Source organism: Rubneribacter sp. (assembly GCF_965361815.1).
This window is the reverse complement of the sequence record NZ_CBDTNW010000054.1, coordinates 1-56,657: the sequence shown is the minus strand read 5'-3', so window position 1 is coordinate 56,657 and position 56,657 is coordinate 1. Positions and strand designations below refer to the sequence as shown.

Genomic DNA, 56,657 nt, shown 5'->3' with positions numbered 1-56,657 from the left:
CTGTTCTCGTCGGGAAAGCACCAGGTCGGCGGTTCTGCGGCAACGACGGGGAAGGCGCGCGGGCGGCCAGACCTTCCGACTTCGGTGAATTCTCGCCGCGCGGGCGCGCTCTCCCTGTTGAACCAAGATTGACGCGGCCCCGCCGGAGGCGCCCCCGGCGGGTCCGTGCCAATCTTGGTCTAACAGGGAGAAGCCCCTCCCTCTGCCAAACTACCGCTGACGAGGCCCCGTCCACCGAACCCCAGGCCGCCTGATCGGGCACCTCGGAGGGTCCCGCCCAACGCGCCCAACGGACAGACCCTCCGAGATGCCTGCGAGACTTCGCGCAGCAAGGCGTCCCGACTCATGTCAACGGCGATCCAGCAGAGGGAACCCTTGCCGATACGCTCACATGCAACAAGCGCTCGCAGTCCCAAACGTTTTGCATCCCAAGCACCCCGGCCAGCTTGTCCGCGACCTACCAGGCTCTTAGCGATCTGCCGCTCAGCAGCAAATCGAAAAGCGGCAAAAGCTTTACAACGGTCTTGTTCAAGAGTATTTTGGGTGAACCACGCCGAGCATCGTTGCGCACAGAGGCAGGCGACCCAATGCCGCCAAACCGCCCAGGAGGCCAGCATGACCGAACGGACAGCTCGCGAAATAGACTTCAGCGTCTTTCTCATCCACCGCGTTGCCGAAAGCTGGCAAAAAACTCCTTCGGAAACGTTTCGCCTGCTCGATGATGCGAATATCGTCTCCGAATACATCGTGCCGTTCTACGACGTGCTGCACACGTTAGGAGAAGAATACCTGGTTGCCGATATAACCAGCCTCGCCGAAAAGAGAGGTGTGGTCATATGAGGCTCAACTGAAAATTGCAAGAATGCACCAAGAGAACCGGCCTGCAAGTTTTTGAATGCAGGCCGGTTTCTTTGCGTGTAGTGCGTACGATGCGTGCGCTTACTTCGCGACGATGTTCACCAGGCGGCCGGGGACCACGACGACCTTCTTCACGTCCTTGCCGGCAAGTGCGGCCTCCACGGCGGCAAGGCCCGCAGCCCTCACGTCGTCCTCGGCGGCATCGGCGGCCACGGTGATGCGCGCCTTCACCTTGCCGTTCACCTGCACTGCCAGCTCCACCTCGTCGGCTTTGGCCTGCTCGGGGTCAAACTCGGGCCACGGCTGCACATGCACCGAATCCTCGTGGCCCAACACGCCCTGCCACAGCTCCTCGGCCCAGTGCGGCGCGATGGGCGCCAGCAGCTTCACGATGGTTTCGGCCAAATCGATGTCGAACGCCTGCGCGTGATCGCACGAGCGACGAGCGGCAAGCGGCACCGTGCGCAGGTATTCGCTTGTCGCGTTGCACAGCTCCATGATGGCGGCGATGGCCGTGTTGAAGTTGTTGCGGTCGAAGTCGTCAACCACCTTGCCCACCACGCGATGGCGCTCGCGCAGCGCCGCTTTCGACGCTTTGTGCGCCGCTTCCACGGAGGACTCGGCACCCGCGAACAGCGTGTCCTCGTCGGCTGCGCCCGCGAGGTCGCACACGATGCGCCACGCGCGGTTCATGAACTTATAGATGCCAGCCAGGCCACCCTCGTCCCACAGGAGATCCTTGTCGGGCGGGGCCATGAACAGGATGTAGGCGCGCACGGCGTCGGCGCCGTATTCGGCGATCATGTCCTCGGGCGCAATGACGTTGCCTTTCGACTTGCTCATCGTCTCGCCGTGCTCGTCTTTCACCATGCCCTGGCACAGCAGGTTCGCAAACGGCTCGTCCACGTCAAGCATCCCCATGTCGCGCAGCACCTTCGTGAAGAAGCGGCTGTACAACAGATGCAGGATGGCGTGCTCGATGCCACCGATGTACTGGTCAACCGGCATCCAGCGGTTCGCCTTCTCGGGCGCGAACGGCGCAGCGTCGTTATGCGGGTCGGTGTAGCGCAGGTAATACCAGCTGGAGCACGTGAACGTGTCCATGGTGTCCGTCTCGCGCCGCGCGGGGCCGCCGCATTGCGGGCACGTGCACTGCGCGAACGCCTTGTGCGTGGCAAGCGTCTCGCCCGCCGCGAGGTCGATGTCCTCCGGCAGCCGCACCGGCAGGTCCTCCTCCGGCACGGGCACCAGGCCGCATTCCGGGCAGTGGATGGCCGGGATGGGGTTGCCCCAGTAACGCTGGCGGCTGATGAGCCAATCGCGCAGACGGAACTCCACCTTCTTGCGGCCCTTGCCCGCAGCCTCCAAGTCGGCGATGATGGCGTCCACGGCCGGGCTGTGCTTGCCGCCCACAAGGCCGGTGTACTTGCCGGACTGCACCAGCACGCCTTCCGCATCGTAGGCGCGATCCCAGTCCACACTTGTCACGCGGCGCTCCTGCACGCCGTCAAGCTGCGGAAACAGCGGGTCGTCCTCACTCAAGATGATGGGGACGATGGGCAGGTCGTACTTGCGAGCGAACTCGAAGTCGCGCTGGTCGCCGCACGGCACGGCCATGACCGCGCCGGTGCCGTAGTCGCTCACGATGTAGTCGGCCACCCACACGGGCACCTTCTCGCCGTTCACGGGGTTGATCATGTAGCGCCCGGTGAACGCGCCGTGCTTCTCGCGGTCGCCCTGCGCACGCTCAACGGCGCTCACTTTGGCGGCCTGCTCCACCACCTCGCGCACGGCGGCCTCGTGCTCGGTGCCGGCCACCAGCTCCATGAGGCCCGGGTACTCCGGCGCCAGCAGGAAGAACGAGCAGCCGAAGAGGGTATCGGGGCGCGTGGTGAACACAGTAATGACTTGTTCCTCTGTCACAGGTTCGCCGGGAACGTCAGCGAGGGTTTCTGTGGTGCCGGAGATTGCGGGACTGGCGGAGGCGTGGCGTACTTCGGTACGCGAGCCTTCGTCAGCACCGCAAGATTCGGTGCCACAGGAAGCCGCAGCGTCGGCAGGTTCCGCTTGCTGACAAGCAAGCGGAACCAAGGTGAAGTCCACTTCCGCGCCCTCGCTGCGGCCGATCCAGTTCGCCTGCATCTGCTTGACGCGCTCGGGCCAGCCGTCCAGCTGGTCCAGGTCGTCCAACAGCTCTTGGGCGTAGTCGGTGATCTTGAAGTACCACTGCGTGAGGTCGCGCTTCTCCACCTCGCCGTGACAGCGCCAGCACTCGCCTTCGGTCACCTGCTCGTTCGCCAGCACGGTCTGGCAGTTCGGGCACCAGTTCACCGGACTGTTGCGGCGCTCAACCAGCCCGCGCTTCCAAAACTGCAGGAAGATCCACTGGCCCCAGCGGTAGTATTCGGGGTCGCACGCCACCACGGTGCGGTCCCAGTCGTAGGAAAAGCCCATGCGCTTGAAGCTGGCCTTCTGCGTGTCGATGTTGGCGTAGGTCCATTTCGCCGGGTGGCTGTTGTGCTTGATGGCCGCGTTCTCGGCGGGCAGGCCGAACGCGTCCCAGCCCATGGGGTGCAGCACGTCGAAGCCGCGCATCTTCGAATAGCGCGCGATGACGTCGCCGATGGTGTAGTTGCGCACGTGGCCCATGTGGATGTCGCCCGAGGGGTACGGGAACATCTCCAGCACGTAGCGCTTCGGCTTGGAGGCGTCCTCGGCCACCTTGTACAGGTCGGCGTCCGCCCACGCCTGTTGCCAGCGGGGCTCTATCTCGTGCGGATTGTACGGTTTCATGGTCATGGTCTGTCCTCGTCAGGTTGGCGCCCTCCCGCCCGCGTCCGCGCAGGGGGCACGATTCGCGAATGCTCCTATTATAGTGATTGCGCGCGCAAAGCGAAGCGTCAAAACGCGACCGCCCGCACAGCGATCGGGCAGCGCGAAGCGATGCGTCAAAGCTCCATCTCGCACACGCAGTTCACGCCCATGCGCTCGCAGAGGACGGCGAGCTTCCTGTCGGCGGTGAACAGGGTTGCCACGTTGCGCCGAGCAAGCGTGACGTAGAGCAGGTCGTACACCGGGTGGCCCTGCCGCGCCGCCTCGGCGAACGACTCCGCAGCGTTCTTTTCAAGGGGGACGAATTCGTCAACGAGGCCGAGCGCCTTTTCGATCAGGACTTCCGCTTCGTCAACGGACATCATCTTCGCCCGCACGTAACGCCAAAACGCATTGCGCACCTCAGCCCTGAACAAATCAGAGGCGATGGCGGGTTCCCCTTCCATCATGAGCATGCGATATGCGCTTCCGCGAACGGTCCCCCGCGCGATCTCAACCGCCGCGCTGCAATCGAGCACGATCATCGGATGTGCCTCAATTCGGGAACGATGCGGTCGTCATGCTCCTCGCGCATCTGACGCACGATCTCTGCCGGCTCGGGAAAATCATCGGGAATCTCGATCTTCGGCAACGCATCGATCTCCGCGAAGATCCGCTTCCGCCGCTCGATGCGTTGCTCACGCTCCTCCTCTTCGGCATATCGCCGCGCACCGTGCCCCTCGCAACCGGTTTGGTTGACAGGCAGCACCTTCCATCCGGTACGTCCTCCTAGCTGGCGATACGCGCGCAGGTACTCGCGCAGCACATGGACGGTTTGCTGGGAGATGCTGCGATCCTGAGCTGCCGCGCATTCGCGCAACTGGTCGTACAAGTCGCTCGGGAAATCCTTCACCTGCAACGCGGGCATGTCTTCCTCCTATTAGCATCCAAATTTCATGCTGATAGCATGATACCATACTCGCATGCCCGAAAGAAGTCACCTTTGCACGAACACCAGCGTGTCGGCGTTCGAGCGCTCCTCGTTGTACGCGTAGCCGCCCACGTCGAACGCGCGCAGGTCGTCGACGCGCTCGATACCGCGTTCGGCGCACCAGCGCACCATGGAGCCGCGCGCGGCTTTCGCGGCGGTGGCGCGCTGCACGAAACGACCGTGCCCGTCGATGCCGCCGAACAGGCAGGTGGCCACGCGAATGCCCGCGCGCTCGGCGTAGGGCACGACCGCCTTCGCGTACTCCACCGACGCCAGGTTCACGATGAGGTCCGTCTCCACCGCGAGCGCTCGCAGCAACGTGTCGCCCCAGAACCCGTACAGGTCGCGCGCGCCGCCCACCGCCAGCTTGGCCTGCATTTCAAGACGGTATGGCACCACGCCGTCGAAAGGCCGCAGCACGCCGTAGAAGCCCGACAGGATGCGCAGGCGCTCTTGCAGGTAATCCAGCTGATCGGCCGTCATCACGCCCGGTGCCAGGTGCCGGTACTGGATGCCCTCGTACGCAAGCGCCGCCGGCGTGAGCGCGGCCGCGTCGCCACGCACGTCCATCGTGCGGAAGCGCTCGAAGTTGAGCTCGGCCAGCGCGTCGCTGCACCGCCAGAGCGCCTTCGCCTCCTCGTAGGAGAGCGCCCGCACCGCGTCGGCGAGCGCCTCCGCCTGGTCAACGAATAGGGGCAGATCGCGCCACGCAAACGAGTCGTCCACCACGTTCATTTTCTTCGCCGGCGATATGATGATGCGCATGTTCTGCCTTTCCCCGAAAACCGTCCTGCAAGCGTAGCACATCACGCAAGAGCAAAGCGCTACAGACCAATCCCGTAGGTCATGCGCATCGCGTAAAAGACAAAGCGCATCACATCCCTCGATGCAGCCTAGCGTCGGGCAATCTATACGCACGGGCGCGCCCCGTCCCCTCGGAAACGATAAGGCCCTTGGCTACCATGCCCGAAAGAACCTCTCGTGTCCGCGACAGCCCGAGGCCAAGCGAGGCCGCCACCTCCCCCGTCCTTGCCGGACCCCCGCTCAGAAGAAGCTCGACAACAGCCTGTTCTTTTTCGCGCGTTATCCTGCCGGTTTTTGCCGCCGGTTTTTGCCGCCGGTTTTCAAGCGGCAGAACTAAAACCGTGCGATCGGGATCGAACGATTCTGTAATAACAGGCTGTGACAAACCGCACGCCCTCCATCCATCGACGATCTTCGGAAGACCGCTGCCCGCACGCTCCCCTATCTCGACAAGGGAGAACATCTTCGCCATCGTCGCGTTGCGCGGATCGGAGACGCCCCTTGCAAGAGCTTTGTCCACATCAACTCGGAACCCACCGGGGTTCGCAAGCTCGATGTATTCCGGCGTTTTCAAGACGACCAATCCGCGCCAACCGCAGCAATCTGCACTCATAAGGCAGTTCGCAAGCGCCTCGCACTGCTCCGCCTCGCGCTACCCTTCGGCAGGATCGCAACGGCGCAGGGTCCGTAGACGCTGCTCCAAATAGGCAAGATGGGCGCGCTCCTCTTCCGTCCATTCTCCGAAAAGGATGCGTTTAAGGGCTTCGCTTGCCTGCCCCTCGTCGCTGGCGCTGCTGAACAGGCACCGCTCGCTGCGGGAATACAGGCTCACGCCGTCGAACAGACCCGAGCCCTCAAGCGTTTTCAAGTTCCCGACAATACCCTCCACAATGGCGAGGTGATGCGCGGGATCCACCGCACGCGGCTCGGTGCCCGCAAGGCGCATCTGCTCGTAGCGCAGCTGACAGCTCACCAGCGAGATTTCCGGCTTCACCGCCATGAGCGCGAGCGACACCGCATAGCCGCGCTCGCGCAAGAGCGCCGCCGTTTTAAGCGGCACTTCGGACGTGCGCAGCGTCCCCTCGACGATGAGGTTGTACCCCATGATGGAAAGCGTCTCGATAACGGCTTCGACCATACGCCCCGCCCACGCAGCGGTATGAGCCGGAGAGTCAACGCCATAGCGATCGCCGATCTGCCGGAAACGGGGATGAAACGCACGACACTCGTCTCCATTAACAACGATCGCATTACCCTCGTGCGCAAGGGAGAAAATGTTATGAAGAGTTGTTTTGCCTGCTCCGCTTTGCCCTCCAAGCAAAACCGCGTGAGGCGTGCTTAAAGGCACAAGTCGCTCGCTTACAGTAAGCACGCTCACAAGCTTTTGGAGTTCTACGCGGAACTCCTCATCGGAAAAGTCTTCCACATTCGACATATCATGCAGCCCTCGCTTCGCGGTTCTCCGCAAGATGCCTCAAGCACTCAATCTGCCCCCTGATTTCCGAAAGCCTCGTTTTGTTCAAATGCCCTTCGGTGATGATGAGCGGCTTGACAAGCGCAAGCTGCCTGAGCACGTCCTCGTATATCGCCGTAGAAACCGCATCCCCTCTCTTCTGAGCGGTGGCGAGCAAACGCGACACCTCGCCCATCACCTGAGCCGCCTGCTCATTGAGCACTTCCTGCTGCAGCGTGATCTCGTACACCTCGTTGATGTCCATGATGTCCCCATCCTCGTCGAAGGAAACCAGCGCGTACACGATTTTCGCGGTCTTCTCGCGCTGACCGGCGGAAAGCAGTTCGCCGTCGCGCTCGAGGCAGCCCTTCATGAAGGCGGGGTCGTCTGCCGCGCGTATGAGGTTCGCGTTCGCCTTGCTGGGTTTCTGCCCGTTCTCGTAGCGCACCACGCTCGCCTCGCCAAGCCCTAGCAAGCGGGCGAACCCCTGCTGCGTCAGCCCGTACTTCTCCCGAATGCGCTTCACGTCCTGCGCGGTGATTTCCCTTGACATAAGCACCTCGTATCTATCGTTTGATTGTTAATATTCTATCAAACGATCTTTTCAGTTCAAGAGGCGGCTCTGTTTCCAGTCGACGTTTTTCAACCCAGTTTCGGCTTCTCCTTCAAACCTGCGTCCCTTCGCACTCCGCCACCTGATCCAGCAGATCCTGCCTACTATGGATATCCATCTTCTGATACACCCGTTTCAGGTGGGTTTTCACCGTGTGCTCGGAGATCACGTGCGCCTCGGCGATGCGGCGCGCGCTGCGCCCGCCGCAGTATTCGCTTGCGATCTGTGCCTCCCGCTCCGACAGTCCGAACCTCTCCCGCAGCACCCGCATCCTGCCCTCTATCTGCGTTGGATCGGGCAGGGCGTCGATCGACGCGCACGACGGTTCTTCTTCCGCATCCGCGCGCAACGCCCCTTCCGACCTTCGACGCGCATAGCGCTCGTAGCTGAGAGCGAACACGGCCATCATGAAGGCCACCAGCCAGAAAGCCACCGACAAAACGGCAACGTCCCCTTCGCCCTTCACGCCCGAAAGCAGATGGGACAGCACCCTTCCCGTCAAAAGCGATAGACGCGACGCGCCGATAACCAAGCCCAGAAGATAGATTCCGGGAAGCTTTCGCATGTGCGCCTCAGGCACGATCATCAACCATACAAGAACACCGAAACACATGTCGAAAGCGGTCATGGCGGCGCCACACAGGTAGGCGTCCGCACCGTCGAAGCTCCGCCATAGCAAAAGCGTGGCGAACGTCGCCGCAGCCACGGGAACAATGTAGTCGATGTTGAACCTCGGTCGCGCGACAGCGGCGACAACGGCTATGAGCAATGCGGCGGCAAGATTGAAGCAACCCGACTCGAGCGTTTGAGCGTACAGCCGACCTGAGGCGACGTCATGCTGCAGCACGAGCCCGAACGCGCACCCCAGCGCGCACACGCCAACCGTCGCCCTGCCGATGCGCGACGCCATCTCGCCGATCGTCGTGTCCGGCTCTTCCTGGCTTCGCATCTGGGACGCGATGTAGCCGTTGTTCGCCAGGCACGCCAAAGCGCACAGCAACGACAACGCGAGCAGGATGGGGAAAACGGTCGTCCCGCTCCCCGGCGCCACCACGTTCGTCATCATCTGCAACAGCATGGAAAGCGCGTATCCCGCCACCATGACAAACACCGAGCAGCGGTTCTCATAGCTAGTCAGAACTTCAATCCACACCAGCATGAACAATGCCGAGAACGCGCCTCCCGCAGCTTGGCCGACAAAACCCAGCGCAGCTCCGCCCATTCCCCCAAGAAAGCCGCTCGACGACAGGCAGTACACCGCGCCAACGCCCAATCCGCATGCAAGCAACGGTTTGGCGGAGAGCAAGAACCCTCCGTAAGACAGAGCCGCCGCCAGCAAAAACGTCGCTCCTTCGAAAACGAGGAACGCCCAAACGTGCGCGTCCCCGCTGTACGGGCTCATGCCCGAGGCCAGATCGCGAGCGCCGTGCCAACAGCCGAAGCCGATCGCCGCAAGGACGATGAGCGCCCTGGTCTTGTTGACGCGCGACCGCAGGGCGGAAAAGGGCGCTCCGCCAAGACGCGAACCCAGCAAGCCCACCGCACCTCCTTTGGAAAAACACCTTGTCCCTGCGCGCCCTATCCCCCCGCGCGCATTGGAAACTGCGACCTGCGGCGAGACTACCACAATTCGGCGGACACGAAACAGGCTTCGAACCTGATTTACCGCGTTTCGTGGGACAGCGGACCAAGCCGCAAGCTCCTATAGTTCTCTCAACCGGCAAAGCCGCCGGGCCAGGCTTTGCGGGAAAAAGCGGGGAACGCCCACCGCAAAGCCCGGAACATGCATGAGCCGTACAGAGGAGACCAGCATGAAAACCATCACACGCCGCCATTTCGTTGTAGGAGCCGCGGCCCTTGGCAGCGCCCTTGCGCTGGGAGGATGCGGCGCCAAGCCGACCGGAAGCGAGGCGCCGTCGAGCGAACAAGGGGAATCCGCCGACATAGTCGTCATCGGGGCCGGGCTGGCCGGAATATCCGCCGCGCGAGCCGCTGCGGAGCAAGGGGCCCGCGTGACCCTCGTGGAGGCGTCCGCGTCCGTCGGACCCCTGATATCCAGCTCCCCCGGGAACCTCACCATTGTCCAAGTGCCCGAAAACGAGGAGTTCTGGCAGTTCGAGTCGGAAAAAGCCGACAGCGTCGCCGATTTCCTTGAACGATGGAGGCAGCTGACCGAGATCGGCAAGCGGGACGTCGATTATCCGGACTACGAGCGTGTGAAAGACATCATGCTCCAGACGCCGGAATCCATCGCATGGCTTGAAAGCGCCGGACTCGACTTCATGCAGTCCGGGGCAAAGGAACGCGACGGCATGGACTTCGTCAAGCCGGACGTCGGAGATTCCGCCTCCACGGGAGGCCTCCTCATCTCCGACGCTTTTGCGGCGGAGTTCGAATCCCTTGGCGTGAACGTGATGTTCAACACAACCGCCACCCAGCTTATATGCGACAACGGCATCGTGAAGGGCGTGCGCGTATCGCAAGGGACGAAGAGCAGGGACATAGCAGCCGGTGCCGTGGTCATCGCGACGGGCGGTTTCGGAGCAAGCGACGAGTGGCGCGCCAAACTTATCCCCGAAGTCGACGAAGCCGGATGCCAGTACATAGGAGGGCCGCTCAACAAAGGCGACGGCATGGACATGGCGCTCGCATGCGGAGCCGCTCTGTACGAGGATGGCTGGATCATCCCCTTCTACATCATGCCGTCGAAAACGCTCGTGGAAACCGAGGCGAGTTTCGCGGACCTGAACATGTACGGCACGGAGGGGGCGGATCCCGGAAAGCGCCTCATGGTGAACGCCCAGGGACGGCGGTTCGTGAACGAAGCCGCAGGATCGACGGAGCTTGCGACGACCATGGTCGATTCTCAAAACGGAGCGTGCTACGTTCTGTTCGACGCAAGCGACCAAGGCATCGCGGACATCTTGGAGAAAGGGCTGGCCACGCAGGACCTCTTCAAGGCGGGCACCATCGAGGAGCTTGCTGCAGAGTCCCAGGCGTCCGAGCTTCCCGCCGCATTCTCCGCATATCAAAGCTTGTGCGCCGCCGGCGTGGACGACGAATTCTCCAAAGCCCCCGAAAGCCTTGTTCCTTATAAAGAGGAAGGGCCCTACTACCTTGTTCGCTACGTTCCCACGTACGTGGCAACCATGGGAGGCGTGAAAACGAACGAGCAATGCCAGGCCTTGGACGAAAGCGGCTCGCCCATCGAAGGGCTCTACGTTGTCGGCGAGGCAACTCATCGCTTCATGTACAACCGCAGTTTCGTGCCGTGCGCTTCCAACAGCAGCGCCATCGTCATGGGCCGCATGACGGGCGAAGCTTTGGGGGCGAAGCTCAGCGCCTGAGTTTTCCAGGCGAACGCCACGGGCAACGGGGCCATGCGGCGCCGGCGGGCGAGCGACCCCGTTGCCGGGCGAGCCAGCTACGGCTCGCGGAAGCATATCGACGCGAGGCCAGGCACGCGCAACGCCTTACTCCACGCGACTGGCAGCGCCTATGCGCACGATTTTGAAAACTCGGCATCTTCAGGGTCGATCGGCCACCGGCTGATCATCGGCCTGTTTGCCGCCTGTCGACTTGCTTGCCGCCCGTCGGCCTGCTTGCCGTCCGTCAGTTCTCCACCCAATCCCGCCGCATCGCCTCCCACTTGGCGTCGCGGCCGGCTTCTACGGCGGCCACCTCTTCGTCGGTAAGCGCGCGGAAGCGGCCTTGGCGGCGCAGGTACGCCTCCACGCTGGAGAATTCGCGCGGGTTGCGGTTGAGCTTGAAGCGGCCGCCGGTTCGGCCGCACACCTGCTCGCCCTCGTATTCGGCCAGGTACCACAGGCCCGTGTCCACGATGTCCTTGGCGATGTCCACCGTCTCGTCCACACCGCAGCCCCAGCCCGTTGGGCACGGGGCAATCACATGAATGTAGCGCGTGCCGCGGATGTCGCGGGCGCGCTCCACCTTGCGGATGAAATCGGGCAGGTAGCCCACGCTCGCCGTGGCGGCATAAGGGATGCCGTGCGCGGCCACGATCTCAAACAGGTTCTTCTTCTGCGTGAGGCAGCCGTGGGCATTGGCGCCGGCGGGCGTGGTGGTGGTCTTGGCGCCGAACGGGGTGAGCGAACTTTTCTGGATGCCCGTGTTCATGTACGCCTCATTATCGTAGCAGATGTAGAGCACATCGTCGTTGCGGTCGATGGCGCCGGAGAGCGCCTGCAGCCCGATGTCAGCCGTGCCGCCGTCGCCGGCAAAGCCCACCACGGTGCAGTCGTCGGGCTTCTTGCCCTGTGCGCGCAAGCCGGCCTCAATACCGGTGAGCACGGCGGCCGTGGCGGCGAAGGGCGTGATCATCGCGTTGTTGGCGAAGGCGAGCTGCGGGAAGTTGAACCCGACGGCGCTCATGCAGCCCGCCGGCAGCGCGGCCACGGCGTTGGGACCCAGCACCTTGAGCGCCGCACGCACGGCAAGCGACCCGCCGCAACCAGCGCACGCCTTGTGTCCGAAGAAGAACTCATCATCGGAGATGGTTTGAGCGTTGAGAGCCATGGCTATCGGCCTCCTTCGTCACACATCGCAGGTCCACCAACGTCAGCGAGGGCGGCTGCAGTGCCCGAGATTCGTGGGATCGCGGAGGCGCCGCGTACTTCGGTACGCATTGAACAGTCCAGTGGACTGTTCAATCCCATACTATGCGCCCGAGCGGGCGCGCCCTGATCGGCGAAGCCGAGGCAGGGCATGTCGGGATCGCACGAAGATCGGGTGCTGCAGCCGTCCGCAGCGTCGGCTTGTTCCGGCGGCCGACAGGCCGACGGAACACTATCGATTCCGAGAAAGCTCACGCGCGGCAGGTTCGCGTTGCCTTCGGCTGCCTGCGCGAGCATGGCGAACATCCCTTCCACCTGCGATTCCGAGATGTCGTCGCCACCCAAGCCGCCGATGAAGTTGTAGGTGGGCACGTTCGCGCCTGCCTGATGCAGCGCCGAGTTCACGTTCGTGAACACCGTGCCCTCCGCGCCGAACGACACGTCCTTCTCCAGCACGCCCACGGCACGCGCACCGCGCAGCGCCTCGGCGATGAGCGCGCTCGGCATTGGGCGCAGGTAGCGGATGCGCAGCATGCCTGCGCGCACACCCTGCGCGCGCAGGCGCTCCACCACGCCGCGCGCAAGCCCGGCGGCCGAACCCAGCGTCACCAGCACCACGTCGGCATCGTCGCAGCTCACGCACTCGATCATGCCGGGGTAACGGCGCCCGAGCACCTCGGCGAAGCGCGCTTCCGCTTCCTCAATCACCTGGGGCGCAGCATCCAACATGTCGCGGTGCTCCCAATACTTGAAGTACCGGTTGTACTCCGGCCCCGCCGAAAACCCGATGTTCACCGGCTGATCGAAATCGAAGCGGTTGCCCACGCCGTCGTAGGGCGGCAGGAACGCGTCGGCCTGATCGGGCGTGGGCACGTCTACCGTCTCGTAGGTGTGCGTGAGCGCAAATCCGTCCAGGTTCACCATCACCGGCGTGCGCACGCGCGCGTCCTCGGCCACCGCATAAGCCAGAAGCGCCAGGTCAAGCGCCTCCTGGTTGTTCACGGCGTACACCTGGATCCAGCCGTGGTCCAAAAGCGCCAGCGAATCGCGCTGGTCGCCGTAGATGTTCCACGGCAGCGCGGTGGCGCGGTTCGCGTTCATCATGACGATGGGGAACCGCCCGCCCGACGCATACGTCAGGCATTCGGCCATGTACAGCAAGCCCTGGCTCGACGTGGCCGTGAACGTGCGCGCACCCGCAGCCGACGCGCCGATAGCGCACGAGAGCGCCGAGTGCTCGCTTTCCACGTGCACGTACTCGGCCGCCAGATCGCCCGCTTCCACCATTTCGGAGAGGCGCTCCACCACCACCGTTTGCGGTGTGATGGGGTACGCGGAAATCACCTGCGGACGCGCCAGCCGCACGCCCTCGGCAAACGCCTCGTCGCCGGAAAGGAACCGCTTCATCGGGCATCCTCCTCGCTTTCGCCGCGCTCGGGAACCATGGTGATAGCGCCGAACCGGCACGCCTTGGCGCACACGCCGCATCCTTTGCAGAAGTCGTAGTCGATAGCCACGGGGGCTGTTGTAGGTTGAGTTGCCGCAGATTGAGTCCTTGCCGCAGGTCCACTAACGTCAGCGAGGACGGCTGCAGTGCCTGAGATTCGTGGGATCGCGGAGGCGCCGCGTACTTCGGTACGCAAGCCTCCGGGATCGCGCGAAGATCGGGTGCTGCAGCCGTCCGCAGCGTCGGCAGGTTCCGGCGGCTGGCAAGCCGCCGGAACCTTATACACCGTGCCGTCGGGGCAGTACAGGTAGCACTGCAGGCAGCCTGTGCATGCGGTCGCGTCGATCACGGGACGCACATTGCGCCAGCCGGCGTTCTTCGCAACAAGGTAGCCGGCCTCAAAGCATGTCGCACGAGCGAACGCGGCGGGATCGAGCGTCTCGTCGCGCAACAAGGGAATGCGCGCGTCGGGCCGCGCAGGCGATGCGAGGGTACCGGATGCAGCCAGCACGGCAGAGGCATCGGATGCGGGCGCCGACGCAGGAGCATCGGACCCAGATGCGGTCGGCGAAGTGCAGACGCCGCTCCCGGCCCCGAATTCCGACGCGAAAGCACCGAATGCGGGCGCCGACGCAGACAACGCCATATCGCCATCAGCCGCAACGGACACCCCGTTGTCCTCTTCACAGGGCCTCGCAGCCGCTGCCGTCGCCTCGCGCGCCGCGTCTACGATGCGCACATTGCCCTCGTGCAGCTTTTTCGGCATGTACTGGCGCACCGCCTCCTTCACATCCTCGACATCCACCTGATCGCACAGCGCGGAGAGCGCGCCAAGGAACACGGTGTTGGGAATGGGGCGCCCCAGAATCGCGGAGGATATGCCGTCGGCGTCAATGGCCACGATGCGCTCGTCCTTAAAGCCGCGCGTGCTGTTCACCAGCACCCGGCCGCCCGGCTTAAGCTCGTCGGCCCATCCGTCGCCGAGCAGCGTCTCGTCCAGATACACCACGTAGTCCGCATGCGCGATGGCGCTGCGATCGCCGATAGGCCGCTCGTCCATCTTCGTGAACGCCCGCATGGGCGCGCCGCGACGCTCGGGTCCAAACGACGGGAACGCCAGCGCATGCCGTCCGTCCGCCAGCGACGCCGCCGCGCCCAGCAGGCGCGCAGCCGTGAACGCGCCCTGCCCGCCGCGGCCGTGCCATAACACCTCGATCATGAGCCTCCCCCTTCGCCATTTCGCACGTCGATCATGCCAGTATACCCCCGCCATCCGCATCTGCGACGCGAATCGGGGGCGGCGGCAATTCGGAGCCGGGTTTCGCATGCCCGCGCGCGGCGCATTCGCGAAAAGCGCCCCTCGGAAGAGCCTCGTGCGCCCCCAAGGCTCTTCCGAGGGCGCCCGAGAATGCGAGAGAATGCCCGAGAATGCGCGACGCCCAAAAACGCCCGCGAGCGCCAGCAAATGCCGCCTGCGCGCAACACGGCCGACCTCCGGCGTAACATCCGATCCGCCCAGCAAGCGCCAGCGCGCCCGCCAGGTTGATGACCACGTTCAAAACGATGCACAGCCTGAACACCGCGTCGCGCCGAACGCGCTTTGGCAAAATGAAAACCCGTTGCGCGCAAAAAGGCAGCTCTGCTAAGCAAAGGTTGACACGGCCCCCCGCCAACCGAAGGCGGCTCGGCGAGGGGCCGCCGGCAAGTTGGTCGCAAACGGCACCCTATGGCACGCGCGGAGCCGGTTTCGCACCCTCCGCGCTCCCCGCACTCGGAGAAATCCCAGGTCGCGAAAACCGCGCGACCTGCCGACGCGCCGGATAGGCCGCCCGGAATGCCACAGGGTGCGGTTTGTGACCAACTTGCGGGACGAGGCTTCGGCCTCCGCCGCTAAACCACCGTCGGCCATGCCGGCCCGCCGCGCAAGGCCCCGCACTACGTCCCGTTTGCTGCTGCTATGAATCTTGCGAGGCGGCAGGCGCCCTGCCTCTATAATGGGTGCTCCGAAGAAAACGAGGCATCCGAAGGAGCTTGAACGACGGCATGGGCCGCACGGCGCACGACGACAACCCGCAGATGAGGCGAAGGGGAGAACGCACAAGCTCCCTCCGCGCGCACGCAACGTGCTCAAGCGAGAGCGCGCCTGGCGACGAAGCTCCCGACGACGCTCCGCCCGCCGGCACCATCCCCCTCTCCGCCGCAGCATTCCACGGACGCGGACGACGCGCAGCGGGCAAGCCCCCGCGCAAGCCCCGCAAGCCGAACTTCGTCACGCGCCTGGTGAACCACTGGTGCAACCGCCTGCTGGGAGCCGTGTCCGAGCGCTCGCTCGCCGCCCAGGAAGCCGAGTACGCGGCCGGCCGCACCAAGCGCGACTACGTGTGGAACTCCATCGGCGTGGGAACCTGGGGCATGACGTTTCCCATCCTCACCATCGTGACCACGCAGCTGGTGGGCGTGGAGCAAGCCGGCATGTTCTCCATCGCGTTCATCACAGCGCTCATGCTCATGTTCGTGGGAAACTACGGCGTGCGCACCTACCAGGCATCCGACCTGGACGAGGAGCACTCGTTTGCCGATTACCAGGTGAACCGCTGGATAACCTGTCTGATCATGATTGTGGCGGGCGTGGCGTACTGCAATTTCCGCGGGTACGCCGATGACATGTTCGCCATCTGCATGGGCGTGTGCGTGTACAAGATGGTCGATGCCCTGGCCGACGTGTACGAGGGACGTCTGCAGCAGGTGGACAAGCTTTACCTCGCAGGCGTCTCCCAAACGTTCCGCTCGGTGGTCGTGCTGGTGGTGTTCAGCGTGTTTTTGCTGGTCACCCGCAATCTTCCCGTCTCCTGCATAGCCATGGCCGCAGTTGCGGTGGCAACGTTTCTGTTCCTGACGCTGCCGCTTTCGCTATTCGAGTCGCCCAAGTCGCGCAAAGCAAGCTTGGGCAGCATCGCCTCGCTGTTCAAGCAGTGCTTTCCCCTGTTCGTGGCGCTGTTCATGTACAACCTCATCGACAACATGCCGAAGTTCGTGATGGAAGGCGTGCTCTCCTACGACAACCAGCTGTACTTCAACGCGCTGTACTTCCCCGCCCACGGCATCCTGCTGACCGCCGGGTTCGTGTACAAGCCGCTCACCATCCGCATGGCGGAGGCATGGCACGACCCCGCCAAGCGGCGCAAGTTCGACATTATCGTGGTGGCCATGTTTGCCATGGTGGTGGCCCTGACCTTGGTCATGGTGCTCATCATGGGGTCGGTCGGCCTGCCGGTGATGAGCTTTTTGTACGGCCTGGATTTCGAGCAGTTCCGCGGGCTGTGCTTCATCATGCTGGCGGCGGGCGGCGTGACGGCGGCCATCGAGTTTCTGTACCAGGTGATCACCGTGCTGCGGCGCCAGAAGTCGGTCATGCGCCTGTATCTGATCACGTTCGGATTCTCGCTCTTCGTGCCCGTGCTGCTGGTGAACTTCACCGGGCTGCCGGGCGCGGTCATCGGCTACCTCATCATCATGTGCATCCTGTTCGTGCTGCTGATCAGCGAGTACATCAGCATCAGAATGGGCTTTGCGAAGGAGCGCGCCGACGAGGCGCCCGCATCCGACGAAGCATCGGCCCGCCGGATGCGCCCAAGCGAGGTGCGCGCCGAACGCGAGCGGCGCGAACGCGTGCACGAGAAGCGGGACGCCCGCCCACACGCCCCCGTCAGCGAGGAAACGCTCGACCTGGCCGGCAGGGGACGCCACGCAGCCTGGGATGACGATCAACCTGTCAAAAAGTAGCGCCCGGCGCACAACAGACGACGACAACGCGTCAAAGCCGCAAACCGCATCGGCCTACCGGCCTCCGTCGAAAGAACGTTTCCTCCCTTGCCCGACGCGCTCGATGAAATTCTCTTGCGCAACCAGGCAGTTGTCACGAATCTCCTGCAGATCGGCCGGATCCGCATGCTCGATGTGAATGCCGCAGCCAAGCGCGACCGGCTCCCCCACAGCCCGACATAAGGCCCGCGCCATCGGAAGCCCCACCTCGTTGTCCAGATGACCGGGCACCGGCACGGAGTACACGTCGCAGCTTGCCTTGCCAACGTCCGCAAGGCTCGGGCGCGGCACCGCCAACACCACGCCGCCCACATGCGGCGACTCGCCGCCCGTCAGACTGCCCACCCATCCTCGACCCGTGTCCTCCAAAAGCAGGCGCACCTTGAACCGACCTTGCCCCGCATGCACTTCCACCTGCGTGGATGGAGCGCCGTCAACCTCCATGGACGCCGCCTCCCTCCCAAGGGCGAAACGACGGGGACGTCAGCCCGAACTGCATCAGCACTTTGCCCACCACGTGCGCCACCTGCTCCTCGAGCGTCTCCGAACGATTGTAGAACGTGAGCATGGGCGGCAGGATGCGGCATCCGTCCTGGCAGGCGAGCGCCATATTGCGCAGATGCGCCGCGTTCAAAGGGGTCTCGCGCGGCACGAGCACCACGGGACGGCGCTCCTTCAAGCATACATCCGCCGCCCTGATCAGCAAGTTCTCGTCGTAACCATGGGCGATTCCGGACAAGGTCCTCATGCTGCAAGGCACCACCGCCATACCCTCCGTCTTGAACGACCCGCTTGCCACAAGGGCGCCCACGTCGCGATTGTCGTGCACGAAGTCGGCCGCGGCCCGCACCTCGTTCATCGAAACGTCCGTCTCAAGCGAAAACGTGCGCTCGGCGCCCTCGGATACAATCAGATGCGTCTCCACATCGCCGCGCCGCCGTAGCTCCTGCAGCAAACGGTACCCCATGATCACCCCGCTCGCGCCCGATATTCCCACGATCAACCTCACGAGAAGCCCCCTCTCCGCACCCAACCGGCGCTCAAACCAACCCGATCAAACACCAATACGGATAGGTGACCACCACGGTGAACACGATGCCCGCCCCTATGCGCACGGCCATGACCCGCATGGTGGGACCCATCTTCAAATATCCGTAGCTGTACACGAGCATGAACGGCGCTATCTCGTACGGCAAAAGCGCCTGATTGAACCCCATGATCATCGAGTATCCCCCAAGCACCGGGGAGTATCCCAGCTGCATGCACAGCTCCGTGACGGGTCCGAGCAGCGTGGCGATGAGCGCCATGGGATTGAGCAGGAAGTTCGTGGCCACGGCAAACATGTACAGGAACATGACGAGCACGAAGTTGGAACGCCCCTCCAGCGCCGGCTGAATACCGGCGACGACATCGGAAGTGATCCCTATCTGGGACGCCACCGCCCCAATGGACACGGCTCCCGCAAGGAAGAACACCACGGACAGGTCTGTTTTCTTGAAGTCCGATGCCTCCAGGATGCCCGCCTGCGGCATGAAGCACACGGCTGCCGCTATCACCAGCACGTACGCGGGATCAACGCCATGCAAGCCCTGCGTGGCCAGAAGCGCCACCACCGCCGCCATCATCACGGTCAGCTTCTTCTCCTGACCGCTCATAGGACCAAGCGCCCGGTATCGCTCGACGCTCTCAAACCTGTCAAGCTCCACCTTGCCAGGTTTGAGCAGCCACACCAGGCAAACGGACACGGCCGTCCACAAAATGGCCGGAACGAACATGTCCTTGGCCCACTCGAGCCAGGTGATGTCGTAGTGGTACTGATCGACCAAAATACCCGTGGCTAAAATGGCGTCGGTTGAGGCGGTGGGAAACGCCATCTTGGGCGACCACAGCGCGAAGAACACCACCAAGATGAGCGCCGCCGCCCCGTTGCTCCCCTTTTTAAGGCCAAGCGCGTTGCACACCTCCACAACGATGGGCACCATGAGCACGATCTTCCCCATCACGGAGGGGATGACCGGCGTGATGATCAGGCACGTGAGCGAAATGGCCAAAACCACTCCCTTGAAGTCGCCGGAGGTGACCGAGAGCATCTTGAACGCCAATCGCCGCGCCAAACCGCTGCGCATGAAAGCCGTGCCCAGAAGCAGACCCCCCAGGGTGATCCACCCGGAGGTGGACAACCACCCGCTGAATGCCGTGTCCGCGTCGCTCACGCCGAACACTATGTAGAGCACAGGCAGCACCACCGCCACCACTGCGGAGTTGACCAGATCGAAAGCCCAGATGAGAATGGCCCAGAGCGTGATGCAGAGAAACAGCCGGTACACGTCGGGCAGTGGGAAGGCAAGCGGCGCCACAGTGCCCGCCGCCACCAGCAGCCATCTCCAATTCCTGCGGATCCTCTCTCTCATCTCCATGCTTCCCTTGCCTTCCCGATGCTCGCTCCCGCGAAAGGCGATCTCGTGACGCGCGATGCCGCGCGAAACCCGCCTCCTCGACAATCGCCCATGCGGCGAACGCCCTCTCGCCGTGCGCTGCGCCCTCCCCTTCGGCAGGGCCTCCCCCGGCGCAAGCCGAGGGAGGCGAAACGGCCCTTTTGCCCTTAGAAGCTCTCAAGCTCGGGGAAGTCGTAGTCCTCCCAACCCGGAACGACCGCCGGACGGGCGTACTCGATGCCGAAGGGCCGCGTGGCGTCGATGCCGAGCGAGCCGTTCAGCTGCATTTTTGCTTGCACATTCCACTCGGGCAGCTCGCCATGCGGCAGAGACGGAAGGTAGCTTGAGGGATCAAGCGGGCTCGACGGCAAATCCTCCACCACGATGGTGTCGCGCCCAGGCACGCTGCAATAGGCAATCGCCCAGTTCACCTGATCGAGATCGTGCACATCGATGTCGGCGTCCACCACGACCACGTACTTGGGACGCAGGTTGCTAGCCATCGTGGCCAAAATCACATGGCGCGCCTCGTTGTAGTCGCGTTGCGTCATGGACACGATCACCTCTGTTTGCACGCCGCCGGCGGGCAGCACGTTCACGGCTTTCACGGTGGGGAACTGCTGCTTGAGGAAGCGGTACATGGACGCCTCGAACGGAACGTTTTTGAGAATGTGGTTCTCGGTGACGGGCTGACCGGTAAGCAACACCTGGAACAGGGGGTCTTTGCGGTGCGTGATGGCCTTGACATGGCTCACCCACTTGTCCGAGGACGGCGTTTGATAACCGGTGAACTCGCCAAGCGGCCCCTCGTCGCGCACTTGTTCGAAATCCACTTCGATCTCGATGATGAACTCGGCCCAGGCCGGCACCTCCACGTCGACCGTCTTGCACTTCACCAGCTCAAGCGGGGCACCGCGCAAGCCGCCAATCAACTCGTAATCGTTCGCGTCGTCGGACACGCCCACAAGCGGCCCGCAGTAATGCATGAGCGGGTCGCCGCCAATGACGATGGCCGCCTCCCACGACTTCTTGCCCATGGCGAGCGCCTTGTTGCAGTTCTTGCCGAAACGATGGAACGGCTGGGCCATGAAGCCGAGCGTCTTCTCGTCGTGGTACTGGTACCGGTAGTGGCCCACGTCAGGCACGCCCGTCTCGGGGTCCTTCGACACGGTGAGTCCCGCCGTGATGAACGCGCCGCCGTCCTCGGGAGAGAAACGCGGAATGGGCAGCAGGCTCAAATCCACGTCGTTGCCCGCGATCACGACCTCCTGGCAGGGAGCAGGCCCGTCTACCATCACCGGCGCAATGGGGTTTGCAATGCCGTCGATGAACTTCTGATGAATGGTGTCCTCCGTGGCTTCGAAAGCCCGCAGGGCCTTGGCACGGTTGCCGAACACGCCCCCAACCGCCGGATACGCCTTGCCAATCGGATTGTCGAAGCAGACGATGGGACTGCGCCCGCTGTAGCTTTTCTTGAGCGCCTTGCCTATCTCAAGGTCGCAGTCCACCGGACGCTCAACATGGATAACGTCGTTGCACTCCTCGCACGCCTTCAGAAACGCTCGCAAATCCTTGTACATGAGTTCTTCCTCCTTTGCCTCCTACCACCTTTGCTTTGCCGCAGTCGCCTTCATCGGACGCCTCATAACAGAGGCACGGGCACGTACCCGAGAGCGACCATCACCACACCCATGACCACGCAGACAATCAACGCCCCCAGCTGCCAGGGCAAGCACAGGTTGAACAACTGCCCGTCCTGGCCTTTGACGTCGGCCAGAGACGACGCGTACTTCAAAAGCGAGGGCTTGATGGGGTTCGCCGAACCCATGCACACGATGGTGGCCAAGCCGATGAGCACCACCGGCGCGATGCCGAGCACAGGCCCCGCCGACATCTGCATGCTCGAGAGCATGCGCACGGCCGGCATACCCTGCCCAAACGCCATGCCGCACAAAAACGACAGACCGCCCATCAAAGCCGTGTACACCTCGCCACCCAGGTTGGCCATGCTCGTGGCCAGAAGCGAGATCTGGCTCGTGTCCATCATGAGCTGCACCATGGCGCCGCCGCACAGCAGCGTGAGCAGCGAAGGCAGAGCGCGCTTGGACGCGGCCGCCACGTCTTTGGCGAGCGTCGAGGACTTCTTCGCCGCAAACGGATAGCACAAGATAGCCGTGATCAGCACGAAGGTGCCCGGAGCGTTGGCCAGACTGATGCTCGTGGGCGTGTAACCCCATAGCGAAAGCGAGATGGTGGTGGCCTCCACAAAGCCCTCCAACGGATACGACATCAAAATAACGAGAACCATGCAGCACACCAACGGCCCGAACGCCTTGATCACCTCTTTGGTGCCGTGAGCCTCCCCTTCCTCCTCGTCCCACGCGCTCTTGTCGTAGGTCTTGCTGTACAGCTTGATGGCAATGAGGCAGAACGTGGCCGACGCGATGAGCGTGAGCAAGTAGAGGTCCGGCAGCACCTGCGTGAAAATGACCACGGCCAGAATGTTCGCCACCATCGTGAGCGCGGCTATGGCGATGTTGTCCTTGCGCTTCAAGTCGAGTTGCAAGATGACGAAGAACCCTATGGTGGAAACGACGCACAGCGGAATGGAGATAAGCCCCATGACCTGAATGATCTCGGTGATGGCGATCTTTGACACGCCCGCTGCGATGTTCGCCGCCACAAACAGGCTGACGAACGCGATATTCCAGGCGAAGTAGACCAAGTACGCCGCAGCGGCGCGCAGACCTGAGAACCCGAGGTTCTTCAGGCCGGGAATCGTGACCGGATACGTGGCGAATCCGTTGAAGGCGCCCAAATATCCTGCGACAACGGTGACGAGTGTCAACGATTTGCCCTCTTTGGTGGGCATGATCTTGCCAAGCGTGCTCAACAGGATATTGAGGAGCCCGGTCGAACGGTAACACGACCCGAACACCTGCCCCGTCCAAAGGACGAGGAATCCGGTCCATAACGTGATGTTGCCCCAAAGCGACGATTCCACAATCCTCACGATGTCCATCTGGTACAAAAAGCCGCATACCGCAACCTCGAGCACCCATACGACAAGGCTCAGCTTGAGCGCGTCTGCCTTGAACACCATGAAGCCGACGAACAGAACCGCGAAGGGCAGCAGCGCCATGACAATCTGCAAAACGGAGCTGTCCATGCCTGATAACCTCCTTTGCCTTCGCAATGCGGATAGAAAAGCGAGCCCTACCCCTCCTTCCTCGATGGCCCGAAGCGCTCTTCGGCCCGAAGTGCTTCCCAGCTCGGAGCGCCTTGCGGCTCGGAGCGCTTTCATGGTTTGTCAGTGTATGGAGTTCGCCTCCTCTATTCAGCTACCCCCAACGCAATTCGAAGCGTTCTAGGCTGCGCGTTTCGCGAAAGCGGGACTGCAAGAAAACGTAGCCTGGGCTACTTTGGGCAGGCTAACGCGCGAACGGCCTGTCGGCGTTGAGAAGACGGTTGACCGTAACCCGGCTTAGGCCCGCAAGGCATGCCAGATCCTCTTGCCTGACCTCGCTCTCAAGGCCAAGCTCGCGCACGCGCTCCACACTGAACTCTAAGCGCTCTCGCGCAGATCCGTACGAGTGGATAGTCAGCTTGCCGGTCACCCGACCGAAGCGCTCCGAGAATTCTGCGATCAGCAGCCGTCCGAGCGCAGGACTCTCGTCTATGAGCCCTTCGAGGGTTTTGAGGCTGACCAGGCAGCCTTCAACAGGCGTGAGCGGCAAAAGGTTGATGACCGAGTCGAGGTTGGGATGAAGCAGCTGGGCGATGCCCACGATGTTGCCCGGCCCGACAATGTCGGTTCCTTGCTGGCGCTCCGAGCGATGACCTCGGGATATAAGGACGTAGCCCGACTCGATGACGAACACGTAGCGGAAATCAAGGAACATCACCTGCTCATTGCGCTTCTTGTAGCGCACCCGGTGAGCACTTGCGCACAAACGCTCGCGCAGTTGAGAGGGAGCGTTCGAGCAGAATCCGTTCGAACCCGGACATATCCCGCACTGTTCCCTGCAAGATGTCATCCGCTCTCCTTTCCCGCGCCCTTCGCCTTACAGCCCGCCGCTTTCGTCGGCATCTTCCAAGCGTCTCGCCACCTTTTCGAACGCTTCCAAGAACCAGTAGGCAAACCGCTCGGGATGGGCGCGCACCTCTTCCCGCAGTTGTCTTATCGAAACCCAACGCAGATCGGCCACTTCCTGAGGATCGGGATCGAATGGACCGCCGTAACTTCCCACGAGCACGTGATCGAACTCGTGCTCCGAGAGGCCGCTCTCGAAGTCGGTGCGATAAGAGAACGAAAGAACCTCGCGCAGATCCCGCACTCTGCCCGCAGGGATCCCCAGCTCCTGAAAGAGCCTACGATGAGCAGCGGAGATGACGTCTTCGTCCGGTTCGGGATGCGAGCAGCACGCGTTGCACCACAAACCTGCCGAGTGATACTTCCCAACGGCGCGCTTTTGAAGGAGCATTTTGCCATCATAGGCAAGGAACACGGAAAATGCCCGGTGGAGCAGTGCTTTCCGATGAGCCACCGACTTCGCACAAACGCCGACGGGCTGATCGCGCTCGTCCACCAAAACGACAAGCGGGTCGGAAGGAGTCGCCGAACCTTGCCAGCCCATTCGCCTCACCTGCCCTCGATCTCCCATGGAAAGCCTGTGCGTACGCCCGAAACCGCAGCATAGCACCCGCCGTACGCTCCGCAGCTGACGCCTTCGCTCCTTCTTTCGCCTTTCCCATGGTAAGCATTCGGACGGTCACGCGCTGTCGCCTGCGTCACTGAAATCTGTAGCAAGGGTTACATTCGCGCTTCTTTCGCGCCCTCCATGCCATGCGGCCCCTGATGACGGGCATCAAAAAGCGTTCCAGCTGCCTTCGCATTGTCCTGGATCGCGAAGGCGACAACATACGCAGCCAATCCCCCGCGCCGTCGAAACGACGCTCAACGCCACGACGAAGCTGGAAAAGAGCGCTGCCCGACAAAACCGACGGCCGGACATCACGCTAGAATCTCATCCGCTTCCAGCAAAAATGTCCGCACGTTCTTATGAATGATGCCGTTACGACTCCTGTCGATTTCATCCATCGACAAAACGTACTTGGGAAAATCGCTCCGCAAGCCTTCCAGCGCCGAAAACTCCCTCTCAATCGTTGATTCCGATGCCAACAAATAGCACACTTGGATGAACAGATTCCGCGACCCTTTCGAAGCGACGAAGTCAATCTCCCGCGAACCTGACGCCCCCGACTCTTCGTCTTTTTTCCTGTCGCCCACCGTCACTGTCCAGCCATAGCGCAGCAACTCCAGAAACACGATATTCTCCAACACCTGATCGATGTTGCGATCATTGCTCCCGTACACCGCTTCACGCAAACCATGGTCAACCAGATAGTATTTCTCTTGGTTCGCAAAAACCTTCTTGCTCATAACATCTACGCGCGAAGCACGGTAGAAAAGGTTAGCATCGCACGCCACCTGGATGTATTTCAGAACCGAGCCTATTGAAATGAATATGTTCTCCCCTTGCAGCATGCGCTCGATACTGCGGCCGCTGAACGTATGACCCACATTCGCAATGAGGAACGGCAGCAATTGGCCAAGCAGAGCCGAATCCCTTACGTTTTCACGTTCCACCATGTCTTTGAGCACGACGGTATCGTACACGCTTAGCAGGTACTCCCGACAAGGATCAGGCTCGTAATCCAGATGCGCCAGAAACGGAAAGCCACCGAGCACGCGATACTCATCAAACAACTTTTGCATCGTCCGCGAGTCACCTCCGTTCGAGCGCAAACGGACGAATTCGGAAAATGAAAACGGAAGCACTTTGAATTCAACATACCGTCCGCTGAGGTACGTGGCGAACTCGCTTGAAAGAAAGCGAGCGTTCGAACCGGTCAGATATACATCAACGTCGAACTCCGCCAACAAGCCGGGAATAAAGCGCTCCCAACCTTCGACCTCCTGAATTTCATCGAAGAACAGATACCGTAAGCCGGCATCGCCATCCGAACTCTGTATCCAATGCGCAACGTGCTCGTACAATTCGTCCGCATCTTTCAATCGGCGATTCGAGTATGCCTCAAAATTGATGTCCAAAATGCGGCTATGAGGAACACCTTGCTGCTTAAGTTCGGCCTGCACGAGCTTGAGCAACGTCGATTTGCCTGACCGACGAACGCCCGTCACGATTTTAATGACAGGTTTCCCAATAAATGGACGAATTCTATCGAGATAAAGAGGGCGTTCGATCATGATAACCTCCAATTTTGTTCATTGTAATTGACAAAGTAGTCTCAAAGGTAAATTTTGTCAATTGCAATGAACAAAACGGGATACTGTTGTGAAGAACCGCGCCGAGAAGTTTTGCCAACGTCGCCCCGCAAACGCGAAAGCGCCCGACGGCGGGATGGCCGTCGGGCGCTGGGAAGCGCGACGTGGGCGAGCGCGTTAGAACCGCGCGTATTTTGCCAGGTTCTTCTCCAGCGTGTCCACGAAGCGCCGGGCCGTTTCGTCCAGCTCCTCGCCCTTGCGCACCACGTAGCCCAGATGCAGCGTCACGTCGGTGTCCAGCGGCACGGTTTTGAGGCTGGCGCCGTCGGAGATGCCCACCAGAATGCCGCTCGTCACCGTGTAGCCGTTGAGCGCCACGATGAGTTCGGAAAGCGACGCGCGGTCGGTGCACGCGATGGACTTGGCGCGCGGCACGCCCGCCAGCGCCTCCTCGGCGAAGGCCGCCGGCGCGTCCTTCCCCTGGTCGAAGTACACGTACGGGTAGTCCTCCATGTCTTCGAGCGTCAGGCTCTCGGCGTTCACCATAGGATGGCTCGCCGGCAGCGCCACGCGCGGCGCCGACGCGATGAGCTCCACGAACTCCAGGCCCGCCGCCTCGAAGGCCGCGTTCAGCTCATCAGCCGTGTCGGAGGTTTGGAACAGCACGCCCAGCTGGCTCGTTCCCGCGGCAACGTCGTCGATGACGCCCTGCGTGGTGCGGTCGCGCAGCGCATAGCGGTACGCATCTCCGCCCAACGCCAACACCACATGCGCAAACGTCTGCACGTTGAACAAATAATGCTGCCCCGAAACAGCGAACGTAGCTTCAGTACTCATAATTCACAGCCCCTTTCAGCGAAATCGCGTTCGCTCAAGTTCAAGTTAGGTTAGCGAAGTTTCTCGCACCTGTCCACAAGTCAACGAGGTCTTTCGCCTAAGTCTAAATGAATCAGCGAGGTTTTCACCCAAGTCCAATCAAGTCAGCGAGAGGGGCTGGGGTGCGCCGGATTCGCGGGATCGCAGAGGCGAAGCGTACTTAAGGTACGTGAGTCTCTGGGATCACGCGAAGGCGGCGTGCTCCAGTCCCTCGCAGCGTCGGCCCGCTCCGCTGTTCGCCAGAACGGCGGAACACAACCAAACTGAGGTACGTGAGTCTTCTTCAGCGTGCGAAGATTCGGTGCCACAGCCGGCCGCAGCGTCGGCCGGTTCCGCCGGTTGGTAAACCGGCGGAACCTACTTTCCGCGTTCGTCAATAAACCTGCTCGCCTTGTGTTCGCTCGACGTGCCCAGCTTGTCCGCATCATACACGATAACCTTGGCCGGACGCACGCCCGTATGCGCTTTGAGCGCCTGTTCAACGCGGCGCGCAACTGCGTCGTAGGGTTCGTCGGAACCGTGCGCGCGCTCCACCGACACCTCGTAGCGCGTGGAGAAGTTCTCGTCGTACACGCGGATGGAGTACTCGCCGGTCAGGCCCTTCTCGCCGCGCACCACGTGCTCCACGTCGGAGGGGAACACGTTCACCGCGCCCACGATGAACATCTCGTCCTTGCGGCCGGTCACGTGGATGCGCGCATGGGTGCGCCCGCAGCTGCACGTCTCGGTGCTCACGTAGCCGATGTCGCCCGTGCGGAAGCGGATCATCGGACGAGCCTTCTTCGTCAGCGTGGTGTAGGTGAGCTCTCCCGTGCTGCCGGGCTCCAGCACCTCGCCGGTGGCCGGGTCCACCGTCTCCACCAGGATCTGGTCCTCCACGATGTGCAGGCCGTCCTTTGCCTCGCACATGGCCGCGCATGCGCCGTAGATGTCGGACAGCCCGAAGAAGTCCACCACCTTCGCGCCCCACAGCTCCTCGATGGCCTCGCGCGTGGACTTGATGGAGCCGCCCGGCTCGCCTGCCACGATGATGGTGTGGATGTTGAAATCAACCTTGGGATCGTAGCCCTTCTCCTTGGCTTTCACACCCAGCGTCCACGCGTAGCTGGGCGAGGTCCAGATGATGGTGGGCTGATACTGCTTGAGCACGAACAGCAGACGGTCCGAGGGCACCGCGCCCACCCAGATGGCAAGCGCGCCCAGGCGCTGCGCGCCAATGACGTCGGGGCCGCCCACGTACAGCGCGAAGTTGAGCGCATGAACGTAGCGGTCGTTCGGACGCATGCCGGCCTGCCAGAACAGCCGCGCCTCGGTGTCCTGCCACAGGTCGAAGTCCTCCTGCGTGAAGGGGCTCACCGTGGGCACGCCCGTGGAACCCGAAGAGGTGGCCATGAACACGACCTCCTCCTCGGGCACGGAGCACATCTCTCCGAAGAAGCTGCCCACATGCTGGGTGTCGCGCTCGGTTTTCTTGTCGATGAACGGGAATTTCGCGATGTCTGCAAGCGTCTGGATGTCGGAGGGCGCAACGCCGGCCTCGTCGAAGGCGCGCTTGTAGTACACCGTGTTCTCGTACGCGTAGGCCACCATGTCCTTCAGACGCTGCAGCTGCAACTCCTCAAGCTGGGGCCGCGGCATGCATTCTATTTCCGGATCGTAGTACTTCTGATCGTAGGGAATGTCCTTTGCCATGGTTGCTCCTTGTTCGCGTGCGTTCCTGTTGCCGCCTGCGCCCCGCCCCGCCGAGTTTGGCGTTGGAGCGCTCCCTGCGAAGCGCCCGTCTGCACCGGGACCCGCGCGCAAAGCAGCGTATTGCATGAAACCACGAACCCGCCGCGAACACAACCTTCCCGATCATTCGATGTTTTGATGCTTTGCTATCGAAAAAACCGATAACCCTGTGGAGGACCCCTTCCTCTCGGGACTTCTCTACAAAACCAATTAGTAGTACAATATAGTAGTAGAAAAGCTACGTAAGGGATGCATATGGAAAAACCGATCGTCCATCCCCGCATACTGAGCCGACATCCTCAGCTACAGGAAGAGGACGTTGCGTATGCATGGCAACATGCTCACTACGAGGCCTTGCGGCCAAACAGCCCGAACTTTCCCGAATATGTATGGATTGGCGTTGACGGGAACGGGCGTGAGGTTGAAATGGTTGGCACGCTTACTGAGCAAGGATGGCTTATCTACCACGCAAACACTCCTATATCAAAACGCATACGAAACGAAATTAAGCACAACGAGAGGAGGCAGCGATGACAGACTATAAACTTACCAATGGGTATGTTTTAACAGATGAGGAAATTGAACGTCGCGCCCAAGAGTGGGAAAGCGGCACATGGGACGGACACCTTGTTGCGTTGCGAGCCGGTCGTCCGCGCCTTTCCCACGAGCCAAACGCCAACCTTTCCTTTAAGTGTCCGGAATCTGGAGCCGAACTGATAGCGCGCGCTGCTGAAGCAACTGGCGTCAAAAAATCGGAATTCATGCGCGAAGCAGCACTAGAAAAAGCGCTGCGCGTGCTTGCTGCTACGGGATAGCGCAGCACAAATCGCCCGGCGAGACGAAACGCGCACGGCGCGCGGCAAACGCGCAACATGGAGCGGGGCGGTGCGGGGCGCGTCTGCCGCGCGCCTGCCCCGCCGCACACACACCCCGAAAGGACCGTTCATGACCTTACAACAACTGCGCTACCTCATCGCCATCGCCGAGTACGGCTCCATCAACGCGGCGGCGCAGAACCTGTACGCCTCGCAGTCAAACCTTTCCACCGCCATCAAGGAGCTGGAGCAGGAACTGGGCATTTCCGTGTTCACGCGCAGCAACCGCGGCGTCACGCTCACCAACGACGGCACCGAGCTTTTGGGCTACGCGCGCCAAGTGGTGGAGCAGGCCGATATGCTGGAAGCCCGCTATGCCGGCAAGGGCACCTCCCACCTGCGGCTGGCCGTGTCCACGCAGCACTATGCGTTTTCCGTGCAGGCGTTCGTGAACGTGGTGGAGGCGTGCGAGGGCGACGACTACGAGTTCATCCTGCGCGAGGCCACCACGGCGGAGATCATCGACGACGTGCGGGCGTTTCGTAGCGAAGTGGGCATCCTCTACACCGATGGCTTCAACCGTCGCGTGCTGCAGAAAGCGTTCGAGGACGCCAACTTGTCCTACCATCCCCTGTTCGAGGCCGACGTGCACGTGTTCGTGGGAGAGCACCATCCCCTTGCGCACCGCACGCTGCTTGCGCCGAGCGACCTGGAGCCCTACCCCCGCTACTCGTTCGAGCAGGGGACCTCCAACTCGTTTTACTACTCCGAGGAGCCGTTGAGCTACCTGCCGCACGCGCGCAACATCCGCATCTCGGACCGCGGCACACTCACCAACCTTTTGACCAGCCATAACGGCTACACGCTTTCCACCGGCGTGCTTTCGGCGGAAATGCAGTCGGGCATTGCGAGCATCCCGCTTAACGTGGACGAGCGCATGCAAGTGGGCTACGTCATGCACGCCGAGCGCCGCCCAAGCGAACTGCTGCTGCGCTACATCAACCAACTCCACGCCATCATCCAAGCAAACCCCACCGTAAAGGCGCGGGAGAATTAGGGATCGAAGGTGCAATGCGTTCGAGCCGATAGCGGTCGGTTTTCATAGCGGCACCGCTTCTTTCAGGACGGTTTCACGAAACGGGCCGGGATCCAGCTCCGACATCTCGTACACATCGACACGCTTTCCACTCGCACGGCTCAACTCTTCCGCAACGCCGAATATGCCAAGGGGCCGAAAACCCGGTTGACCAACAAGAAGGATATCGATGTCGGAATCCTCCCGCGCCTCACAGCGAGCATATGAGCCGAACAGGCTTGCAGAGGCCATGCCATACTTATCAAGCAAAGGTAAGACCATCGTCCGCAGCTCATCAATACTGTACACGTCGGAGGACACAATCGCACCACCTTAGTTGTCCGTCGCCTCAGCTTTCCAAATCGTTATTACGCATTGTACCATCCGGCAGCGCTACTCCATTTGTCCGCACCTCTTGAGCGATGGAGCCAAACTAGAAAATACTGCATAGGAAACCGTTCGATCGCTGGAAAACAACCAGACTGCGACATCACAAGGACCGTTTTTGCAAGACGGAGAGGATTCGCACCGGATCGTCTTTCCTCGACCAGGCGTTTTTTGCGCTTGATCGCGGCACGACTCCCCTGACGGTCCCAAGGTGTCGCAATCTGGTGAAAAAGCTTCGGGAGACCCCTCGGATGGCGAGAAATCACCGAAGTCGGAAGATGAAACCGCACGAGCATGCCTCTCGACAGCATTGCGCAATCACCGACCTGGTATTTCTCTTGCACCATGGAGGGGCGGGGCCGCAAGGTTTTCCGATTTCGGTGATTTCTCGCCATCCGAGGGGCCTCCCGGAGCCGTTACCGCGCATTACCCCATCCGGCAATACTGTTTTATTCGTTGGCGCCGTCCCGTCGGCACATGGGTGTTTACTTGTTTCTTTCATAGACGTAAACTTGTGTACACACCAGAAAGGGCGGGTGATTATGGCTACGAAAACGTTTTCAAGCAGAGTTGACAGGGATGCGCTTGCGTATGCAGACGCGATGACGCGACGAGAATTTGGTATGTCTTACGGTCAGTATTGCGGATCGGTTCTTATAGACGCCATTCGCCAGGGAGAGAGCCTGCCCCGTCCATCACGCACGTCCGAAACGCAGCGGAAGCAAGCCGCCATCTCCACGCTCAAAAACTTCTCGCGGCAGCACAAAAACGAGGCCGTAGGGCGCCTGTCGGATGCGCAGATCAAGGACCTGATTGCGAGCCGCTATGAGTAAAGCCTTGCTGCTCGACACCAACATCCTCCTCGACGCAGCTATGGGAGAGCGGCCAGGGTGGGCTGCCGCAACGCTGCTCCTCGACGAGATTGCGTATGGGGGCGCAACAGGGTACGTATCCGCCTCTTCCCTGAAAGACGTCTACTACGTTCTGACAAAGTACGCCAATGAGTCCGCTGCGTGCGCCTATGTGGAAGCGGCTCTCGATGCGTTCACCATCCTTGGGGTTGATGAGGGCATATGCCGCCTTGCCCTCAGGTCGAACGAACCTGGTTTCGAGGATGGCCTCATCTGCGCCTGCGCCGAAAGCGTCCCGGTGGACTTCATCATCTCGCGCGACGAAAAGGCGTTTCGCAAATCCACCATCAGACGCCTATCAGCCCAGGATTATCTTGATCTGTTTTGCGAGGTGAAGGAGGTTTCCCTGCGGGAGTCCGACACGGCTTAGTGGATGCGGAGAATGACGTAGAGAGCGAACGGCGCCGTGTACACGGCGACGCTGGTTGCGGCCGTGATGCCCCTCCCGCCAGCGCCGAGGAAAGAAGCACGATGACAAGGCGCAGGTAGACCAGGCCGAAAAACACGTACGCTCCCTTTTGCAGCCTCGTCCAAAACGCAGCAGCCATACGACGCTTCACCTGCGGAAACGAGGTGACTCCCAGCACTGCCAGCAGCGCCAGCAGCGTCATGACCACCGCGAAAAACACGAGCAGCCACGCGCCATCCGCCGCCTTGTCCCTCGGCCGACGTGCGCGCCGGCGCGCCGCCTGAGTGCCGCGTTCCGCCGGAAACACTGCGCCTACCGCTCACCGCCCTGTCCATCTACAAGGTCTATGACCTCCTGTTTGCTATGGACGCCGAGCTTTGCGTAGATGTTGCGCATATGGGTTCGCACCGTGTTCTTCGAAACCACCAGCTTCTCGGCTATGTACGGCAGGTCGCGGCCCTTGAGCACCAGCGCAAGCACCTCCGTCTCCCTCGCCGACAACCCCGCGCTTTCGGCAACGACCAGGCACGCCTCCCTTCCGACATCTGCGGCAGACCGGTCGCGCGCCTTCGCGGCGACATCCGAATCGCCGCAGGAGCCATCACGCCGCTCAGGAGCTCTCAAACGGAACCTGACAGCGAAGAACACGAACTATTACCGTCGTGACGCATTGGAGGCTGCCGAGGACTCGCGGAAACCCAGAGACGGTAAAATATCGTCGAAAACTTCCGGATCCATTACCGTTGGCGGCAGCGAAATCAAGCTGCGGTTGAATGCGGTTGAATGCCGCATCGAGCGCAGACTATGTCGCGGCAAGTGCAAGCCGCAAGACGCCGTCGCAGGTGAAAGCGCACGACGCTGCACCTGAAAACACAAAGGCCACCGACGCAAACGCGCGAATCGCAGGCGGAAATCCGGCGCAGCGAAAACACGACAAGCGCGAATGCCTGCGCGCACAAGAAGGACCCGCCTGCACCGAAACGCGGGCGGGTCCTTGGCGTATGCCGCCCGCTCCCTAGCGCGCGTTGCTCACGTAGGGCGTTTTGTCCTTGAGCAGCACGTCATGCGCGCCGCCCTCCACGATGGACGTGGCAGACACCAGCGTGAGCTTCGCCTTGTCCTGGAACTCGGGGATGGTGAGCGCGCCGCAGTTGCACATGGTGGATTTCAGCTTGAGCAGCGTCACATCCACGTTGTCCTTCAAGCTGCCGGCGTAGGGCACATAGCTGTCCACGCCCTCCTCAAACGTGAGGGTCTTCTTCTTGCCGCCCAGGTCATAGCGCTGCCAATTGCGCGCGCGGGCCGATCCCTCGCCCCAGTACTCCTTCATGTAGGTGCCGTTCACCATCACCTTGTTCGACGGGCTTTCGTCGAAGCGCGCGAAGTAGCGGCCCAGCATGACGAAGTCGGCGCCCATGGCCAGCGCGAGCGAGATATGGTGGTCGTAGACGATGCCACCGTCGGAGCACAGCGGCACGTACACGCCCGTCTCGCGGAAGTACTCGTCGCGCGCCTTCGCCACCTCGATGGTGGCCGTGGCCTGACCGCGGCCGATGCCCTTCGTCTCGCGCGTGATGCAGATGGATCCGCCGCCGATGCCGATCTTCACGAAGTCCGCGCCCGCCTCGGCCAAAAAGCGGAAGCCCTCGGCGTCCACCACGTTGCCCGCGCCTATCTTCACCGTGTCGCCGTAGTGCTCGCGCACCCATTCGATGGTCATCTTCTGCCAGTCGGAAAAGCCCTCGGAGCTGTCGATGCACAGCACGTCCGCGCCGGCCTCCACGAGCGCCGGCACGCGCTCGGCATAGTCGCGGGAGTTGATGCCCGCACCCACCATGTAGCGCTTGTGCGCGTCCAGCATCTCGTTGGGGTTGGACTTGTGCGAGTCGTAGTCCTTGCGAAACACGAGCGCCACCAGGCGGTCGTCCGCGTCCACGATGGGCAGGGAGTTCAGCTTGTTGTCCCAGATTATGTCGTTGGCAGCCTTGAGCGTGGTGTCGGCCGGCGCAACGATGAGTTTCTCGCGCGGGGTCATGAAGTCAGACACCTTCTCGTCCAGGCCCATGCGCGACAGCCGATAGTCGCGGCCGGTCACGATGCCCAAAAGCTTGCCGTGCGCGGTGCCGTCGTCGGTAACGGGCATGGTGGAGTGGCCGTATTCCTCCTTGAGCGCCACCACGTCGCCCAGCGTCATGTCGGGCGAGAGGTTGGCATCGGAGGTGACGAAGCCGGCCTTGTAGTCTTTGACGCGCGCGACCATGGCCGCCTCGTCGGCGATGGATTGGTTGCCGTAGATGAACGACAGGCCGCCCTCGGTGGCCAGCGCCACAGCCATGCGGTCGTCGGACACGGCGGTCATGATGGCCGACACCATGGGGATGTTAAGCGAAAGCGGGCACTCCTCCTCGCCTTTGCGGTATTTCACAAGCGGAGTCTTCAAGCTCACGGCCGCAGGCACGCACGATGCCGGCGTATGCCCCGGAACCAGCAAGTACTCGTTGAAGGTACGGGACGGCTCGTCGAAATAGTAGGCCATGGGCTCCTCCATCTGCGGTCGGCGTGGGACGGATGCCGACCGAGCGCTGACCTGCGCGCCGGGCGACGTCCGTTGATCGGATGCTACCCGCTATTATAGCCACGCCGGCGCCGCCCGCGCGAGGCTCGTTCCGGGAAAACTCCGAATGTGGAGAAATATTCGTGTCAGGGGAGGGGCGAGCGAAGCGGAGAGCGGCGCGAGCGAGGCGCGGCGAGGCGAGGGTAGCGAAGACGCGGCGCTCAAGAACGCAGACGCAGCGAGGAGGGCGCAACACAACCCGCGATGCCCGCAACCTTGCAACGTTGCGGGTCGAAGGTCGCAAGGTTGAATGTCGCAGCAAGCACACCCCACCCCCCCCCTACAGCTTGCACTTGCACTGACATTCAACCCTAACGCTTTCGCAGCCACATCCTCCTTCCGCGCCCCGGCGGAGGGGAGGCTGCGCTCCCGCATCCTCCTTCGATCAAGGGCCCCTTCTCGGAGATTCGATTCCCCCAACCCTCTTGCAAACGTCGAATCGCCGGGAAGGGCCCTGCGCGCCCTGCATGGTTATTGCCGCGCGTCCCCGCCCGCCTGCTTCTCCACCACGCTCATAAGCTCTTGCTTGGAGTGGACCCCCGTTTTGGCGTACACGCGCTTGATATGCGCCCATACCGTGTTTTCGGAGATGACCAGCTCCTCGGCGATGAACCTGGCCGAGCGGCCGCGCGCCAGGTAGCCGAGGATCTCGCGCTCGCGGCGCGTCAGGGCGAAGCGCGCCGCCACCGCGTCCACACCGGTTCCGAGCGCGCCTTCGACGGCAGGCGCCGCTCCGGGCGCGTCGCCGCAGCGCGAGGGCTCGCTTTCCGCGTCTGCGCCCCGCGCGCCCTCGTCCACGCCCCCAGCGGCATCCCGCGCGCCCTCCGCGCCCGCATCCCGCGCCTCCTTCGCGTCCTCGCCCGCAGGATGCGCGCGCCGCAGAGCCACCACGAACGCGATGGCCAGCGGGTAGATGGCCGCAAACGCAAGCAGCGTCAAAAGCGAAAGCCCGTGGTCGGCGCTCAGCGCGCCAAGAGCGTTGCCGATGCCCAGCCCAACGACCAAAAACAGCCCCGAGCCTCCCAGGTACACGCTGGACAGCACGTAGCTCGACACGCGCAACGTGCGGGCGCGATCGACGATGAACAGCAGGAACACCATGCCGCACACGTCGTAGCACGCGATCATCACCAAGCCGGCAAGCCCGCCCAGCGCCTCGCCGAAAAACGGCAGCAGCGAGAGGAGCACCAGCATGACCGGCAGGCACCCTTTGTACACCGCCGCGGGATCGGGATGCAGCACGGTCAACCCCGCCACGACGGCCGTGATCGCCGTGGCCGCCACCAGCGGCATCCACATGTTCACGTCGCCCACGATGTGCTCGGACTGCGACCCGAGCACAGTGGTGTGCAGGATGCCCACCACGCCCACGAGCACGAACAGGCACAGGTACGCCTGCAGCAGCCGGAAGCGCTCTCCCCGCGCCGGCAGCAGCGCCGCCTGCGCGGGAAACGTCGTCGCACGCTTGAGACGCGCCAGCGTAAGCGCGGAAACCGCCACCGCCACGAAGGAGAACACGCTGGCCGCGAACGACCCCAAAAGCGGAACCGCCGACACAAGCGCGCACTGGACGCCCAAACCGCCAAGCACCTGGGCGACGCCCGTCGCCGCATCGGGCTCGGCCGCAAACACCTCAAGCCACGCGCCGTTGAGCACGATCTGCGCGAACCCGCACAGCAACCCGTAAAGCGCAGCCGTAGCGCCAACGGGCAGCCCGGCCGTGGCGCCCGTCGCGCTCAGAAGAAACCCCGCAAGCAACGAGGCGACCGCAGGCGCTTGCGACAGGCCTCCCGGACGCAGGCGGCCGAACCCCGCCAGCAGCAAGATGGCGAGCGCGGTGACAAACGAGGTGGCGTTCATCGTGAACATGAAATCAAGCTCGGACACGAACCCAACGCTTTGGGACACCGACCCCATCACCGTGATGTAGGCAACCGATATCGCGGTCTTGCACAGACCGAACCCCACCGCTCCCAGCGCTTTGTCAGCCAACCCGTTTGCCACGCGACCTCCTCCCCTCGGTATTGTAGCCGCTCTTCGCGAAAAGCACGGCGGCGGCAGGCGAAAAACGGTCGGCGCATGGACTATCAGCAAACGCATGAACAGGCATGATTCGAAAATTAACCGAAAATCGGGGAGTGGTCGGCCCGACAGGCAGACGCGAAATGCACCCATTCCCGGTGTCGATTTCCCCGCGCCCGCAACCCATACTGGCAGCCGGCGGCCGCGCAGAGCCGCGCATGGCATGGCCGCCGATCCCGCAGCAAGACGACAAGGAGGGAGCAAGCATGGAACTTGATCGCAGGAACTTTCTCAAAGGGTCGCTCGCGCTTGGCGGCGCAGCCGCGCTCGGCGCCCTGGCCGGATGCGCCGCGCCGCAGCAAGCAGGCGACGGCCAGGCAAACGATACCGGATCCGAGTCGCAAAAGAACGCCCCCGAAAGCTTCACCGACGGCAAGTGGATCGGCACGGCCATGGGCCACGACGACACGCTGTACGTGCAGGTGACCGTGGCCGGCGGCGACATCGCCGGCGTGAGCGTGCTGCGCTGCGACGACACGATCGGCATCGGCTCCACCGCCGCGCCGATGATGGCCGCGCGCATCCTGGAGGCCAAGAACCTCGACGTGGACACCGTCACCGGCGCCACCACCACCTCGATGGCCGTCCAGACCGCCGTGGCCGACGCCATCGAAAACGCCGGCGGCGACCCGAAGGACTACCGCCTGGGCACCACCGCCCCCAGCGGCGGCACCGCGCAAACCGCCGAGGTGGACGTGGCGTTCATGGGCGCCGGAACCGCGGGCCTTGTCGCGGCGACGCGCCTGCTGGAGGCCGGAATGTCCGTCATCCTGTTCGAGAAGCAGGACATCGCCGGCGGCTCCATGCCCATGACGTACTCGGGCGTGGCCGCTGCGGAATCGCAGCTGCAGACGAACTACGCCCTCGGTCGCGCCGACGAGAACCCCATGTACAAAAAGGAGCTCATGCTGGGCGTCATGCAGAAGTACCTCGTCGCCGAAAACGACCGCTTCGACGGCGCGATGCCCTACCAAACGGCCATGTACTCGAATTCGGGCCAGCTCGTCGATTGGATGCACGGCATGGGCATCGGCTTCTACAGCCTGGGCGTGAACAAAGCCTACGGCGTCACGCCCTACCTGGCCCCAGGCTGCTACATGGGCGGCTGCGGATACGCGAAGGATTTTCTTGTGGACCGCATCAGCGCGCTCGGCGGGCAGATCGTGTACGCCACGGAGGTGACCGAGCTTGCGCAGGATGCCGACGGCCGCGTCACCGGGCTCAAAGCGAAGGGGCGCGACGGCTCCACCTGGACCGTCACGGCGAAAGCGGTGTGCCTCACGTCGGGCGGCTTCGCGGCGAACGAGGAGATGCTTAAAGAGCACTACCCTACTTACGCGGAGTTCAAGTTCAACTGCGCCCCCGGCTCCACCGGCGACGGCATAAAGCTGGGCATGCAGGCGGGCGGCGCCATCGAGTGCATGGGGCGCGAGCTGGGCGCGTTTCTGTCCACCACGAACCAGGCCGGATCGAACTTCGAGATCGCCTTCCTGTACCAGACCACGCCAGGCATCCTCGTGAACGCATCGGGCAAGCAGTTCGGCAACATCATGTCCAACAACCACGGCGTGCTCGGGCGCGCGCTGCTCGACGAGGCCAACGGCGGCGCGTTCTACTACATCACCGACGAAGCGGGCCGCATCACCACGAACAAAAACGAGCTGTACGCCATGGACACGTACAAGTGCCTCGAGCACCGCGGCGACATGGTGCACTACGACTCCGTGGAAGCCGCAGCCGAGGAGCTGGGGCTTCCCGAGCTGGCAGCCACGCTTGAGACGCACAACGCCCACGCGCTCGCCGGCGAGGAGGACGAGTTCGGACGCTCGAAGCTGCCCTACCTGGACACGCACAACGGCATCTGGGTGGTGTCCTGCATCCCCACGTTCTACCTGACCACGGGCGGGCTTGTCATCGACACCGCCGGACACGTGCAAAACGATGCCGGCGAGGCCATCCCCGGCCTGTACGCGGCGGGCGACGTGTGCGGCTCCATCGAGGAGAAGGACGGCCGCCCCTACGCCATGGGTTTCGACGCCGCCCTGAACTACGGCTACCTCATGGCCGAAACCGTGAAAGCCGAGATCTAGCGGGCGGACACCGCATCGCTTTCGGCCCTTCGAACCCAAGCGGCCCCGGCGCAGCCCGCCTCCCGCGCGCCGGGGCCTTCGCGCGCCGGGGCCTTCGTGCGCCGGGGGCGCCCTCTGCGGCCTTCCAACGCGCCGTGCCCTTTGCGCGCCAGAGCCGAAATCCTTGCGAGCCGGACCACCACGCGCCGGATCCTCGTGCGCCGGGCCTCCGCGCGCCGCGCCCTTTGCGCGCCGAGGCCGCGCTCTTTCGCCAGCCGCCCTGCGCTACCCCATGCCCAGCCACGCCCGCACAAAGGGGAGCCGCCCCGTCACGAACGCCACCAAGATGAGTGCCGGCAGTTTCTTCGGTTATGTCAAATTTGGCGAACTTATGTGGTGAGCACCGCTCAGAGTTTTACATATCGTGTCGAACGGCCCCTCCCCTCTTTGCGCACAAGATTCATCCGCTCAAGCTCTGATAAAAGACGAAGGGTGACATCGCGACCGGTATGAGCAAGCCTCTCGATTTCGGCACGTGGCAACGCTACTCCTTTAGGCATTGCAGACAGGATCGCTTTTTGCTCTAGCGTAATCGAGGCCCGAGAAGGAACAGGCAATATCACTTGAACCGACCCTTTTCCCACGTTAAATTCGGGCGCAGCGCCAGTTGGCTCATAGAGGCTTCTGATGCGAAGAATTCCCGTGCCCATTTTCTCGATATAACCAAGTCTAAAGAACAAATTCGCCAAAATGGGATTGCGCGGAGAAGAGAGCATGCCACGCAAGTATTCATCTTCCGTGATGTCGGGCGGCAGACCACCGGGAGACGTAATTTCTATACGATTCTCGAAAAACCGAATAAGAATATCGGCAGGAACATCCCATGTTCGATGAACAAGCGCGTTTGCCACAGCTTCTCGGAAAGCATCTCGGGGCAGTAGATAGTGCGTCTCCCGGGTAATGCCGTCAACAAGCTCATACGAATAGTAGCGATCAAACATACGAAGAGCGGCCTCGTGTTGCCGCAGCACCGATTCCCCAACCACGGTTTCATGATCAAGAATTTGGTCTATGGAGCTTCCGAACTTGGCAATATCCACTCCAGGCGCCGAATTGCGGTCAGCCACCCAAAGCGCCGCGTTATTGAACGTGCCATCTTTCGCTGCAAGATCAAGCGAGCGCAATACATTGAGATCAAGATTATCCACACCAAGCTTGTCATGCAATTCCCGTGAAAGCAATTCAAAACTTAAATCTTGATCAGGGCTTTTAATTCCGTCAAGACTCTGACCGTTTCCGGCAAGCACAAGGCGGCGGTATTCAATCCGGGGGACTTCAACCGTTGCAGCGTCCGCTCGCCAAAAAGCCTTTCCATGATACAGATAAGGCTTATCAGGACTATCGTAGACAATCAAGCTAATTGTTTTATTCGCAGGATCCGGCTTTAGTTCAAACCGAGGAATTGGTTCAATGGAATCATTGATGAGGGTTTCGATGCGCAGGCACTCATCAATTAAGTTACCACGCAATCCAACAATTTCACCATTGTCGGCAATTCCGAAAACAATTGCTCCCGTTGTGTAGTTCGCGAAGGCGCTTACTGTTTCCAGAAATGTGCGAGTGATTTCAGATTTGTATTCAAGAACTGCTGTTTCCCTATGCACTACGACCCCTTTCCGCAATTCTAACCGACGATTTTAACACTTTATGCGTTTTCGTCGTGAATGAAGGACGACGAAAATAGAAATCGTCGGTTTTCGTCGGCGACAAAAATGATGAAAGCCGCAACCTCGGCGAATTACAAAGCGCGGTCCTGCATCCATTAAAATAGTTGGAAAGAGAAGTTTCAACTAAAGAGAAACTTTCAGAACCCCCCCCCCCTCGCCTGGTGCCAAGCAGGCTAGAAACCCTCGCATATCAAGAATATACGTATGTGTGACGCGCAAAGGCGCGCTCGGCTGGGCGCGCCCCGCCCGCGTGCGGGTCCCGCCGCCCGCTTTGCCTCCTCAGCGGGCTGAATGCCACTTTTCGCGGTTTTTGCGATTGCGGTAACAATTACGGCTGCAAGCACGACCACGACTGCGACTGAGTCCGCCGTCACAGCCGTGCTTGCAACCGAAACCGCAGTCGCAAGTTCGCCCAAGCACAGCCGCAGTCTGCCCTGTGGTAAGGAATGCGAAAATTTTCAGCGTCTGGCCGTTCGATCTTCGAAGACCAACCTTTGCGGAGCTTGAATCGCAGTTTCGGCAACATAGTGCATTTTGCGTATTTTATTTCGCATTATTATTGAATAATAATGCGCATTTTCTATACTGTGCTTACTCTGCTGGAGGCCGAAACGAACCGGGGAGGATGCCATGCCCATCAGCGTCACCGCGACGGAAGTCGCCCGCAACTTCAGCGGCGTCATGGAGAAAGCGCGGGCAGCCGGAAGCGTAACCGTCATCAAAAACAGTCGCCCCATCGCTCGAATCACTCCCATTGACGCCGTCAAAGGGGAGCGCAATGCAGAGAGCAAAGCTGTCAGATTGGGGAAAGAATTTATCGACGAATACGCTGACGTCTTTGCCGAGCTCGCAAAATGAAACGCAATTGGGAGTACCTTACTCACAGCGACGTAAGGACCATACACACCCACCTTATCCAAAAGTTCGGCGGCCTCGATGGCTTGAGAGACGAAGGGCTCTTCGATGCCGCATTGGAGCAGCCACGCCAAACATTCGATGGCAAGGACCTTTACCCAACAGCCGCCGAAAAGGCCGCCCGCTACGCATACGGCATTGTCAGGAACCACCCTTTCGCAGATGGCAACAAACGAACAGGGACAGCCTGCATGGGAATGTTCCTTGCTATAAACGGTTTCCGATTCAAACCACGGCACGATAAGTTACTGCAGGTCGTTCTTGCTGTCGCCGACGGGTCGATGGGATACGACGAACTGGCGGCCTGAGTGGACAGGCAGATACAAAAGCCCCAGGACGCCGCGCGCGCCCTGCCACGCGCGCCCGAAATTCGCAAACAGCCCGCCCCTCTTGGCCAGCCGCCCCACGAACGCGGCAATCATACCCGCCGAACCCGCATGACACGGCGCAAAGCCGAAACGCTACCCCAGGCCCAGCCACGTCCGCACGATGGGAAGCCACCCCGCCACGAACACCACCAAGATGAGCGCCGGCAGCACGAAGCGCACGTATCCCCGCGTCCAGCGGGGGAACCGCAGCCCCTTGCCGGCGTCGGCCTCGGCAACAAACGCGTCCCAGCCCCAGCCCTTGCGCGTGGTGCAGAACAAAAGGAACACGAGACCGCCCAAGGGCAGCACGTTGTTGGACATGAGGAAGTCCTCAACCGCCTGGATGTTTCCTATGCCGGGCACCTCGAACCCCGCCCACACGTTGAAGCCCAGAACGCACGGCAGGCTGAGCAGCGCGAGCGCCACACCGTTCGCCAGGGCCGCCCGCTCGCGCAGAAAACCCCACTGGTCCATGCAAAAGCTCACGATCATCTCGAACACGGCGATGACCGTGGACAGCGCTGCGAAGCTCATGAACAAGAAGAACAGGGTGCCCCACACGGCCCCGCCCCACATCTGGGCGAACACGCTCGGCAGCGTGACGAACACCAGCCCCGGCCCCGCCCCCGGCTCCACGCCGTAGGCGAAGCACGCCGGGAAGATGATGAGGCCCGCCATCACGGCCACGAGCACGTCCAGGCCGGCCACGTTGAGCGCCTCGCCCGTCAGGCTGCGCTCCTTGCCAATGTAGCTGCCGAAGATGGACATGGACCCCGCCCCCACCGACACCATGAAAAACGCCTGGCCCATGGCGGCGTACACCGCCTCGGCGAACGTGGACCACTGCTCGGCCGGCGTGGAACCGGCGAACAGCTTGCCGAAGTCCGGCATGAGGTAGAACTCCAGCCCCGCGCCCGCGCCCGGCAGCGTCACCGCCCGCACGCACAGCACGGCCAGCACCACGAACAGGGCCGCCATCATCACCTTGGTCACGCGCTCGATGCCCTTCTGCAGTCCCGCACGCACCACGATCACGCCGATGGCCACCGTCACCAGCATGAACACCGCCATCTCCACCGGGTTTGCCAGCATCTCCTCGTAGACGCCCTGCACTCCGGCGGCGTCCAGCCCGTCAAACGCACCCAGGGCGCTTTTCGCCATGAACGCCAGCATCCAGCCGGTGATGGTGGTGTAGAACATCATGAGCAGGTAGTTCCCGCCGAATGCGATCCACTTGAACCGATGCCAGCGCGTGCCGGCAGGTTCCAGCGCGTTGAAGCTGCCCGCCACGCCTTTGCGGCTTGCGCGCCCCACCGCAAACTCCATCACCAAAATAGGCAGGGCGAACACCAGCAGGAAGAACACGATGAGCAGCACGAACGCCGCGCCGCCGTATTGCCCCACAATATAGGGGAAGCGCCATACGTTGCCCAGCCCAATCGCGCAGCCTGCGCTGATCAGGATGAACCCCAGGCGTGATCCGAATTTCTCGCGTGCCATGGCTCCTCGCTTATCGAAAAGCGTCCGACGGCGGCGCAGCGCGGCCCGCAAGCCGCCCGGTCCTGACGCGCGCCGCGATTCGCAGGCCACGCCTTCGGGAGCAATCCGCGCGCCGCGCTTATCGACCGCAGCTCGCGCATCGCGCCACCGCCAGACGCGAAAAGGCAATGCGAGCAGTGTAGCGTAAAACCAAGCAGCTGGAACACCCTTTTCGGTCGCAAACGCGCTTTCTGCGAATTCCCCATCGAACGAAACCGCACGAGAGGCCGCCCCTCTCTGTCAAACCAGGATCGACCGAGGCAGGGACGGGATCGCCGCGCGCGGCGGCCCGGGCGGCCCGCACCGGGCCCGGCCCGGCCTGCAGCGGCGGCGGCTCGCCAAGAAGGAGGGTCGCCGATGGCGAGAAATCACCGAAGTCGGAAGACGCGGGCGCCCTTTCGCCTTACGGTGGAAGCGAAACCCCTGGTCGGCGATCGCGCATCATCGGCAGAGGGCCCGTCCGGACCGCATTATCTTCCGACTTCGGTGATTTCTCGCCAATATCCCCCCCGTTCCGCTGTTAAACCAGGATTGGCAGAGGCCAGGCCGGTTCGCCGGGCAAAATCCTACCCGTCAGGCGGGGAGGGCCTTGCCCGGCGCCCGACCAGGGAAGGCTCGGTTCGAGATTCGGCAAACACCGGTTCGTGCCAACGGTGGTTTAACAGCGGATGGTTTCTAGCATAGAGGCCCGCCCGAAGCGGCACGGATCGCATCTTGTGTACAGCTCGAGAAGCAGCCTTTCATCCCGATGAGAGAGTTTTCCCAGATCGGGAATCCCAGCGAAATCGCCACTAGCCCCTCGGCGCGTTTTTCCGGGGGAAAATCCATGCACAAAACGCGATCCGCGCCATTTCGTGAGTATCCCAGCGACTTGCAAGCAGTCAATGATATCTGAGCATACAATTACAGAAAAACTGGCCGGGGAAAGCCCAGTCAGTCGAATGCGGAGCCGGGCACGACCGGTCGGATGCGGCCGAGCAGTCACGGCCGGTCGGGCACTGTCGGCAGGGCGTCGCCAGCAGGATGCGACCGAACGGCAATCCCGAGCACGGCACAGCGGCAAAGCAAAGGAAAACGACCCGAACGGACAGATGTTCCCGCATCGCGAAGCGGCAATCGGCAACGGAGACAACGCCGGCGCTTTCCCGCTTGCCCCGCTCGCCTCCCATCCGCCTCGTCGCTCGCCCAAAGCACCGAACGCGTCCAGGGGTATAATCCACCCGACAACCCAACTCGCGCAAAAGGAGGGGCCGTGATCAAACTCGAAGGGCTGCCGCTCGCCATCGCAGCGATGGCGCTTGCGGAGTCCGTGGACTTCATGATGTCCGCGACGCTCATGCACACGCCCCCCCTTCATGATCGCACGCTACCTTGTGAAGATCTCCGTCGCGCTCGCCATCCTCGCACGCCCCAACGCTTTCCGCGCGCTGCTCTCGCGCAAGGCGCTCCCCGCCATCCTCGGCGCAACCGGATGCGCGGGCGCCCTCCTGCTTTTCCTTGCACCCGGCACCGCCGCCGTGATGACCGCCACCGTCCTCGTCTCGGCAAGCGAGGCGTGCCTGTTCGTCGGACAGGCCCTCGTGCTCTTCTCCTCCGCGAACCGCGACATCCTCAAAGCCGCGATGACGGGCATCCTGCTCGCCTTCGGCATCGCGGTCGTGTCCTTCGCCCTGCCGACGGTGTTCTCTCTGCTCATGCAGATTGCCGCCCTATGCTCTCTCTCCGCTTTGGTGAGCAGACCCCACCAACCGCACGATCCCAAGCCCGCCGCCAGTCGGACAGCCGCAGCGCCCGTCATCCCCTGGTCGCTTGTCGCCGTGCTCGCGCTCTTCTCGTTCGGCACCCAGTTCGCCTTCGTGTTCGGCAGCATCGACTGCGACTGGGCGATGGTCTACGCGCTCGGCGTCCTTGCGGGCGCAGGGGTCATGCTGCTCGAATTCCGCGTTTTCTCCGCATCGAGGATATCCACCCTGGACATCACCTGCGCACTGTTCATCGCAGTGCCCGTCATGCTCGTGGGCGCAGGACACAGTTCGGGCGAGGCGTTCATGTCCATCGTGAACGTCGGCGACTGCCTCTTCGTTCCGCGAATGCTCCAGGTGGTGCTGCGCGCGTCCGAGGAGGACTCGACGGATCCCATCAGGGGCGTGTGCCTCGCCCACATCGTCGCAACCTCTTCTTTCATGCTCGCGACCCTGCTTGGGATAACCGGAACGCTTGGCTCGGGAGACGGAACGCTCAAAACGGCGATCTCCATAGCCGTGGCCGCTGGATGCATCTTCAGCGCGTTCATCCTCTACTCGGGCCGCGTGCGCGACGACGCCTTCGAGTACGTGCGGGCAAACGAACGAGCCGAGGCGTACGGCGCGACCACCGAAGACGCGAGCGGTCCGATCTCCCCCGACACGCTCAGACGCGTAGCCGACGAGCTCTACCTCACCCGCCGCGAGACGGAGGTGCTCGCGCTTCTCGTAGGAGGACGCGAGCTCGACGAAGTGGGAAACGAGCTGTGCATTTCGATGAGCACGGTGAAAACCCATGTGCTTCACATTTACCAAAAATTTGGGGTTCATTCCAAACGCGAGCTTGTCGAAGCCGTGAACAGGGAATCCTCTCAGCAAGGCTGAGAAAAACGGCACCGGCTGCGAGGAAAATCAGCCTGCCCGGTTGATGCCGAGCGAAGCCTTTCCCCCTACCGTCGGAGGCGGCCGCAAAACGGCGGCCACACCGAGCGAGGAGGAACAGGGATGGAACTCACCAGAAGAAGCTTCTTGGGAGCGGCGACGATCGGCGCGGGACTCGCAATGGCGGGTCTGGCCGGCTGCGCGGCTCCCGCCGGCAAGAGCGAGGGCGGCGCAGCCGAGGCAGCCGCCGTTCCCGCGAACATCGCGGAGACCGTCGACTGCGACATCGCCGTCGTGGGCTCGGGGGCGGCGGGCTTGGCCGCCTGCGTCGAAGCGGCGCAGAACGGGGCCCACGTCCTCTGCTTGGAGCGCAACAACTTCGCGGGAGGCAACGCCAACCTCACCCGTTGCATCTTCGGCATCGGCTCGTCCATGGAGAAGGCCCAGGGAGAGGAGGCCGACGCCGGCGAATTCGTCCGCATGGAGCTCGAAAGCTCGCAATGCCGCGGCAGCGGGCCGGCCATCGTGGATCTGGCCGAGCATTCCGGCGAGAACATCGACTGGCTTATGGACAACGGCGTCGTCTTCGAATGCCTGGAGCACGGCACCGCCCACAGCTTCACCGGCGCCCCCGCCGGCGGCAACGAGCGCTACGTGACCCCCATGCTCGCCGCATGCGACAAGCTCGGCGTTGAGATACGGCTCAAAACCTGCGCGACGAGCCTCATCCAAGACGAATCGGGAGCGGTCATCGGACTCTACGCCGACGGACCCGACGGCGCCATCCAGGTCAACGCCAAAGCGGTCATCCTCGCAGGAGGCGGCTTCGTGGAGAACGCCGACTACATGCAGGATTTCGGAATAGACCTCTCGAAGTCCATTCAGCTTGGAAATCCGGGACACGACGGGTCGACCATCCAGATGGCGCTCGACGCCGGGGCGAAGAGCAACATGAAGAACGCGGGGTTCCAGCTTTGCATGCAGGTGGACGGCCTTCCCCCGTACACGTCGGGCGGGCTGATGTCGTCCACGATGGGGGATTCCATCCCCATGGCCGTGTGGGTCAACCAAGACTGCAAGCGCTTCGTGAACGAGGACTGCTGCCTTGAGAACTGGGCGATGGCCGACATGACCACCATGGGCAACGACGAGACGTACCTCGTCTGGGATTCAAGGACCCTCGATGCGTTCGTCGAGTACGTGACGGGCAACGGAGCGACGGAGGACGAGGTCATGGCCGAGTTCGAACAAGGCCTCGACGCCGGCGAGATCGTCCAGGCCGACACGCTCGAAGAAGCGGCCGACACCCTCGGCATAGACGCCGACGCCCTTCGCAAGACCATCGACCAGTACAACGCCTTCGCCGAGGCGGGCGTCGACAGCCACTACGGCAAAGGCGCGGAGTTCCTCTGGAAGATAGAGAACGCCCCCTTCACCATCATCCGCTCGAGCCACCTCATCCTCTGCTCGTTCGCAGGCGTGTGCACCGACCTGGACTACCGGGCCCTGCGAAGCACGAAGGAGCCAATACCGGGCCTTTACGCCGTGGGCAACGACGGAGCGATGCTCTGGGCGAGCGAGTACACGATCTGGATGCCGGGCGGCACGAACGCCTGCAACGTCCATTCCGGCCGAACGGCAGCGCGGCACGCAGCCTCCAACCTGTAAACCCGCAAAAGCCGCCAGTCGGCAGAGCGCTTAGCAAGGAGCACGCAAAGGGAGCGGGGCGGAGGCGAGCCGGACGGAGACGCCGACAAGACCGGCCAAATCAGGCGGGAGACACCCGCATGGAGGCTTCGGTGTACACGGGGGCGTCGGGGTTGCCGGAGTACAGGGACAGCTCGGCATCGTACAGATCTCCCGACAGGCGCCAGCCCTGCTCCCGAGCGAACGCGCGCAGGGCGTCGTAGGCGGCGAACAGGGGGTTGGGGGCGTCGGGGTTGCGCCGAGCGTCCGCCAAGTCGATGCGGTTCAGCCAACGCAGGTAGATTCCGGCCGGCTTCACGTGCAGACGATCCGACTCCACGCGTCGCACCAGGCGCATGTCCAAGTGCAGGCCCTTCGCGTAGTCGCCTGTTGCCACGCACGACGCCTCCACCCGGTAGCTACCCAGAAACTCCACCCCCGCCCCGAAGGCCTGGCAGTAGTCCATGTGCTCGTTGACGGCGGAGAGGAACGCATCCTCGGCATCCTCGCTGTACGGCGAGGGCGTTTCAAGGAAGTACTCCTCGGCGCAGGCGCTCACGCGCCACCGGTGCCCCTCCGGCGTGCGGTGGACGCGCCCCGCATCCGGGCCGAACGACGCGATCTCGGGCGAGTCGGCGCCGTCAGGCACGGCAGTGCGCCCGACGGCCGTGCCGCCGCGCATGTCGAATGCGCTGCGCTCGCTGGATACAGCGGCCTCGTCGTACGCATCGCCACCCGCAACGTGCGCATCGCCGCGCTCGCCTGGCGCGCTGTCCTCGCCGAGCGCAACGCGCCCATCAGGTGCATCGCTTCCGCCAGCCCCGGCATCGTCCAGCCACTCCCGCAGCGTCGCGCTGCGGTCGAGCGTGCGACGCAGCACCTCTCGCCTCACCTGCAGCTCGCGGATCTGCTGGTCCATGAGGCCCACGCGCTCCTCCAGCATGCCGTGCAGCCGCGGATCGTCGGGCTGCGCCAGGTACTCCCGAACCTCCCCAAGCGACGCGCCCGAGCTTTGCAGCGCCGACACCAGCATGTAGTCCAAAAATTGGAAATACGAGTACAGCCGGTACCCGTTTTCGGCGCGCACGGCAGGGCGCAGAAGCCCGATGCGATCGTAGTGGCGCAGCGTCTCCTTCGTCGTGCGGCAAAACCGCGCGAACTCCCCCGCTTTCATGAGCTCTTGCACCTGCGTCCTCCCTTCCAATACCGCAGGATTCCCGCGCCGCGCGTTTACGCGCCCGCACGTTCGCATGTCCGCGCATTCCCGCATTCCCGCTTGACTATGGTGTTACCCCATAGTTTAGGGTGGCTGCGAAACGACCGCAAGACGAAAGGAACCCGCGTGAACAAGGCACCGACCGACGCAGCCCCCTCCCCCGCGCATCCCGAAAACCCTGAAGACCCGCACACGCCGCTGGACGCCAAGGGCAACCCGCTGCCCGCGAACTGGCTGGCCCGCGTGGCCGTCATCTGGTGCGGGCAGGCCGTCTCCGTGTTCGCCACCTGCGCGGCCAGCTTCGCCGCCATCTGGTTCGTCACCGAGACCACGTCCTCGCCCGTGTGGCTCTCGCTCGCCTCGGCGGCATCGCTTCTGCCCGTCGCGCTGCTCTCGCCTCTTGGCGGCGTGGCGGCAGACCGACTCAACCGCAAGAAGGTCATGATCATTGCCGACGGCACGGCCGGGCTGTTCTCGCTCGTGCTCGCTATCTGCGCCGTGATCGGGATCGTCAACGTGCCGCTCATGCTGGCGCTTTTGGCCGTGCGCGCTTCGGCGCAGGCGTTCCACGGGCCGGCGCTCACCGCCGCCATGCCCCGCCTGGTGCCCGCCGACCAGCTTGTGCGCATCAACACCCTGGACCAAGCGCTCACCAGCCTCTCCGCCATCGCGGGGCCAGCGCTCGGCATCCTGCTGTACAACGTGGTGGGATTCCACGGCGTTATGCTGCTCGACGCCGCCTGCGCAGCCGTCGCCTGCGCCTGCCTGACCATCGCACGCATCCCAACGCCCGAACGGTCCGACGCATCGCGGCAAAGCGTCCTGGCCGACCTGCGCGAGGGCGCCTCGTTCGTCCTGCACGACCGGGGGCTTCGCAGCCTCATGCTGTTCGTCATGGCAACGATGCTTCTGCTCATGCCCGCAAGCTCGCTCGCCCCGCTCATGACCTACCAGCACTTCGGCGGCGACGGATACCAGGCATCTCTTGTGGAGGCCGTGTTCGGCGTCGGCATGCTGGCGGGATCGGCCGTCGCGTTTGCCTGGGGCGGCAAGAGGCGCCTTGCGCCGGTCATCATCGCATCAGGCGCGGCGACGGGGCTGGCTCTCGCCGGATGCGGGCTTTTGCAGCACGACCAATTCCCCTTGTTCGCCGTGCTCATGGGAGTGGCAGCCGCAGCCCTGGGCTGCTACAACGCGCCCATCCTACCCATCATGCAAAGGCGCACGCCGGAGGAGAAGACAGGCCGCGTGATGGGCATCTTTTTGACCGGATCGTCGCTTGCGGCACCTGTGGGACTGTCGTTTTCGGGGTTTGCGGCCGAGGCCGTGGGAATTGCGAACTGGTTTCTGATCTGCGGCGTCCTCATCGTTGTCGCCTGCGTGGCGGCTGCGGCCAGCAAGGGCATCCGCCTTTTGGACGAAACCGGGGAGACAAGCGACGAGAAGGGCGACGCGAGCTGACGGCAGGCGGCGCGGGCGGGCGCGCCAACCCCGGTGCGTTTGCGATCCAAGCTCAACCGGCGGTTCGGATTGCGGCCCTAACCGATGGCGCGCGGCAAGGAGGGCAGGTCTGGCGGGCCGGGTCTGCCCGCCAGACCTGTCGTGTTGCATCCGTCCGCCGCACCCCGTCCGTCGTCGCGCCCGTCTGCCGCTTCGCGCCTATCTCGCCCCGCCGCAAGCCCTACGCATTGCGCAGAAACGCCTCGTAGCCCTTGCGCGCCTCGTAGATGTCGGCCTTGCTCGTCACCTCCCACGGGCTGTGCATGGAAAGCACCGCCACGCCGGAATCGATGACGTCCATGCCGTACTCGGCCGGGATGTAGGCGATGGTCCCGCCGCCGCCCGCGTCCACGCGGCCCAGCTCGGCCGTCTGAAACGCCACGCCCGCCTCGTCCATCACGCGGCGCACGCGCGCCACGAACTCGGCGCTCGCATCGTTGCTGCCGCTTTTGCCGCGCGCGCCCGTGTACTTGTTGAACACCAGGCCGCGGCCCAGATACGCCGTGTTCTTCGCCTCGAACACATCAGCGTGCGCAGGATCGAACCCGGCCGACACGTCCGAGGACAGCATGCTGGAAGCCGCCAGCGCCCGGCGCAGCGGCAAGGGCCCGCCCTCGCCCGCCAGCTCCATGATCTCGGCCATCGTGTTCTCGAAGAACCGCGAGGTCATGCCCGTGGCGCCCACGCTGCCTATCTCCTCTTTGTCCACCAGGATGCAGACGGCGGCCTTCTCAAGCGCGCAATCGGCCACGGCCAGTTGTGCCATAAGCGAGGTGTAGGCGCACACACGGTCGTCCTGCCCGTAGCCTATGACCATGCTGCGGTCGAACCCCAGCTCGCGCGCGCGGCCGGCCGGCACCACCTCCAGCTCCGCCGAGAGGAAGTCCTCCTCCGCAATGCCGTACTTGTCGGCGAGCAGCTTGAGGGCGAACGCCTTCACCGGCTCCTTCGCGCCCTCGCCGGACGCGCCTTTCCCGGACGCGCCCTCGCCCTTCGCGTCCCCGCCGGACGCAGCCGCGCCTGCGCCAGCCGCATCCGCGCCGGCCGCACCCGCGTCCTCGCCCCGCGCGTCATCGCCCGCACCCGCAGCGTCACCCATGCCCTCGCCGATCACCAGCGGCCGATTGCCCACCAGCACATCAAGCGCCTCGCCTTCCACCACGTCCGACGCCTTCTTGCCCATCTGCTTGTTCGCCAGATGAATGAGCAAGTCGGTCACGCAGAACACGGGGTCGTCCGGGTCGTCGCCCACCCGCACGTCCACCACGCTCCCATCGGTTTTGGCCACCACGCCGTGCAGGGCCAAGGGCAGCGTCACCCACTGGTAGTGCTTGATGCCGCCGTAGTAATGCGTGTCCAGCAACGCGAAGTCGCTCGCCTCGTACAGGGGATTCTGCTTGATGTCCAGGCGCGGACTGTCGATATGCGCCCCCAAGATGTTGAGGCCCCGCTCCAGCGGAGCGGAACCCAGCTGCACCAAGATGAGCGCCTTGCCGTGCAGAAGCGCCCACACCTTGTCGCCCGCTTTGAGCGGCCGTCCCGCGCGCACCGCCTCGTTAAGGCTCACGTATCCGCGCTCCTTCGCCATCGCAACCGCCGTTCGGGCGCACTCGCGCTCGGTCTTGTTCTCGGAGATGAAGTCGATGTAGCCTGCGGCCAGGCGCTCCAACTCCTCAAGCTCTGTCTCGCCGTACCTTTTCCACGCCGTCTCTCGTTCCATGCGCGCCGCCTTTCATCGTTGGATGTTTCGCGCCTATTATGCCTCATTTCGTCCGCGCGGGAATCCCAACGCGCGCAGACAGAAGCCCCCGAAAAGTAACCGTTCGGTAAACTCGATGAAGATTGCGCATTCCCGGCGGGAACGCTCGAGGAAAATCTACCATGAGTAAACGATACACTTACCTATGCGCAACGGACGCGCGCAGGGCGGGGGCGAGACGCGCGGCCCCCGTCCCGGCGAGGCGAACCGCGCGCCGAAAGGCATTCCATGCTCCAACTGCTCAATATATGCAAGTCCTACACCACGGCCAACTTCACCCAGACCGCGCTCGACCACGTGTCGGTGTCCTTCCGCGACAACGAGTTCGTGGCAATCCTTGGCCCCTCGGGCTCGGGCAAGACCACGCTGCTCAACATTGTGGGAGGACTCGACCATTACGATGCGGGCAACCTCATCATCGACGGCGTGTCCACCGAACAGTACAAAGACCGCGACTGGGACACCTACCGCAACAACCGCATCGGCTTCGTGTTCCAAAGCTACAACCTCATCCCGCACCAAACGGTGCTTTCCAACGTGGAGCTGGCGCTCACGCTTTCCGGCGTGTCCCGCGCCGAGCGCCGCGAGCGCGCCATCGAAGCCCTGCAGAAAGTGGGCCTGGGCGACCACGTGAACAAAAAGCCCAGCCAGCTTTCCGGCGGCCAGATGCAGCGCGTGGCCATCGCCCGCGCCCTCATCAACGACCCGGAGATCCTACTAGCCGACGAGCCCACCGGCGCCCTCGACTCCAAGACAAGCGTGCAGATCATGGACCTGCTCACCGAGATAGCCAACGACCGCCTGGTCATCATGGTCACGCACAACCCGGAACTGGCCGAGCAGTACGCCACGCGCATCGTCACGCTGGCCGACGGCGTCATCAAAAGCGACACCGACCCCTTCGATCCGGGCCTGGACGGCATGCCCGCAAGCGACAAGCCCGTCCGCAAAACCAGCATGTCGTTTCTGACCGCGCTTTCGCTTTCGTTCAACAACCTCATGACTAAGAAGGGCCGCACCCTTATGACCGCGTTCGCGGGGTCTATCGGCATCATCGGCATCGCGGCCATCCTGGCGCTCGCCAACGGCGTGAACAACTACATCAAAACGGTGGAGGAGGACACCCTTTCCGAATACCCGCTGCAAATCCAAAGCAGCGGCTTCGACATGACCTCCATGATGCTGGGCGCAAGCGTCGAGGCGGGCGAGACGGCCGCCAGCGCCGAGGAAGGCGGCGACGAGTCCGTGCACGTGACGGAGATGGTCACCAACATGTTCTCGAGCATCGGCAGCAACGACCTGGCCTCGCTCAAAGAGTACCTGGACAGCGGGCAGAGCGGCATCGAGCAGTACACGAGCACCATCGAGTACAGCTACGACGTCACCCCGCAGCTTTTTAGCTCCAACACCGAGAACCTGCGCCAGGTGAACCCCGACACGTCGTTCTCGGCGCTGGGGCTGGGGTCCGCCACCAGTTCCAACAGCATGATGTCCACCATGATGAGCACCGACGTGTTCTACGAAATGCCCAGCGACCCGGCGCTCTACGAGGATCAGTACGATATCAAGGCGGGACGCTGGCCCGAAAGCTACAACGAATGCGTGCTCGTGCTCACCAGCAGCGGCTCCATCAGCGACTTCATGCTGTACACGTTGGGGCTGCGCGACGTCTCGGAGCTGGACTCCATGGTGCGCCAGTTCGCCGCCGAGGAAGAGGTGACCACGCCTGATGACCTGGGGCAGCCCTCTTACGACGACATCCTCAACGTCACGTTCAAGCTGGTGAACGCTTGCGACTACTATGCGTACGACGAGGGATACGGCGTGTGGACCGACCGCTCTGACGACGACGCCTACATGCGCGAGCTGGTGGCAAACGGCGAGGATGTCCGCATCGTGGGCATCGTGCAGCCGGGCGAGGACGGCCCCACCATGCTGGGTTCCGGCACCATCTACTACCCCGCGTCGCTCACCGAGCACGTGGTGGAGCAGGCCGCCGCAAGCCGAATCGTGCAGGACCAACTGGCCGACCCGTCCGTGAACGTGTTCACCGGCAAGCCCTTCGGCGAGGAGGACGACCGGGAAGATGGCTTCGACATGGAGTCGCTGTTCACCATCGACGGCAGCAAGCTGCAGGCGGCGTTCACCATCGACCAGAGCGCGCTCACAAGCGGCATGTCGGGGTTGTCGCTCGACCTTTCGGGGCTGTCGTTGAACGCGGGGTCGCTGCCGGCCTTCGACGCGTCGGGCATCAGCGTGGACCCCGGCGGCATCGACCTTGGCGGCATGATGGACTTCAGCGACCTGAAGCTGGACCTGAGCACCGTGCAGCCCAGTATGGACACGGAGAAGGTGCAGGCCGCCATGGCCGAGGTCATGGGCGGGTTCTCCGAGTGGTACCGGGAGTGGATGATCACCGCCGAGGGCCCCACCGACCTGGACGCCGCGCTGCAAGCCTACTTCGCCAGCGCGGAGGTGCAGGAAAAACTCGCGACCGCCATCAGGGACTCCATCGACATGGAGCAGGCCGGCGCAGCACTTGAGGCCCAGCTGCAGGCGCAGCTTTCCGAGAAGATGCAACAGGCCGTGCCCGCCATGGCTCAGGAGCTGCAGGGCCAGCTGCAGTCGTCTGTTCAGACGGCCATGAGCAGCTATATGCAAACCGTCATGACCTCCTACATGCAGCAGATGTCGTCCGCCATTCAAACGCAGGTGTCAACCGCCATGCAGCAGTCGATGAGCCAGCTGTCGGCCAACATGGCCAACGCCATGAGCATCGACGAGGCGGCTTTCGCCGACGCGTTCCAGATGAACATGAGCGAGGAGGAGCTGGGCGCGCTCATGATGTCGCTCATGAGCACCGAGGAGGCCAGCTACGACGGCAACCTCAAAAAGCTCGGCTACGCCGATTTCGCCAAACCCGCCGGCATCGACATCTACCCGGTGGACTTCGAGAGCAAAGAGCAGGTCGTTGCCATCTTGGACGCCTACAACGACCGCATGGTCGCCGACAGCCAGGACGACAAGGTGATCACCTACACCGACTTCGTGGGCGCGCTCATGTCCTCGGTCACCGACATCGTGAACATGATCAGCTACGTGCTGGTGGCGTTCGTGGCAATTTCGCTGGTGGTGAGTTCCATCATGATCGGGGTCATCACCTACATCAGCGTGCTCGAGCGCAAGAAGGAGATCGGCATCCTGCGCTCCATCGGCGCCAGCAAGCGCGACATCAGCCGCGTGTTCAACGCCGAGACCATCATCGTGGGGCTGACGGCGGGCATCATCGGCATCGGGCTGACCTTGCTGGGATGCATCCCCGTCAACGCCATCGTGTACTCGCTGTTCGACGTGCCCAACGTGGCGCTGCTCCCCTGGCAGGCCGCCGTGGTGCTCATAGCCATCAGCGTGCTGCTCACCTTCGTGGCCGGCCTGTTCCCCTCCAGCGCCGCCAGCAGGAAAGACCCTGTGGAGGCGCTGAGAAGCGAGTAGCGGGCAGGTTTCGATGGCGGCCAGGACGCTCGGGCCGCCACCTGCCGGGGGGGTCGGGCCGCCGCCTGCGGGGGGACCGCCCGTCAAGGATGGCCCGCCCCCCGATGCGCGCTTTTCGACCTCAGATGGTCAAAATCGGTGCAAGTCGGGGGATTTTCGACCCCCAGAACCGAAGCCGTCGGCAAAAGCCCTGTTCACGGAAATCGCTTCCCTACTCGGAACTGAAAAATCCCCCGACTTGCACCGGTTTTGACCATCAAGGGCTAAAAAGCGCGCATCGAGCCTTCGGAAGCCCGCCCCGAAACGCGCTCTGGCCGCGAACGGCGCCCTGCGGCGCTCCGCAGGCGCCCCTCGCGCGGCCCGAGCGCCTCCCAGTCGGTAAAACACCAAGTCGCGAAAAACGAGGCCTGCCCGCTCCGCCCGAAAAGGCTCCCGAAACTGCCGCAGCCTGCCGTTTGCGGCCAGAAGCCTCTTGGAGTGAGCGCCGAGGTCGAAGGCCGGAGCCGGGCCAGACCGGAACCGAGGCCGGAGCCGAGCCAAAACCAGGGCGAAGTTGAGCCGGCCTGCAACCGGGGCAGGCCCCGCCGCCCCGCCTCAGGCCAGCACGAACGCAACGAGGAAGGCGGCTGCGGCAATCCACATGAGGGGCTTCACCTCGCGGGCGCGCCCACGCGCCACCCTAATGGCACAGTACGAAATGAAACCCCGCCCAACACCGTTCGATATGGGATAGATCCCGGGAGCGGCGAACATCGTGATAAGCAT

43 protein-coding genes are annotated in these 56,657 nt (G+C 62.9%); 14 read left to right on the top strand and 29 right to left on the bottom strand.

What is annotated here, in order from left to right; translation table 11 throughout:
* Nucleotides 1-615: 615 nt before the first annotated feature.
* Entirely contained in the window at nt 616-840 is a 225-nt protein-coding gene (locus ACWKY3_RS03510; RefSeq protein WP_449315031.1) for a DUF3791 domain-containing protein, read from the top strand.
* A gap of 99 nt (nt 841-939) precedes the next feature.
* Here the strand turns inward: ACWKY3_RS03510 and leuS are convergent, their stop codons facing one another.
* From leuS to ACWKY3_RS03470, 8 genes are all read right to left on the bottom strand, one after another.
* Nucleotides 940-3,651 (bottom strand): leucine--tRNA ligase, encoded by a 2,712-nt coding sequence (gene leuS, locus ACWKY3_RS03505; protein WP_449315032.1) that lies wholly within the window; start codon nt 3,649-3,651, stop codon nt 940-942.
* A 155-nt stretch (nt 3,652-3,806) separates the two neighbouring features.
* Nucleotides 3,807-4,214: a type II toxin-antitoxin system VapC family toxin gene (locus ACWKY3_RS03500; RefSeq protein ID WP_449315030.1), complete on the bottom strand. Its 408-nt coding sequence runs from the start codon at nt 4,212-4,214 to the stop codon at nt 3,807-3,809.
* A complete protein-coding gene (locus ACWKY3_RS03495; protein WP_449315029.1) occupies nt 4,211-4,597 on the bottom strand; it encodes a ribbon-helix-helix domain-containing protein in 387 nt (128 codons plus the stop codon). Before ACWKY3_RS03495 ends, ACWKY3_RS03500 begins: the two co-directional genes overlap by 4 nt.
* Before the next feature lie 69 nt (nt 4,598-4,666).
* Entirely contained in the window at nt 4,667-5,425 is a 759-nt protein-coding gene (gene yaaA / locus ACWKY3_RS03490; protein ID WP_449315028.1) for a peroxide stress protein YaaA, read from the bottom strand.
* Nucleotides 5,426-5,534: 109 nt separating this feature from the next.
* Nucleotides 5,535-6,077 (bottom strand): ATP-binding protein, encoded by a 543-nt coding sequence (locus ACWKY3_RS03485; protein WP_449315027.1) that lies wholly within the window; start codon nt 6,075-6,077, stop codon nt 5,535-5,537.
* A gap of 39 nt (nt 6,078-6,116) precedes the next feature.
* Nucleotides 6,117-6,899 carry a zeta toxin family protein gene (locus tag ACWKY3_RS03480; protein WP_449315026.1) on the bottom strand — a complete coding sequence of 261 codons (783 nt, stop codon included), beginning with the start codon at nt 6,897-6,899 and terminating at the stop codon, nt 6,117-6,119.
* Nucleotide 6,900: 1 nt separating this feature from the next.
* On the bottom strand, nt 6,901-7,470 hold the full coding sequence (locus tag ACWKY3_RS03475) for a helix-turn-helix domain-containing protein (protein ID WP_449315025.1): 570 nt from the start codon (nt 7,468-7,470) through the stop codon (nt 6,901-6,903).
* Between the two features lie 112 nt (nt 7,471-7,582).
* Entirely contained in the window at nt 7,583-9,070 is a 1,488-nt protein-coding gene (locus ACWKY3_RS03470) for a helix-turn-helix transcriptional regulator (RefSeq protein ID WP_449315024.1), read from the bottom strand.
* 271 nt (nt 9,071-9,341) lie between these two features.
* On the opposite strand from ACWKY3_RS03470, the gene ACWKY3_RS03465 reads away from it, so the two are divergent.
* On the top strand, nt 9,342-10,877 hold the full coding sequence (locus ACWKY3_RS03465; protein ID WP_449315023.1) for an FAD-dependent oxidoreductase: 1,536 nt from the start codon (nt 9,342-9,344) through the stop codon (nt 10,875-10,877).
* Nucleotides 10,878-11,142: 265 nt separating this feature from the next.
* Here ACWKY3_RS03465 and ACWKY3_RS03460 read toward each other — a convergent pair whose 3' ends face one another.
* From ACWKY3_RS03460 to ACWKY3_RS03450, 3 genes are read right to left on the bottom strand one after another with little or no spacing between them, the layout of a single operon-like run.
* Complete coding sequence (locus tag ACWKY3_RS03460) at nt 11,143-12,066, bottom strand: thiamine pyrophosphate-dependent enzyme (RefSeq protein WP_449315022.1); 924 nt, start codon at nt 12,064-12,066, stop codon at nt 11,143-11,145.
* A gap of 2 nt (nt 12,067-12,068) precedes the next feature.
* Nucleotides 12,069-13,511, bottom strand: a complete 1,443-nt coding sequence (locus ACWKY3_RS03455; protein ID WP_449315021.1) for a transketolase C-terminal domain-containing protein — start codon at nt 13,509-13,511, stop codon at nt 12,069-12,071.
* A complete protein-coding gene (locus tag ACWKY3_RS03450) occupies nt 13,508-14,770 on the bottom strand; it encodes a 2-oxoacid:acceptor oxidoreductase family protein (RefSeq protein WP_449315020.1) in 1,263 nt (420 codons plus the stop codon). The genes ACWKY3_RS03455 and ACWKY3_RS03450 overlap by 4 nt, the downstream gene beginning before the upstream one ends.
* An 812-nt stretch (nt 14,771-15,582) precedes the next feature.
* Between ACWKY3_RS03450 and ACWKY3_RS03445 the strand changes: the two genes are divergently transcribed.
* Complete coding sequence (locus tag ACWKY3_RS03445) at nt 15,583-17,334, top strand: lipopolysaccharide biosynthesis protein (protein WP_449315019.1); 1,752 nt, start codon at nt 15,583-15,585, stop codon at nt 17,332-17,334.
* Between the two features lie 54 nt (nt 17,335-17,388).
* Here the strand turns inward: ACWKY3_RS03445 and lpdD are convergent, their stop codons facing one another.
* The 10 genes from lpdD to ACWKY3_RS03395 form a co-directional block, all read right to left on the bottom strand.
* Nucleotides 17,389-17,817 (bottom strand): prenylated flavin chaperone LpdD, encoded by a 429-nt coding sequence (lpdD, locus tag ACWKY3_RS03440; RefSeq protein WP_449315018.1) that lies wholly within the window; start codon nt 17,815-17,817, stop codon nt 17,389-17,391.
* Nucleotides 17,807-18,382 carry a UbiX family flavin prenyltransferase gene (locus ACWKY3_RS03435; protein ID WP_449315017.1) on the bottom strand — a complete coding sequence of 192 codons (576 nt, stop codon included), beginning with the start codon at nt 18,380-18,382 and terminating at the stop codon, nt 17,807-17,809. The genes lpdD and ACWKY3_RS03435 overlap by 11 nt, the downstream gene beginning before the upstream one ends.
* Nucleotides 18,383-18,413: 31 nt before the next feature.
* Entirely contained in the window at nt 18,414-19,784 is a 1,371-nt protein-coding gene (locus ACWKY3_RS03430; RefSeq protein WP_449315016.1) for an SLC13 family permease, read from the bottom strand.
* A gap of 191 nt (nt 19,785-19,975) precedes the next feature.
* Complete coding sequence (locus ACWKY3_RS03425; RefSeq protein ID WP_449315015.1) at nt 19,976-21,388, bottom strand: UbiD family decarboxylase; 1,413 nt, start codon at nt 21,386-21,388, stop codon at nt 19,976-19,978.
* Between the two features lie 62 nt (nt 21,389-21,450).
* Nucleotides 21,451-22,977: an L-lactate permease gene (locus ACWKY3_RS03420; protein ID WP_449315014.1), complete on the bottom strand. Its 1,527-nt coding sequence runs from the start codon at nt 22,975-22,977 to the stop codon at nt 21,451-21,453.
* Between the two features lie 262 nt (nt 22,978-23,239).
* A complete protein-coding gene (locus ACWKY3_RS03415) occupies nt 23,240-23,845 on the bottom strand; it encodes a Crp/Fnr family transcriptional regulator (RefSeq protein ID WP_449315013.1) in 606 nt (201 codons plus the stop codon).
* Between the two features lie 27 nt (nt 23,846-23,872).
* A complete protein-coding gene (idi, locus tag ACWKY3_RS03410) occupies nt 23,873-24,472 on the bottom strand; it encodes an isopentenyl-diphosphate Delta-isomerase (RefSeq protein WP_449315012.1) in 600 nt (199 codons plus the stop codon).
* 350 nt (nt 24,473-24,822) lie between these two features.
* A complete protein-coding gene (locus ACWKY3_RS03405; protein WP_449315011.1) occupies nt 24,823-26,079 on the bottom strand; it encodes an ATP-binding protein in 1,257 nt (418 codons plus the stop codon).
* A gap of 195 nt (nt 26,080-26,274) precedes the next feature.
* Nucleotides 26,275-26,934, bottom strand: a complete 660-nt coding sequence (locus ACWKY3_RS03400) for a LysR family transcriptional regulator substrate-binding protein (protein ID WP_449315010.1) — start codon at nt 26,932-26,934, stop codon at nt 26,275-26,277.
* A 396-nt stretch (nt 26,935-27,330) separates the two neighbouring features.
* Entirely contained in the window at nt 27,331-28,665 is a 1,335-nt protein-coding gene (locus tag ACWKY3_RS03395; RefSeq protein WP_449315009.1) for a phenylacetate--CoA ligase family protein, read from the bottom strand.
* Between the two features lie 569 nt (nt 28,666-29,234).
* On the opposite strand from ACWKY3_RS03395, the gene ACWKY3_RS03390 reads away from it, so the two are divergent.
* Together ACWKY3_RS03390 and ACWKY3_RS03385 are read left to right on the top strand one after the other, a co-directional pair.
* Nucleotides 29,235-29,519: a ribbon-helix-helix protein, CopG family gene (locus tag ACWKY3_RS03390; protein ID WP_449315008.1), complete on the top strand. Its 285-nt coding sequence runs from the start codon at nt 29,235-29,237 to the stop codon at nt 29,517-29,519.
* Nucleotides 29,520-29,649: 130 nt separating this feature from the next.
* On the top strand, nt 29,650-30,576 hold the full coding sequence (locus ACWKY3_RS03385; protein WP_449315007.1) for a LysR family transcriptional regulator: 927 nt from the start codon (nt 29,650-29,652) through the stop codon (nt 30,574-30,576).
* A gap of 42 nt (nt 30,577-30,618) precedes the next feature.
* On the opposite strand, the gene ACWKY3_RS03380 is transcribed toward ACWKY3_RS03385, so the two are convergent.
* Nucleotides 30,619-30,915: a nucleotidyltransferase family protein gene (locus ACWKY3_RS03380; RefSeq protein WP_449315006.1), complete on the bottom strand. Its 297-nt coding sequence runs from the start codon at nt 30,913-30,915 to the stop codon at nt 30,619-30,621.
* A gap of 608 nt (nt 30,916-31,523) precedes the next feature.
* Between ACWKY3_RS03380 and ACWKY3_RS03375 the strand changes: the two genes are divergently transcribed.
* A complete protein-coding gene (locus ACWKY3_RS03375) occupies nt 31,524-31,814 on the top strand; it encodes a hypothetical protein (protein WP_449315005.1) in 291 nt (96 codons plus the stop codon).
* The gene (locus tag ACWKY3_RS03370) at nt 31,807-32,262 is read left to right on the top strand and encodes a type II toxin-antitoxin system VapC family toxin (protein WP_449315004.1); all 456 of its coding nucleotides are present in this window, start codon (nt 31,807-31,809) and stop codon (nt 32,260-32,262) included. Before ACWKY3_RS03375 ends, ACWKY3_RS03370 begins: the two co-directional genes overlap by 8 nt.
* 351 nt (nt 32,263-32,613) lie before the next feature.
* Here the strand turns inward: ACWKY3_RS03370 and ACWKY3_RS03365 are convergent, their stop codons facing one another.
* The 3 genes from ACWKY3_RS03365 to ACWKY3_RS03355 all read right to left on the bottom strand — a co-directional run bounded on the left by ACWKY3_RS03365 (nt 32,614) and on the right by ACWKY3_RS03355 (nt 36,919).
* On the bottom strand, nt 32,614-32,925 hold the full coding sequence (locus ACWKY3_RS03365; protein ID WP_449315003.1) for a response regulator transcription factor: 312 nt from the start codon (nt 32,923-32,925) through the stop codon (nt 32,614-32,616).
* Nucleotides 32,926-33,316: 391 nt separating this feature from the next.
* The gene (locus tag ACWKY3_RS03360; RefSeq protein ID WP_449315002.1) at nt 33,317-34,837 is read right to left on the bottom strand and encodes an IMP dehydrogenase; all 1,521 of its coding nucleotides are present in this window, start codon (nt 34,835-34,837) and stop codon (nt 33,317-33,319) included.
* 549 nt (nt 34,838-35,386) lie between these two features.
* Nucleotides 35,387-36,919 carry a response regulator transcription factor gene (locus ACWKY3_RS03355; protein ID WP_449315001.1) on the bottom strand — a complete coding sequence of 511 codons (1,533 nt, stop codon included), beginning with the start codon at nt 36,917-36,919 and terminating at the stop codon, nt 35,387-35,389.
* 284 nt (nt 36,920-37,203) lie between these two features.
* On the opposite strand from ACWKY3_RS03355, the gene ACWKY3_RS03350 reads away from it, so the two are divergent.
* Nucleotides 37,204-39,087, top strand: a complete 1,884-nt coding sequence (locus ACWKY3_RS03350; RefSeq protein WP_449315000.1) for an FAD-binding protein — start codon at nt 37,204-37,206, stop codon at nt 39,085-39,087.
* Between the two features lie 386 nt (nt 39,088-39,473).
* Here the strand turns inward: ACWKY3_RS03350 and ACWKY3_RS03345 are convergent, their stop codons facing one another.
* The gene (locus tag ACWKY3_RS03345; protein WP_449314999.1) at nt 39,474-40,730 is read right to left on the bottom strand and encodes an ATP-binding protein; all 1,257 of its coding nucleotides are present in this window, start codon (nt 40,728-40,730) and stop codon (nt 39,474-39,476) included.
* Between the two features lie 693 nt (nt 40,731-41,423).
* On the opposite strand from ACWKY3_RS03345, the gene ACWKY3_RS03340 reads away from it, so the two are divergent.
* Nucleotides 41,424-41,651, top strand: coding sequence for a type II toxin-antitoxin system Phd/YefM family antitoxin (locus ACWKY3_RS03340; RefSeq protein WP_449314998.1), 228 nt, complete (start codon nt 41,424-41,426; stop codon nt 41,649-41,651).
* The gene (locus ACWKY3_RS03335) at nt 41,648-42,016 is read left to right on the top strand and encodes a type II toxin-antitoxin system death-on-curing family toxin (protein WP_449314997.1); all 369 of its coding nucleotides are present in this window, start codon (nt 41,648-41,650) and stop codon (nt 42,014-42,016) included. The genes ACWKY3_RS03340 and ACWKY3_RS03335 overlap by 4 nt, the downstream gene beginning before the upstream one ends.
* A 153-nt stretch (nt 42,017-42,169) precedes the next feature.
* On the opposite strand, the gene ACWKY3_RS03330 is transcribed toward ACWKY3_RS03335, so the two are convergent.
* Nucleotides 42,170-43,576 (bottom strand): sodium-dependent transporter, encoded by a 1,407-nt coding sequence (locus ACWKY3_RS03330; RefSeq protein WP_449314996.1) that lies wholly within the window; start codon nt 43,574-43,576, stop codon nt 42,170-42,172.
* 1,394 nt (nt 43,577-44,970) lie between these two features.
* On the opposite strand from ACWKY3_RS03330, the gene ACWKY3_RS03325 reads away from it, so the two are divergent.
* Nucleotides 44,971-46,242 (top strand): helix-turn-helix transcriptional regulator, encoded by a 1,272-nt coding sequence (locus ACWKY3_RS03325; protein WP_449314995.1) that lies wholly within the window; start codon nt 44,971-44,973, stop codon nt 46,240-46,242.
* Nucleotides 46,243-46,362: 120 nt separating this feature from the next.
* Nucleotides 46,363-47,907 carry an FAD-dependent oxidoreductase gene (locus tag ACWKY3_RS03320; RefSeq protein WP_449314994.1) on the top strand — a complete coding sequence of 515 codons (1,545 nt, stop codon included), beginning with the start codon at nt 46,363-46,365 and terminating at the stop codon, nt 47,905-47,907.
* Between the two features lie 100 nt (nt 47,908-48,007).
* Here ACWKY3_RS03320 and ACWKY3_RS03315 read toward each other — a convergent pair whose 3' ends face one another.
* Complete coding sequence (locus ACWKY3_RS03315; protein ID WP_449314993.1) at nt 48,008-49,111, bottom strand: MerR family DNA-binding transcriptional regulator; 1,104 nt, start codon at nt 49,109-49,111, stop codon at nt 48,008-48,010.
* 156 nt (nt 49,112-49,267) lie between these two features.
* On the opposite strand from ACWKY3_RS03315, the gene ACWKY3_RS03310 reads away from it, so the two are divergent.
* Nucleotides 49,268-50,602: an MFS transporter gene (locus ACWKY3_RS03310; RefSeq protein ID WP_449314992.1), complete on the top strand. Its 1,335-nt coding sequence runs from the start codon at nt 49,268-49,270 to the stop codon at nt 50,600-50,602.
* Nucleotides 50,603-50,822: 220 nt separating this feature from the next.
* Here ACWKY3_RS03310 and ACWKY3_RS03305 read toward each other — a convergent pair whose 3' ends face one another.
* Nucleotides 50,823-52,361, bottom strand: coding sequence for an aminopeptidase (locus ACWKY3_RS03305; RefSeq protein WP_449314991.1), 1,539 nt, complete (start codon nt 52,359-52,361; stop codon nt 50,823-50,825).
* 267 nt (nt 52,362-52,628) lie between these two features.
* On the opposite strand from ACWKY3_RS03305, the gene ACWKY3_RS03300 reads away from it, so the two are divergent.
* The gene (locus ACWKY3_RS03300; protein ID WP_449314990.1) at nt 52,629-55,892 is read left to right on the top strand and encodes an ATP-binding cassette domain-containing protein; all 3,264 of its coding nucleotides are present in this window, start codon (nt 52,629-52,631) and stop codon (nt 55,890-55,892) included.
* Nucleotides 55,893-56,657 lie beyond the last annotated feature (765 nt).

Coding starts and splice junctions, on each gene's coding strand:
- ACWKY3_RS03510 (WP_449315031.1), top strand. CDS start 616: ATGACCGAACGGACAGCTCGCGAAATAGACTTCAGCGTCTTTCTCATC.
- leuS (WP_449315032.1), bottom strand. CDS start 3,651: ATGAAACCGTACAATCCGCACGAGATAGAGCCCCGCTGGCAACAGGCG.
- ACWKY3_RS03500 (WP_449315030.1), bottom strand. CDS start 4,214: ATGATCGTGCTCGATTGCAGCGCGGCGGTTGAGATCGCGCGGGGGACC.
- ACWKY3_RS03495 (WP_449315029.1), bottom strand. CDS start 4,597: ATGCCCGCGTTGCAGGTGAAGGATTTCCCGAGCGACTTGTACGACCAG.
- yaaA (WP_449315028.1), bottom strand. CDS start 5,425: ATGCGCATCATCATATCGCCGGCGAAGAAAATGAACGTGGTGGACGAC.
- ACWKY3_RS03485 (WP_449315027.1), bottom strand. CDS start 6,077: ATGAGTGCAGATTGCTGCGGTTGGCGCGGATTGGTCGTCTTGAAAACG.
- ACWKY3_RS03480 (WP_449315026.1), bottom strand. CDS start 6,899: ATGTCGAATGTGGAAGACTTTTCCGATGAGGAGTTCCGCGTAGAACTC.
- ACWKY3_RS03475 (WP_449315025.1), bottom strand. CDS start 7,470: ATGTCAAGGGAAATCACCGCGCAGGACGTGAAGCGCATTCGGGAGAAG.
- ACWKY3_RS03465 (WP_449315023.1), top strand. CDS start 9,342: ATGAAAACCATCACACGCCGCCATTTCGTTGTAGGAGCCGCGGCCCTT.
- ACWKY3_RS03460 (WP_449315022.1), bottom strand. CDS start 12,066: ATGGCTCTCAACGCTCAAACCATCTCCGATGATGAGTTCTTCTTCGGA.
- ACWKY3_RS03455 (WP_449315021.1), bottom strand. CDS start 13,511: ATGAAGCGGTTCCTTTCCGGCGACGAGGCGTTTGCCGAGGGCGTGCGG.
- ACWKY3_RS03450 (WP_449315020.1), bottom strand. CDS start 14,770: ATGATCGAGGTGTTATGGCACGGCCGCGGCGGGCAGGGCGCGTTCACG.
- lpdD (WP_449315018.1), bottom strand. CDS start 17,817: ATGGAGGTTGACGGCGCTCCATCCACGCAGGTGGAAGTGCATGCGGGG.
- ACWKY3_RS03430 (WP_449315016.1), bottom strand. CDS start 19,784: ATGAGAGAGAGGATCCGCAGGAATTGGAGATGGCTGCTGGTGGCGGCG.
- ACWKY3_RS03425 (WP_449315015.1), bottom strand. CDS start 21,388: ATGTACAAGGATTTGCGAGCGTTTCTGAAGGCGTGCGAGGAGTGCAAC.
- ACWKY3_RS03420 (WP_449315014.1), bottom strand. CDS start 22,977: ATGGACAGCTCCGTTTTGCAGATTGTCATGGCGCTGCTGCCCTTCGCG.
- ACWKY3_RS03415 (WP_449315013.1), bottom strand. CDS start 23,845: ATGACATCTTGCAGGGAACAGTGCGGGATATGTCCGGGTTCGAACGGA.
- idi (WP_449315012.1), bottom strand. CDS start 24,472: ATGGGAGATCGAGGGCAGGTGAGGCGAATGGGCTGGCAAGGTTCGGCG.
- ACWKY3_RS03405 (WP_449315011.1), bottom strand. CDS start 26,079: ATGATCGAACGCCCTCTTTATCTCGATAGAATTCGTCCATTTATTGGG.
- ACWKY3_RS03400 (WP_449315010.1), bottom strand. CDS start 26,934: ATGAGTACTGAAGCTACGTTCGCTGTTTCGGGGCAGCATTATTTGTTC.
- ACWKY3_RS03395 (WP_449315009.1), bottom strand. CDS start 28,665: ATGGCAAAGGACATTCCCTACGATCAGAAGTACTACGATCCGGAAATA.
- ACWKY3_RS03390 (WP_449315008.1), top strand. CDS start 29,235: ATGACAGACTATAAACTTACCAATGGGTATGTTTTAACAGATGAGGAA.
- ACWKY3_RS03385 (WP_449315007.1), top strand. CDS start 29,650: ATGACCTTACAACAACTGCGCTACCTCATCGCCATCGCCGAGTACGGC.
- ACWKY3_RS03375 (WP_449315005.1), top strand. CDS start 31,524: ATGGCTACGAAAACGTTTTCAAGCAGAGTTGACAGGGATGCGCTTGCG.
- ACWKY3_RS03370 (WP_449315004.1), top strand. CDS start 31,807: ATGAGTAAAGCCTTGCTGCTCGACACCAACATCCTCCTCGACGCAGCT.
- ACWKY3_RS03360 (WP_449315002.1), bottom strand. CDS start 34,837: ATGGCCTACTATTTCGACGAGCCGTCCCGTACCTTCAACGAGTACTTG.
- ACWKY3_RS03350 (WP_449315000.1), top strand. CDS start 37,204: ATGGAACTTGATCGCAGGAACTTTCTCAAAGGGTCGCTCGCGCTTGGC.
- ACWKY3_RS03340 (WP_449314998.1), top strand. CDS start 41,424: ATGCCCATCAGCGTCACCGCGACGGAAGTCGCCCGCAACTTCAGCGGC.
- ACWKY3_RS03335 (WP_449314997.1), top strand. CDS start 41,648: ATGAAACGCAATTGGGAGTACCTTACTCACAGCGACGTAAGGACCATA.
- ACWKY3_RS03330 (WP_449314996.1), bottom strand. CDS start 43,576: ATGGCACGCGAGAAATTCGGATCACGCCTGGGGTTCATCCTGATCAGC.
- ACWKY3_RS03325 (WP_449314995.1), top strand. CDS start 44,971: ATGATCGCACGCTACCTTGTGAAGATCTCCGTCGCGCTCGCCATCCTC.
- ACWKY3_RS03320 (WP_449314994.1), top strand. CDS start 46,363: ATGGAACTCACCAGAAGAAGCTTCTTGGGAGCGGCGACGATCGGCGCG.
- ACWKY3_RS03305 (WP_449314991.1), bottom strand. CDS start 52,361: ATGGAACGAGAGACGGCGTGGAAAAGGTACGGCGAGACAGAGCTTGAG.
- ACWKY3_RS03300 (WP_449314990.1), top strand. CDS start 52,629: ATGCTCCAACTGCTCAATATATGCAAGTCCTACACCACGGCCAACTTC.